Genomic DNA, 52,413 nt, shown 5'->3' on the forward strand with positions numbered 1-52,413 from the left:
GCCTTTCCGGTCCGGACCGTCAAGATCATCGTGCCCTATGCCGCCGGCGGCGGCGTGGACGTGATGGCGCGTGTGCTGGCGGAGCGCCTCCAGCGGAAATGGGGCCAGCCGGTGATCGTGGAGAACAAGACCGGCGCATCGACCATCATCGGCGCCTCGGCGGTTGCCAAGGCGGCACCCGATGGGCATACGCTGTTGCTGACCAGCGAGTCCACGATCACCAGCAACCCGTTTCTCTTCGACAAGCTGCCCTACGACCCCGTCCGTGAATTGCTCCCGATCTCGCAGCTGGTCAGCCTTCCGCAGATGGTCATCGCGAACCCGGCCGTTCAGGCGCGGAACCTGGACGAGCTCGTTGCGCTGGCCAAGGCGAAGCCGAACGACCTGAGCTACGCCACCTACGGCTCGGGCAGCCTGCCGCACCTGCTGTTCGAGGCGCTCAAGGCGCGCACGGGCGTCCAGCTGACCGCGGTGCCTTACAAGGGCATCACGCCTGCCGTGACCGCCGTGATGACCGGCGAAGTGCAGCTCACCCTGGCAGGGGTCTCATCGGCGCAGGCGTATATCCGGGCGGGCAAGCTGAAGGCGCTGGCAGTTGCGCGCGCGCAGCGGCTGCCGGACCAGCCGCAGGTTCCGACATTGCGCGAGGCAGGGTTCACCGACATCGATCCGCGCGAATCCTGGTTCGGCTTGTTCGTCACTGGCGGCACGCCGGGCAGCGTGGTCCAGAAGCTCTACAGGGACGTGGCCGAAGTCGCAGCAGATCCGGTGTTCCGCGAGCAGCACGTCGTCGCGCGCGGTTTCGATCCGGTCTTCTCCACACCCGAGGCATTCAGCCAGTTCATTCAAGCGGACATGGGCCGGAAGGCCAACTTGATCCGCATCTCGGGCGCCAAGGCGGAATAGCTCTCGCCATTGATCCAGCGCGCGCAAGCGCGGAGGAAAAGAATTCAATGAACACCACAGCGCAATTGGCGCAGCGGGGCAACCCTGCGCGCGAGCTTCCCTCACGTGGGGAATTCATCATCCGCGGCGGGCATGTGCTCACGATGGATCCGTCGCTTGGCGATCTCGCGGATGCCGACGTCCACGTTCGGGACGGCGCCATCGTTGCCGTGGGCGCTGGCCTGCACGCGCCTGATGCAACGACGATCGACGCGCGCCACGCGATCGTGATGCCGGGCTTCGTCGATACGCATTGGCACCTGTGGAACAGCTCGCTGCGAGCCCTCGTCCGCGGCGATGATGGAGAGAACGGCTACTTCCCGGTGACGTTGCGCCTTGGGCCGCTGTTCACGCCCGAAGATTCCTACCGGTCGGTGCGCCTGGGCCTGGCCGAAGGACTGGCGTCCGGCATCACGACGGTCCACAACTGGTCGCACAACACGCGCTCGCCGGCGCATGCCGACGCCGAGTTGCGTGCGCTGCATGACACGGGGGTTCGGGCACGCTTCGCCTACGGCTGGGGACAGGAATTGCCCTTGAACCGGATGATGGATCTCCATGACCTCGCACGCGTGCAGCGCGACGGCCTGCCCGCTGGCGGCCTGCTGAGTCTGGGTGCCGCTGTCCGCACGCCCGTGACGAACCCGCGCGGCGCCGTGCCGATCGAAGTGATCGCCGCCGAGTTCGAGGGCATTCGGTCCCTTGGCCTTCCGATCACCATGCATGCGCGACCGGGCGTCGTCTCGGTGCTCGACCAGCATGGCCTGCTCGGCCCGGACTTGCAACTGGTGCATCCACAGGGAATCTCCGTCGACGAGCGAAAGCTCCTGGCCGCAAAGCGCACGACGATGTCCTGCTCGCCGGTCATCGAACTGCTCTATGCGCAGGCCACGCGCGGCGAGATCCAGTTCCAGGAACTGCAGGAGCATGGCGTACTTCAAAGCCTGTCCGTCGACAGTTCCGCGGCTTCGGCCAATGCGGACTTCTTCAACTGCATGCGGGCGCTGCTGTGGTCGCACAAGCAACGCTTCGGCAGCCGCATTCCCCTATCGCCCCGGCGCCTGCTGGAACTCGCCACCCTCGACGGCGCGAGAGACCTCGGTATCTCCGACCGCGTGGGCTCGCTGACGCCCGGAAAGCGGGCCGACGTCATCCTGGTGCGTAGCACCGACCTGAATATCGGGCCCGTCATCGACCCGGCATTCGCCCTCGTGTATTCCGCCCAGCCGTCCAACGTCGACACCGTGATGGTCGATGGCCGTGTGCTGGTGCGCCGCGGGCAGTTCACTGCGCTGGATGGCGAGCAGGTCATGCGGGAAGCCGGCGAGTCGGTGCGCGGCCTCAGCGCGCGCGCGAACGCAGGCTGACACCAACGTCCCCGATCCAAACCAGGCAACGGCATTCCGCCGAGCCGCAACAGAAGGAAATTCCAGATGAAACGTTCGATTCTCATGGCTGCTTTCGCAGTCGCCACTGCATTCGCGACGGTATCGCATGCGGCGGACTTCATGGAGCAGGGCGAGCGGATCAAGGGCCGGTCCTATTCGCCGGCGGTGGTTACCGAGGGCGGCCGCATCGTCTGGCTGGCCGGCGAGACCACCACCGTCGATCTCGACGGCAAGGACATCAAGGGTGACTTCGAAGCGCAGGCCCGGACCATCTTCGCCCTGCTCGAGCAGACGCTCAAGCGCGCCGGCGGCAGTCTCAAGGACATCGTGACCATGACGGTCTACCTGACCGACGCACGCAATGGCGGCACCTTCTCGAAGGTGCGCGGCGAGATGTTCCCGGACCGCAACTTCCCGGCCAGTGCGCAGATCACCGTGTCCAACCTCGCCGTGCCCGGCATGCAGATCGAGATCCAGGCGGTCGCAGCGATCGGCGACAAATGCTCGAAGACCAGCGCATGTATTCCGCGTTGAACGCGATACGCACTAGCTCTGCAGCGTCTTGCAGCGGGCTGCAAGACAGTCGCGAAATGCCGCCGCACCCGGTGACAGCGAGCGGCCGGATCGGTTAATCAGCTCGATGTTGCGATGGACGACTGGATCGTGAAGAACGCGGAAGCGTGTCCGACTGGACCTCAGCAGCGAACCGACATAGGCAGGCACCACGGTGATGCCCAATCCCGCGTCTGCGAGCCCGACCGCGGTGCCGAGATGACCCACTTCGAACCGCGGCTTCATCGAGCTCCCGGCCTCGTGGAACAGGGGGTCGGTCAGTGTCCGAAATCCGCTCGAGTGCGACATCGCGATCATCGGCTGATCGGCGATGTCGGCCCAGGTGAGGTTGCGCCGGCGCTTCGCCAGCGGCCAGGCAGCAGGCACCATCGCACCGAGCGAGTGGCGCAGCATCGGCACCCGTTGCAGGTCGACCTCCACGTTGGGGAACACGCCAAAGCCGAGGTCCACCTCGCCGCCTTGCACCGCGCGGAGGATCTGCTCGGTGGGCCAATCGGCCAAGCGCACCGAGATCCCCGGATGCGCCGCCTGGAATTCCGCAATGGTCTCCGGCATGAAGGAAGCCGCCAGCAGCGGCGTCGTGGCGACCGTGATGTGCCCGCGGCGCTTCATCACGAGGTCTTGCGTGTTGGCGATGGTCTGCTCGACATCCGCAACGATCCGCTCCGCATTGACGAGGAACTCGCTGCCCGCATCGGTCAACGAGATCCGCCGTGTCGTGCGGTCCACGAGTTGCACGCCAAGCTGCGTTTCGAGCTCGCGCACCAGGAGGCTCGTCGCGGACTGGGTCAGGTGCAGCTTGCGCGCGGCGGCGGTGAAGCCCCCGCTGCGTACCACTTCGATGAAGGCGCGCAACTGGCGCAATGTGATGTTCATCCGATTTTCTGCTGGATCCATATGATTGATTCGCTTGTAGCATGGACCGCGGCGGGCAGCAATCTGAAGCGTCCTTCCGTCGATGCGGGTGCTGTCCCGTGACGGCATCGATCGCCAGGCATTCGCGTCTGTCGCTCGCGCGGAGGCTGCGCCTGCAGCAGCTTGCGATCTTCGAGAAGGTGGTGGAGGCGGGCTCCATCCTGGCGGCGTCGCGCGAACTCGCGATGACGCAGCCGGCCGTGAGCAAATCCATCCACGAGCTCGAGCAGCAACTCGATGGCGTGCTCTTCGTTCGCAGCAAGCGAGGTGTCGTGCTGACGGAATTCGGCGGGCTCTTCCAGCGACACACGAAGATCCTGATGGGCGAACTCCGTTATCTGGCGGAAGACCTCAATGCGTGGCAGGCAGGCACCGCCGGCCAGGTGATCGTGGGCTCGCTCATCGCGGCGTCTGCAACGCTGTTGCCGGCGTCGATCATGCGACTGCGGGAACTCGTCCCCGATGTTGTCGTCACCGTGCGAGTGGGTCCGAATTCGACCCTCTTTCCCGCCTTGGCGCGAGGCGAGCTGGACGTGGTGGTCGGGGCGCTGCCGCACACGGATCCTGCGCTGCTGCGCGAGGACACGGAACGTGCGCACTTGCAGCATGTCGCCCTCTACGAGGAGGCGCTGCGTGTGGTGGTCGGCAGCCAGCATCCTCTGGCGCGGCGACGCCAGCTCGCCCTGTCGGACCTGCACCAACTCGAATGGATCGTGCCAACGCAGGACTCTGCGGCGCACGCTTCGGTGAGATCCTTTTTCGAGAAGGAGGGATTGGCGATGCCGCGACGCCTCGTCGAATCCGTCTCGATCCTTACCAACCTTGGGCTGGTCTCAGGCGGGTCGATGGTCGCGCTGATGCCGCAGTCGGCGGCCGAACGCTTCGCGAAAGCCGGCCTGCTGGCCATCCTTCCGCTGGAGAGCCTGGCGCCTTTCAGCAGCGTGGGCTACACGGTCCGCGCGGATCGGGCACCGAGTGCAGCGACCGAGAGGTTCCTTGCAGCACTGCGCGATGTGGGCAAGCGGCGTGACATGGTGCCGGAACTGCAGTCTTGTATTCCCGCGAGCTATGCCTGAGGCGGAACTAATCATTATTCAAGAGGAGATCGGCTACCTAGACTTCTTCGTATGCCTGTTGAAGGCTGCCCGAAGGGCCTTCAACGCCATCTCAATCACGACTGAATGTTCATCTTGAAACTCAACCTTTGCCCCACCTTGGCTGCCCTCGTTGTGATCACTGCATGCGGCACTGCCGCTGCACAGTCATCAGTCACGCTTTTCGGTGTTCTCGATGCCGCAGTCAGTCACTACGACAATGGCATCTTGAGTCAAACGGTATTGAGCAACTCCAATCTGTACAACAGCCGGCTGGGCTTTCGCGGGACCGAGGATCTGGGGGGCGGGATGTCCGCTTCCTTCTGGCTCGAAGGTGCGCTGACCAACGACGACGGCAATGCGGGTGGATTCAACCTCATGCGTCGTTCCACCGTCAGCCTCGGCGGCATCTGGGGCGAACTGCGCCTGGGGCGTGACTTCACGCCGACCTTCTGGAACGAGGCGGTGTTCGATCCCTTCGGGGCCGTCGGCGTAGGCGCACTCATCATGTCTCCGGCGCGCAGCAGCAGCACTGCGCCTGGCCGCGCACCGTGGGTGGTGGGATTTGGCGCCAACAATCCGTACTACATCCGGGCGAGCAACACGGTCGGCTACTTCCTGCCACCGAACCTCGGCGGCTTCTATGGCCAGCTTCAGTACGCGCTGGACGAACAGGTGACGCCGGGCAACAACCAGGGCAGATTCCTGTCCGGGCGGATGGGTTACGCCAAGGGCGCTCTCAACACGGCGCTGTCGGTCGGCAGGACCACCGGCTCCAATCCGGCCAGCGCGGCGGCTCCCGATATTTCGACACTCAACCTGGGCGCGTCGTACGACTTCGGATTCGCCAAGCTGTCCGGCGAGTATTCGCGCGAGAAGTACGAGAGGGTCACGGCGAGCAATACCAGCGAGGGCTACATGCTGGGTGTGAACATCCCTGTCGGCGTCGGCTATTTCGTGGCTGCCTACTCGCGCGTGAAGATCGATCTGCCGAGTTCACCGACTGCTGACAAGGCCGCCGTGGGTTACGTGCACAACCTTTCGAGGCGAACGGCGCTGTATGCCACCTACGCTCGCCTGGACAACAAGGATGGCTCGCTGCTGGGCGTGTCGACCACCATTGCCGGAACGGTCAACGCGACTGCGACCGGCTATGACCTGGGCATTCGCCATTCGTTCTGACGCAGGTGGACTCGGCCCACTTCGCCTCTCGACTGCGGTAGAGCGCGGCGTGTTCGCGCGTGTATTCCTGCAATGGTCCAAGCAGGGCAACTGCCAAGGCGAATTGCTCTCGAGACTTGATGTATGCGTGCACGCGATATGTCGCCCCTCGGGGATCATCCGGCGCCTCGACGTCAAGCATCACGCGTCGGTATCCCTCCGGCTCCGTGATTTGCTCCAGTTCGTCCATTGCTGCCAGTGTCGCCTCATCGACTTCAAATACCTGACCGATAACTCGTTCACCTTCGCCCGGAGCATCTACGAGCCAGGGTGAGAAGCGTTCACCTACGAGGTACAGCGGATAGCGCTCGACGGTCATGAAGTCTCCCGCAACTCGCGCGCCCTTGTTGGTCGGGAAGTTGGGGAAGCCTTCCTTCAGCGTTCCGAAAACGAAGACATGTTGCGACATGGGGGTTGATGCGACTCTGATTACAACCATGAAGGGTAGCGGAATGTCCGCAACGGGGCGATCGCCGTGGCGGCGGCATCGGCAACGCGGGAGGCGACGCTCTGCGATTGCTGCGCCGGACGGCGAAGGGGAGGTGAGGCAATGCACATGTCCACGCTCTCAGGGGGCTTCTGGTCGCCATCGACCTGCCCGATAGGCGCCGGACCACCATCAAGACCCTATGCCAAGGCCCGCAGTTCCCGCAATGCAACGGACAACATCGAGGCATCGGGCGCCGGCACCGCACGTAGCTCGCCCATCAACGCTGCCGCGCGTTCGAGAGACCGGCCATTCGTGGCGTGCCATGCCTCGACGAGTGCCGCCGGCGATTCGATTTCGTCGCCGCCGGCAAGCACCGCGCCGGTGATCGAACGCTGCAGGCTCGACAGATCGTCGAGCATCGCGCCCTTCGCAAGCATCTGCCAGTGCTGGTCCCCGGGGAGTGCAGCGATGCGCTCGCGCAGCCACGGCATGCCGATACGGTTCGCGAGGTCGAAGTAGATGGCCGCCACGAGCGCCACCGGCCACCTGGCGCTGCCGGCGATCTCGGCGATGTCGAGCGTCGCATACAACGAGTCGAAAGTGACGACATGCTCGGCCAGTTCGCGCGGCACGCCGCCGGCCACATAGTGCGAGACTGCGGTGTCGACGCGGGCACGCTCGTCGGGGGCCAGCAGTTCGGTCAACTGTGCCGACAGCACCTCGACGTTCGGCGTGAAGTGCGCGATGGTCGATTCCATGTCCTCGTTCAGGCGCCGCGAGCGCAGGAACCACTTGGTGCCACGCTCCAGTTGCCGGCTGGTGTCGATCAGCAGTCTCGACTGCACGGCGTCGTCAATGCGGTTGTCGAGCGCTTCGATGGACAGCCACAGCGGCACCATGCCGAAGATCTCGCGGCTCATCAGATAGGCCCGCACGACCTCGAACGCACGGGCGCCGGTGGTCTCGACCAGACGATGCACGAAGGTGCTGCCGACGCGGTTGATGGCGCTGTTGGTGACGTGCGTCGCAATGATCTCGCGCCGCAGCGGATGCCGGGGCATGTAGGCCGCGAACTTCTCGCTCAGCAGCTTCGGGAAGTAGCGCTCGAGCGCCGTTGCAACCCAGCGGTCATCGGGCAGCGGCGAGGCCAGCAGTTCGTCGTAGAGCCAGATCTTGCTGTAGGCGAGCAGTACCGCGCGCTCGGGACTGGTCAGGCCCTGGCTCTTGGCGCGGCGCTCGGCCAGTTCCTCGTCGGACGGCAGGTACTCAATCGCACGATTCAACCGCCCGGCCTTCTCGAGGTACTGCATGAACCGGGTCTGCGCATCGAGCAGTTGTGGCGCGATGCGCCCTGTGACCGACAGCACCTGCGTCTGGAAGATGTTGTCGCGCAGCACCAGCGCCGCCACGTCGTCGGTCATCTCCGGCAGGAGCGCATTGCGTTGCTTCTCGGTGAGCTCGCCTTCGGTGATGGGCAGGCCGACCAGGATCTTGATGTTGACCTCGTGATCCGAAGTGTCCACGCCAGCCGAGTTGTCGATCGCGTCGGTGTTGATGCGCCCGCCCGCCAGCGCGAATTCGATCCGGCCCAATTGCGTGCAGCCGAGGTTGCCGCCTTCGGCGAAGACCTTGCAGCGCAACTCCCCGCCGTTGACGCGCAGGGCGTCGTTGGCACGGTCGCCTACCTGCGCGTGGCTCTCGCTCGCGGCCTTCACGTAGGTGCCGATGCCGCCGTTGTAGATCAGGTCGACCGGGGCCTTGAGGATGGCATTGACCAATTCGGTCGGCGTGAGCGCATCGGCGGTGATGTCGAGCACCTGCTTCAGCTGCGCCGTGATAGGGATCGACTTGGCGCTGCGCGCATGGATTCCACCGCCCTCGGAGATCAGCGCCGCGTCGTAGTCGGCCCACGAGGAGCGCGGCAGCTCGAACAGGCGCCGGCGCTCGGCAAGGCTCTTCGCCACGTCGGGATTCGGGTCGATAAAGACGTGCCGATGGTCGAATGCCGCAACCAGCCGGATGTGCGGCGACAACAACATGCCGTTGCCGAACACGTCGCCCGACATGTCGCCGATGCCAGCAACCGTGAAGTCGGTCGTCTGCGTGTCGATGCCCATCTCGCGGAAGTGACGCTTCACCGATTCCCAGGCGCCGCGCGCGGTGATGCCCATGGCCTTGTGGTCGTAGCCCACCGAGCCGCCGGAGGCAAACGCGTCGCCGAGCCAGAAGCCGTATTCCTTGCTGATGCCGTTGGCGAAGTCGCTGAAAGTGGCAGTGCCCTTGTCGGCGGCGACCACGAGGTAGGGATCGTCATCGTCGTGGCGCTGGACCTGCGGCGGAGGCACGATCGCATCGCCGACTCGGTTGTCCGTGATGTCGAGCAGGCCGCGCAGGTAATCCTGGTAGCAGGCCACGCCTTCGCGCAGGTACGCATCGCGCTCGTTCGCCGCGGGCGCGCGCTTGAGCACGAAGCCGCCCTTGGAGCCCACGGGCACGATCACGGTGTTCTTCACCATCTGCGCTTTCACGAGGCCCAGCACCTCGGTGCGGAAGTCTTCCGGCCGGTCCGACCAGCGCAGTCCCCCGCGTGCGACCCGACCGCCGCGCAGGTGCACACCCTCGAAGCGCGTCGAGTACACGAAGATCTCGAACATCGGCTTGGGCGCCGGCAAGTCGGGTACCTTCGAGGAATCGAACTTGAACGACAGGAAGTTCCGTTGCCGGCCCGCGGCATCGCGACGCCAGTAGTTGGTGCGCGTGGTGGCCAGGATCAGGGCGAGGTATTGCCGCAGCACTCGATCTTCCGACAGGTTGGCTACGTTTTCGAGCATGTCTTCGATCTCGCGCACCTTCTCGCCGGCCGGCGTGTCGGTGCCGGCAGCCGGCGCGGGATCAAAGCGCAGCTTGAACAGTTCGACGAGCGCGCGCGCAATCGGCGCGTTCGCCACGAGCGTGCTCTCCATGAACGGTTGCGACAATGCGAAGCCGATTTGCCGCATGTACTTCGCGTAAGCGCGAAGCACGACGATCTCGTGCGCGGGCAGACGCGCTGCGAGCACCAGGCGGTTGAAGTCGTCGTTCTCGACTTCGCCGGCGAGGACGGCGGCGAACGCTTCCTCGAACACCGGCCGCAGCGCGTCGACCTCGAGCTCGGCATCGCCCAGCGCGCTGCGCAATCCGAAATCATGGACCCAGACCGGCGACGCGCCCCGCGGTGCGAGCCGGTACGGGTGCTCGTCGAGCACCTTCATGCCGAGGTGTTCGAGCATCGGCAGGCTGGTCGAAAGGATGAGCGGTTCGCCGCGTCGCAGCACCTTGAAGCGCAGCGTCCCCGGGGCCGCCTCGAGCGGCCGGTAGAGGTTCATGCCGAGCGGTTTGACGTCGCTCAGCCGCTCCATCAGCTCGATGTCGTGCACGGCGGCGCGCGCCGCGAAATCGTCGCGGTAGCCGGCCGGGAATGCACCGCCCAGTTGGCGCAGCAACTCGCTGCCGCGCGCTTCGCCGGTCGCCTCGATCAGCGCCGACTTCAGGTCGTCGTCCCAGCGGCGGGCGGCGGTGACCAGGCGCTGCTCGAGTTCGCGCACGTCGAACGGCGGGATATTGCCGGGCCGGGTGCGCACCGTGATCTGGATCAAGGCCAGGACCGATTCCGACAGGTGCACGTTGAACTCGGAACTGGTGCCGTTGAACGCCTGCACCAGGATCGCCTGCCACTTTTCGCGCAGTTCGGTCGTGTAGTTCTCGCGGGGCGCGTAGAGCATGCACGCCAGGAAGCGCTCGAAAGGATCGCGCCGCACGAACAGGCGGAAGCGCTGGCGCTCTCCCAGGTGGAGGATGCCCATGGAGGTGGACAGCAGCTCGTTGGTGCCGGTCTGGAACAGCTCGTCGCGCGGATAGGTCTCGAGAATGTTGACCAGCGCCTTGCCCGAGTGGCTGCCGCTCGCGAGGCCGGCGCGCGCGATCACTTCGGCCACCTTGCGCCGCAGCATGGGAATGTCGGCCGAACGGGCGCTGTACGCCGTGGAGGTGAAGAGGCCGAGGAAGCGGTCCTCGCCGGAGACCTGGCCATCGGCGTCGAAGCGCTTGACGGCGATGTAGTCGAGGTAGCCGGGGCGGTGCACTGTGGAGCGCGAGGTCGACTTGGTGACCACGAGCAATTCGCGCCGGCGTGCGTTGGCGCGTACCTCCGGTGGCAGCGCCGCGAAGGCGGCGGTCGGGTCCTTGATCATCTCGCGCAGGATGCCAAGGCTCGAATCCGGCACAACCTTGAGCTCGTCGTGGCCGTCGACCTTCACCAGCTCGTGGCTGCGGTGCCCGAGGAATGTGAAGTGATCATCAGCCAGCCAGCGCAGGAAAGCCTGGCCCTCGGCGAGTTCCTGCGGCGGGATCGGCGGCGCGCGCTCGTCGAGGCCCCGCACGATGTCCAGGACGCGCTCCTTCATCGCCTTCCAGTCGGCCACGGCCAGCCGCACGTCGCCGAGCACGCGTGCCAGGTCGGCGGCCAGCGTCTCGAGCCGAGCCGCTTCGGCCACGCGGTCCACCTCGACATGGATGAACGATTCACGGCGCGCGTCGGGCGAGGGCATTTCAGTCGCCAGGCCTTGCAGCGTGCCTTGGCCGTCGCGGATCACTGCCACCAGCGGATGGACGATCAGGTGCAAGGTGAGTCCATGGCGATTGACTTCCGTCGTCACCGAATCGACCAGGAACGGCATGTCGTCATTGACGATCTCGATGATGGTGTGCGTCGATTGCCAGCCCTGCTCCGCGATCGTCGGGTTGAACACGCGCAGCCGGGCGCGTCCTGGCACGCGTTTGCGCGCGAAGCCCCAATGCGACAGCGCGGCACCATACAGGTCGGCGATCTGGCGGTCGGCCAGGTCTTCGGGGTCCACTTGGCCAAAGTACTGCCGGACGAACGCGGCGAGCAGATCCGCCTGTTCCGGGGTGACCTTGGCGCGGATCAGGTCGACGACTTCGTCCAGGCGTTCGCCTGGGCGTCCAGCCTCGGATGCATCGGTTTCCATGCTTGCCTCCTGATCGGCGTGTGTCCAGCCACTGTGGAAGCGACTGGGCGGAAAAGCAAGGGATCTGGTGCACGCCAAGGCCGGGCGAGGTCCGCTACCCACGCGCGGATTGCGGCTACGACAAGCTGCTGGCCTGCAGCTGCAAGCGGCGCGGGCTTTGCCTATCAGGGATACTCCTAGCGAGACAGAATCTTTCTTGCGAGGCCGAAATGCAAGATCACACGCCCTGGATGCCCGGTGACGATAGTGCGGATCGCAAGCATGCGCCGGCTACCTTGCGCAACCGCGGGCCGATCGCCGAGGTGTTGCAAGGGGAATTGCCGGTCACCGGCAAAGTGCTCGAAGTGGCGAGCGGATCGGGCGAGCATTGCGCTTTCTTCGCGCAGCTTTTCCCCGGCCAGGTCTGGCAACCGACCGATCCGGACTCAGGTGCGCTCGGCTCCATCGCAAGCTGGTGCGCGGGACTCGACAACGTCTTGCCGCCGCTCGCGCTCGACGCCACGTCGGCGGATTGGCCCGTCCATGCCGCCGATGCGGTGCTGTGCATCAACATGGCGCATATCAGCCCGTGGGAAGCGACACTCGGGCTGGTCGCAGGCGCGGAGCGGCTGCTGGTCAAGGGCGCGCCGCTGATCCTCTATGGCCCGTGGCGCCGCGAGGGCGTGAAGACCGCGCCTTCGAACGAAGTTTTCGACGCTTCGCTCAAAACGCGCAATCCGCTCTGGGGGCTGCGGCGGGTAGAGGATCTCGACACCGCCGCCGATGCGCGCGGCTTCGCACGCTCGCGGCTGGTCGAGATGCCGGCGAACAATTTGATGCTGATCTATCGCCGCTAGCACGGCATGTCGAACGTCGCTTCGCGCTCGCGGTGCAGGCTGTAGAGGCCGCTGGCGACGATGGTCGGCGCGCCTGTCCAGGTCGAGAAGTCGGCGGCACACCGACAGCAGGCAGCCGTAGAGCGTCGCCAGGTCAGCGACGAATAATCCATCGTCACCACCGCGAGCAGCGCGTCCGGCACCGTGCCGCCGATCGCGAGGATCCCAAAACGTTTCTCGCCGGAGCTTCCGCAACCTGGCGGTCACGCGCCTGTGGGCAACGCTCCGCTGACCGGCCGCTTTCGCTGCTGCCTAGGAGCCGCACGACGGGTGCTCTTGGAGGGCAGGGTTGGGCCCATCAGCGACCTTCAACCCCGCGCCTTAAGCGTCGGCTTTGCGGTTGCAGCAGGCATCAGGCTTGAGACAGGCAAGTCGAAGTCGTTCACCGGCCCATCGTGTGACGCCCTTTGGCTTGCTTGGGGTGCGCAGCGGCGGAGCACGCAGCCGCAGAGGCTGCCGCTGCGCGGCGCTCATCGACCGAGGCGTTTAGAAACTTCGACGCCGCAAGCTCTAACGGCCTTCGCCTGGGTAACCGTGCAGACATAGTCGAGAAGCGAGCGCGCACGCCAAAACCCTAAAGGACTGCTTCAACGACATCTACGCCCGGATCGAGATCATCAGCCACCAGCAACTGGTGGCACGCCTATCGGCCGATCGGCCGTTCGCCCTCGGCTGATCGGCCGTCGGCCTTCTCCGAGGCCACATCCCCCCCTGCAGTGGGGTCCGGGGCGCGTCGATTCCAACTACCTTTGGAGGCATGAACTGCCTCGCTCTCGCAACACGACTCTCGGCCCTGCTGCTGCCCTGCAGCTTGAGGGCGAGCCCGATAGCCGGCCACGCGGACGAGTTTGGCGGCTTGTACGTTCCGCCGGCGCGGTACGGGGTCAGCACTGCTGAACGCAGTGTCTTCTATACCGACGCCGCGCAATTGCCGCGGGAGGTCAAGCTCTTGATCTGGCAGCCGCTGGGTGCCCTGCTGCCGATGCCGGCAATGCTCTGGTCGCATGGCGGCGCCGACGGCAAGCGCCGTGCCGCGACCTGCATGGTCGAGTGGAGCGAAACCACGGCGCGCGCCGGCTACTACACCATCAGCATCGCGCACGCGCACGCGCACCGCGAGTTGGGCAGCCGCCATTTGCTGTGCGACGTGCCGGGCATTGCACACGATGCCACCTGCAAGGTCTTCAGATACCTCAACCGGGACCGGCCGCACCACATCCGCGCGGTGCTTGATGAAGTGGTGCGGCTGGGCGCGGGCACGCCGGGTGGCCAGGTCGACCCGAACCACATCGCGGTCGGCGGCCATTCGGCCGGCGCCGGCGGCGCGCTGACGGTGGCCGCTGCCAATCGCGTTTTTGTCGGCGCGCCGATGCAGATTGCCGCCGCCCGGCCGATCGCCTTTCTCGCGTTCTCGCGGCAACAGCCGGGCAGCGAAGGCTTCTTCGACACGCGCTTCCAGAAAGAGCGCCACTCCTGGACCGACGTGCACCGCCCGGTGCTCAGCGCCACCGGCGACGGCGACAGCACCTGCGATCCCGGATCCGAGCCCGGCAGCTGCATCGGCGACACGTCCTTCAGCCGCCGCATCCCCTTCCAGTGCACGCCCGTCGAGCGGCAACAAATACCACCTGTACCTGGACAGCGCCAGCGCTTTCCACACCCTGTTCGAGCTGAAGGCGGCGAGGTGCTCGCAACCGCAGGTAGACCCGACGGGCTGAAACGAGGCGGTGCGCTGGTTGTCGTCGGCTTGCCTCGCTGCAGAGCAACCGCATCGAACAAGCCAGTGGCCGAGTCGCCGAGTGGCAGCGCAAATGAGCAAGCAGGATCGTCGCGGCCGGCGTCGATCTCTGCTTCACAGCAGCCGGCCGAATCTTCGCCATTCAAGGAGAACTTCATGACTTTTTTCAATAACATCTGCACCACTCGTTGCCGCAAGCTGGCCGCACTTGCCGGCGTGCTGGCGCTGTGCTTGGGTGCCACGTCGCCGGCCCTTGCGGTTCCGCCTTGCAAGATTGACGTGTTTGTGAAGAACGAGCAGAGCGCCTCGATCAAAGTGCTGAGGTTCAAGTACTGGGTCAAGGACAAACCCGGGGACCACATCGAATCGCTGTCCAACAAGCGCCTGGCGCCGGGAGAGACGGCAGAGTGGCCGAACCAGGCGCTGCGCCAAGCGGGCGAAGGCAACCTGATCACCAACACCTGGGTGGAATACAAGCGGGACACCAGCGGGGTCGGCAGCCCGATTGGCGATCCCTACGGGCCGCCGGAATGGTCGAAACCCTTCCCGCATTCCTCCACCTACGTCTGCCTCAACGACCGCAACTACTGGCTCGCGGCCAGACAAGACGACTGACACGCAACGTGTCGGCGCTGCTTGAACGACCGCAACGACAGGCTCGCGGTCAGGCGGCCCACCGCAGCGCCGCGACTGAGCGCTGCGGTGGCGGGGTCGCCGGATGGCAGCGCCAATGAATAAGCCCAGGTGGTTCATCGCCGGAAATGATCTGGGTGCCCAAGTATGCCCGGCAGTAGGGCTCGGTCAATCCGAACGGCAGCGCGAAGGTTCATGGCGAACGCTTTTGCCATTCGTCGTCATCAAGCACGGCAAAGCCGCCGGCCGGTGCCGAAGAGCCCCCAGCCACATGGACCACGATGTCAACGCCATCGAACTGTTCCTCGACCGCGCGTGCAACCTCGTCGCAGCCGGCGGAAGTGGACAGGTCTGCGGCCACGAAGGCTGCCTTCCCATGGTCCGCAGGCGCTGCGCGGGCGCAACTTCACCCCAGGCAAGGTCGACCGGCTCGAGCGCGAGTTGGAGCAACGCATCCAGCACTACCTGGATGCCCTCGAAAACAACGGACCGTGTTCAGGCGGCAGATTTGCCCGCCAGGACCGAGCAGAGCCAAGCCAAGCTTCAAAAGCTGCGCCAGAAGCTGCGCGGTCTCCAGGCCGTTCGTGAGCAACTGGAGCAGACACCCGATCAGCAACTGTCACTGACCGATCCGGATTCGCGTGCGACGACCACGCACAGCATGAAGGGCACCGCGCTGGTGGGCTACAACGTGCAGACTGTGGTCGATGCCAGGCACCACCTCATCGTGGCGCACGAAGTGACCGCAACCGGCAGCGATCGAGCGCAACTGAGCAAGATGGCCAAGGCCGCCCGAGAGGCCATGGATAGCAAGCGGCTCAATGTGGTGGCCGACCGCGGCTACTACGGAGGTCCGGAGCTCAAGGCATGCGCGGACGCCGGCCTCAAGGCCTACGTACCCAAGGTGATGACTTCCAACTCGGCCGCCCAGGGTCGATTCAGCAAGCATGACTTCATCTACATCGCCCGCGACGATGAGGATCAATGCCCTGCAGGAGAGCGCGCGATCCATCGGTTCGCCAGGGAAGAAGGTGGTCTCTTGATCCATCTGTACTGGACAAGTGCATGCTCCAACTGCCTGATCAAAAATCGGTGCACGACCAGCAGCTATCGTCGGATCTGGCGATGGGAGCACGAAGAGGTCGTAGAAGCAGCAGAACGGCGCCTGGCGCGCAACCCTGAGATGATGAAGCTGCGCAAGCGCCCGTGGAGCACATTTTCGGCACGCTCAAGCACTGGATGGGTTCAGCTGCACTTCCTGACACGCGGCAGCGAGAACGTCGCAACCGAGATGAGCTTGAATGTGTTGGCCTACAACATGAAGCGCGTGATCACTCTGCTCGGGATTGGCAGAACCATAAAGGCAATGCGGCTTGCTGGGGCGTAAGCCCCTTCTTCTGGCTTCACGACCCCGGCCTCGGAGCGCCGGCACAGCCAGCTACCAGCGTGCTCCGTGGTTCAGCCATGGAGTGCACTGCGCATCTCGACCACACCAGGCTGCAAACTGCTGGATCGAGCGCGTTTCTACACAGTCTTGCTGCGTACCAGACGTTGCTGGAATTCATTGCCGGTACCCCGAAGAGACGATGTCGGCCAGCGCGTCGACTACATGGTCGACTTCGTCGAAGGTGTTGTAGAAGTAGAAGCTTAGGCGACAACTGGCGCGAACGTCGAGCGCCAGATGCGCGAGCGTCGCGCAGTGGCAACCCGCGCGTGCTTCGATTCCGGCGTCGTTGAATGCGCGCGCCAGATCGAACGGATCGTGCCCGGCCACGTTGAAGGCGACGAGCGCGCTGCGGCGTGCCGCCTCGCGCGGGCCATGGATCGTGATGCCCTCGATGGCGCCGAGCCGCTCGAGTGCTCTCGCAGTCAGTCGTCGGCACCATGTCGACACCCGCCGCATGGCGAACTCGACGTCCCGACGCTCGATGGACCTGTCGCTGTCGAAGTAGCAGGCTTGCCCCGCCGGCGAAGCCAGATCGAGCAGCAGGCGCAGCGCTTTCGCCGAAACGATAGAGCCCAGGACGTTCGGCGTGCCGGCCGCATACTTCCAAGGCAGCGCGTTGTAGCTCACGGTGCCTTCGAACACCCGCCCCTCGGCAACCATGTCGCCTCCATAGAGGAAGGGCAAGGACGCCTCCAGCAGATGCTCCTTGGCGACCAGCACACCCACGCCGAAGGGCGCCAGCATCTTGTGAAAAGAGAACGACAAATAGTCGACATCGAGCGCCTGCACGTCGATGAAGCTGCCCGGCACCAGTTGCGCCCCGTCGATCAACAGATATGAACGGCGCTCCCCGTCCGGCTGCACGTAGCCGCTCGCATCCGCGATCGCGCGCACCGCTGCGAGCGGATTGAGGGTTCCCAGAAAGTTCGACGCGCCGGTGCAGCACACGAGTTTGGTACGCGCGTCGACCAGCGACGCGAGATGGTCCAGGTCAAGCGCCCCGCTGGCCGGATCGAAGCGCGCCAACCGCAACGTCACGCGGCGCCCGAATTTCGGCAGGATCTCGTGGCACATTGCGTGCCAGGGCACGAAGTTCGAGTTGTGTTCCATCTGCGTCGCGACGACGTTGTCACCATCGCGAAACTCCGTGAGCAGCGAGTACATGACGGTGTTGTGCGCCTCGGTCACGTTGCGCACCAGCACGATGTTGTTGCGGCTGCGCGCGCCGACGAAGCGCGCAATGTCGTCGTATGCCGCTTCGAAAAGCCTGGTCGTTTGCTGCGATGCGCTGGACTGTCCGCGATGCACGTTCTCGTACTGCGGCGCCAGCGTGGTGTAGAGCGCGAGCAACTCGCGCGGCGGCTGGGTGCTGGCGGCGTTGTTGGTTGCGATGCGACCCGCCTGGGGAAACAGGAAATGCTGTCGGATCGAGTCGACGTGCCACCCGTCGAGCGACACGGCATCGATGCTTCGCAAGGTGGGGCTCATCGCCCGGCTCATGACATCCCCACGCTTTCCATGCGTTCGGCATCGCGCGCCCGCAGCACGCGGCGCAGCGGTTTGCCCGCGGGGTTCCTGGGGATCGTGTCCACCCGCACCACGTCAGCCAGCCGCTTGTGCGACGCCACGCGCTCCGCAAACCAAGCTTTGAGCGTTTCCGCATCGAGCTCGCTGCGCGGCACGACCCAGGCCACGGGCAACTCGCCTGTGTGTTCATCGGGTCGGCCGATGACGGCCGCATCGGCGATCGCGGGGTGCGTCATCAGCAACGCTTCAAGTTCTGCGGGTGCCACCGATTCGCCGTTCACCTTGATGAGTTCCTTGAGCCGGTCGGTGATGAAGACGAAGCCGTCCGCGTCGATCCGGCCGAGGTCACCGGTGCGGATCCAGCCGTCCGCCGTGAGTGTTGCCGCCGTGGATTGCGGGTTGCCGAGGTAGCCGGAAAAAAGTTGCGGGCCTCGGAACCACAGTTCGCCGGCTTCTCCGCGCGGCAGGTCGCGACCCGTGGCCGGGTCGACCACCCGCGCCTGCGTGCCCGGTACCACCTGCCCGACCGAGCCGGGACGCAGTGCGCCGCGCGTATCCGCCAGCGTCAGCACCGCCCCCACTTCGGTCATGCCGTAGCCCTGCACCGTCGGGCACTTCAGGCGCGCGCAGACGCGGTCTTCCAGCGCTGCGCCCATGGGGGCGCCGCCCGAACCGACCAGTCGCAGCGAGGACAGATCGAAGGTGCTAACCATCGGGTGTCCGGCCAGGAACTGCATGACGGGCGGGACGGCGATGAGGTGCGTCACGCGCCGGCTGGCAATGGCGGAAAGAAAGGCCTCGGGCTCGAAGCGCGGCAGCGTCACGAGCGTGCCGCCCGCGGCCAGGCCGGACAGCGTGGCCAGCACGAAACCCATGGCATGGAACATCGGCAGGAAGGCGAGCGACACCATGCCCTGCGGCCATTCGCTGCCCTGCACGATCTGGCAGACGTTGGCCACGATGGTTCGGTGCGTGAGCATCACGCCCTTGGGCAGGCCGGTCGTGCCCGAGGAAAAAGGCAGGAGTGCCAGCGTGTCAGGATCGGCTGGCGCGAGCGGCTCGGGCCCGGTGCTTGCCAGCAGGTCCGCCAGCGAGAGCGCGTCACCCGCCTCGCCCGCCTCTGAAAGGCCCGCGACGATGAAGTGCTCGCAGCCTGTTTGCCCCGCGGCTCGGCGCACCGTGTCGAGCAGCGGCGGCACGGTGAAGGCAAAGCGCGCCTGGGAATCGCGCAGCTGTTGCGCCAGTTCGGCCACGGTGTAGCCTGGATTGGCACCGCTCACGCACCCGCCCGCCGCCATGGCGCCCAGCGCGACGATGACCCATTCCGGGCTGTTGGGGCTGCAGATCAGCAGCGTGTCGCCGGGACTGAATCCTTGCGCAGCCAGTCCCGCGGCCGCGCGACCGATCTGCTCGTCCAGCGCCGCGCAGGTGAGGGTGCGCCCGGTGGGGGCGTCGATCATGGCGAGGGCGTCCGGCCTGCGCCGGATGGCCTCGCGAATGAACTGGGGCACGGTCGCGGAGGGCAAGGCGCGGGCCAATTTGGGGCCCTCGACAATGGTGGAGTCGGTGTTCGACATGCTTCACTCCTTCAGGTGGACGGACGCTACGCAGACTTGCGGGCTTAGCATCGAGCCTTGGCGTGTTTGCCGCGTGTTTGCAGCGTGTCTTCTGCGTGCAAGGCGCAGATCGAGAGGCTGAAAGTGCAGGGATTGCGCGTACTGCTGTTGGGACAGGGGCGGCTCGAACTGGACGGCCAGGCGCTGACGCGCCTGCTCGCGCCCAAGCAACAGGCGCTGCTCTTCTACCTTGCGGCGGTTGGCGGCTCCGTCGCCCGCACGAAGCTCGCCTCGATGCTCTGGAGCGAACTGGACGAAGCATCGGCCCGGTCGAACCTTCGTGGTGCACTCTCGCGCTTGCGCCGCTGGCTGCCCGAGCTGTTGCTGGTCGATGCCCAACAAATCGGCCTTGCACCCGGCGCGGCATTGGAAGTGGACCTGCACGCCTTGACCCGGGCCATGTCATCGCCCGAAATGGCACCTGCCGGGCGCTGCGCCGCGGCGGACGCCTGGCGTGGCCCGCTGCTTGATGGCTTCGAAGTCGGGAGCGCGGAGGGCTTCGAGGAATGGCTCGCGCAAGCGCGTCCGCGCGCCCAGCGCGAGCTTCAGTTGCTACGCCACGACCTGCTTCGACGCTGCGAAGCCGCAGGCGCACTCGACGACGCGGCCTCGCAAGCCCGCAGCCTGCTCGACGTTGACGACGCCGACGAGGCAGCGCACATGGCGCTGATGCGCCTGCTGGCGGCATCCGGCCGTCGCACGGCCGCCATCGCGCAATACGAGGCCTGCCGCGCCGCGCTCCTCCAACGGCTGGGCGCCAGGCCGTCGGCCGAGTGCTACGCGCTCTACACACGCATTCATTCGGACGCCCGTGCGCCGAAGGCTGCACACGTGTCGCCAGAGGCACCGATGGCGCTATTGCGTGACCCGTCCGCCGAAAATGTCGCGACCACGCCGCCATCGATTGCTTCCGCCACGCCCGATCTGATTGGCCGCGAAGCCGAATTCGATCTCGCGTGCGAGCGATTGGGCGACCCGGCCTGCCGCTGGCTCACGATCACGGGCCCGGGCGGCGTTGGCAAGACACGGCTGGCCCAGTCCGCCGCCGAAGCGTGGGGGCCGTGTTGCCGTCACGGCGTGCTCTGGCTGAGCGGCCGTGTTGATGGCGGTGGCGCGCTGCAGGACGCCGAAAGCCTGATCCAGCAGATCGTGGCGCGCACCGGGGCCGACCGTCACGCCGCCGGGGCGCTGTTGCTGGCGCTGGACAACCTTGAGAAAGTCCCCGCGGCGCGCACCTTCGAGCCGATGTTGCGCGAGCGCGCGCCGGGCGTGAAGGTGCTGGCCACCTCGCGCGTGCGGGTGGGCGGAGGCCAGGAATGGTTGCTGGAACTGGGCGGGCTGGGCATGGCGCCGGCGGTGCGGCTGTTCAGCGCGGCCGCGCGGCGGCTCGTACCAGGTTTCGATGCCGACGCGCAGGCCGAGTCCGTGCAACGCATCTGTCGTCTCGTCGGAGGCCTGCCCCTTGCACTGCAAATGGCGGCCCGAAGCGTCCACACCGCTGGCGTGGCGCCCGTGCTCGAGCACCTCGACAAGGGTGATCCGCTGGTCGACGGCGACCGCGACGAAACCGATCAGCACCGCAGCCTCGACACCGTCCTCGACGACTCATGGGCGCTGCTCGACGCAGACGCCCGCGACACGGCGCTGCGCCTGTCGCAGCTGCCGGGCGACTTCGATACCGAATTGGCGCGCGTCATTGGCGCCAGCGACACAGCACTCGCGACCTTGCGCTCGCATTCCTGGCTGATGCGCAGCGGCGACGCGAAGGGTGACGGCCGCCTCGGCTTTCATCCCTTGCTGCTGGCCTGGTTGCGGCGGCAGGCCGGCGCGTCCACGGCCCAGCCGTTGGTGATGGAGCGGGTCGTGCAATGGCTGGACGAGCGCATGCCATCGGTCTTGCCTTTTTCCGACCTGCCAACGGACGATGAAGGGGCGGCCGCCAGGGCGATGACCGTGGCCGACAGCGCGTGCGGCTCGGCGCCGACGCTGATGGCTGCAGTGCGCCACATGGCCGGCCGCATGCAGCCCTCGCGTTCGGCGGATTGGACCGACCGCGCCGTAGCCATGCTGCTGCACGCCGATCGGCAAGCCGAGTCCGCGACCTTGCTGGCGCAGGCGCTGGAATATGGCGAGCTGCCGCGATGGCAGAGGGTCGGCTGGGGGCTGCGACGCGCCGAACTGCTCAACGGTTGTGGCGCATCCAGGGCCGCATTGCGCGGCTACATCCATGCGCTGGCCGAACTCGGACTGTGCACTGCCGACCTCGAACAGACGCCATGGGCCGAGCTGATGCCGGCGACCCGCCGCTTGCTCGCCCTGGACGAATGGCCTGCGCACGATCCATCCCGCTCCGCCTTCTCGGCCCTGGTCCTGCGCAGCCTCTACTGCACCATGGGCTTGTTGGTGTTCTCGCCCGACCAGCGCCCCTTGATGCGCATCTCGCTGGAGGCCGACATGCTATTTCGACGCTTGCGCCTGCATGGCGGTCTTCGCGTGGGATCGAGCGCGCTTGCTGTCTCGACCGCGGGACACCCCGCCATCGCGCGACGGCTGGTCGCGCGGGCCCAGAAACTGCAAGCGAGTCTGCCGGCCAGTGACCCACGCGTGAGTGCCCTGTTCAGCGAAAGCCGCTGTGTCGTGCTCGCCGGCCTGGGCGACTGGGACAGCCTGGCGCAGGAACTGGAGGCGTCGGCGCAGCAATTTGCCCGCCTGCGCTGTGGCCGGCAGGAAATGAACATGCGCGCACTCTCGGCGAAGCTGGCGTTCTTCCAGGGGCGGCTCGACGAGTCCTTGCGGCGCTTCCACGAACTCGATGAACTGGCCCTGCGCCGCCCCGGCGAATCGTGGCGCGCATGGGGCCCGATCGGGCTGGTCGAAGTGGGGCTCTGCCTGGAACCGATCGATGACGACATGCTGCGCTGTCACTACGAACGCGCCGTGCTTGCCATGACGGAAATGGAAAACGTCGACGCCGCCTACACGTTGCGTCGCCTCGGCCTGGCCGCGCGACTCGCCTGGCGCAGCGGTGACGTCCCGGCAGCGCGAGCGGCGGTGTACGCCGGCGTGGCAGCCGCCCGTCGCATGCAAAGTGCGTGGTGGGCGCATGAGGGGTACGCGGGACTGGGCGACACCTTGCTGGCGCTGTGCGCGCATGAACCGTCCAGCAGTGCCGAGCATGGGCCGCTGGAAGCCGCATGGCAAGCGTTCGAGCCTACGCTGGCGATGCATGTGCGGCGCTTTCCGCCGGCAGCGATCCTGCAATGGCGGCTTCAAGGCGTCCGAGCCCAGGCAGAGGGCCGCATCGACGAGGGCCAGGCGCTATTGAAACGGGCGATAGCGTACGCCGAACGGCAACATATGCACGTTGAACTGGCACGCGCTTGCCAAGCCTTGGGCGCCCAAGGCTTGCAGGGCACGGTGTCGGAGCGAAAGCCCAGTTCGTCCCATAGGTAGACTTCGCGCCCGCTCTGCCTCGCAGCCGAAGCGGTGCAGGGGCAGGTTCTACGCTGCCAGCGTTCGATCGCTTGATCTTCCGCATCAGGCGACTGGTCGCGGCTGTACGAGTTTTCGAACGGAACGGCAGCGACTCTGAGCTGACCTTGACGCTCTTTCCGGTGCACGACCGGTTGAATCCCCACATCCAGAACTGGCGTTCGGGGCCCGAAGCGGACAGCCATCTCGCTCCAGACCGGACGCTCACACAGGAGCGTTCTGCGGAGTCGCACACCAGCATTGGATGAACTTTGTGAACGCTTCGCTGGATGGCCCGAAGTGGCCATCCAGCTGTCGACGCTGCCTAAGACTACGCCTCTCTCCTCGTGCGTCGAGCCTCCTGGCCGCCGGCATACGCTCCTTGCACCACGCCGTGGCGCGCCCCTGGCAAACGGCCTTGTCCTACAAGCACACAGGTGCCCAGCGAAATAAGCTCCGGCCCTTGTGTCATGGATAGCCCCCATGAAAGGTCACCTGTCGGTGCACAAGAGCTCATTCGACTTCACGACGGCGCGAGAGCGTTCGATGCTGACGCTCGGTATCCCCGCAATCGTCGTGGGCATCACGGCAGCGATCATCCTCGCGCTGGTCGTAGCAGCGGCGAATCTCCTGCAGAAATTCCTTTGGCAGACGCTTCCTGCCAGCTTCGGTGCGACGGCCGCGACGTGGTGGTGGGTCCTCAGTGTGCTGACACTGACTGGGCTGGTCGTCGGCTCGATTGTGCGTTTCGTTCCAGGGCATGCCGGGCCGGATCCTGCGACCATCGAACTGTTCGGCGAGCCGACTCCCTTGTTCGTGCTGCCCGGTTTGGTGCTTGCGCTGGTCATCGCCTTGGCCGGTGGAGTCAGCCTCGGACCGGAGAATCCGATCATCGCCACCATCGTGGGCATCGTGGTCGCGGTGGGCACGCGACTGATTCCCCGCGTACCGGCCAAGAGCTGGGTCATGTTCGCCGCGGCCGGCACCATCGGCGCGATGTTCGGCACGCCCGTCGCCGCGGCACTGCTTTTCTCCGAGATGGTCGCCACCGGCAACAAGGACAAGCCGGTCTGGGACCAACTCTTCGGGCCGCTCGTGGCGGCTGGCGCCGGCGGCCTCACGATGGCGCAGTTCGAGGAGTTGAGCTTCGCATTGCCGATTCAGCCTTACACGCAGCCCACGCTGACCGACATCGGCGTCGGCATCCTGGTGGCGATCGCGGCCGTCGCCATCGGCATGATCGCGGTCTGGTTGTTTCCGATCTTCCACAGGCTCTTCAAGTCCATGGGGAATGTGGTGCTGGCGATGACGGTGGGCGGATTCCTGCTGGGGCTGCTGGGCATCCTGGGCGGCCCGATCACCATGTTCAAGGGCCTCGGCGAAATGAAGCTGCTCACCACGAGCGCAGGTGACTACTCCATCTCCGCGATGGCGATGGTCATCGTGATCAAGCTGGTGGCCATCCTGGTCTCGGCCACATGCGGCTTTCGCGGCGGCCGCATTTTTCCGATGGTGTTCGTCGGCGTGGCCTTCGGCTTGTTGGTACACCAGGTCTTCCCGTCCGTGCCCGGCGCGCTGACCGTGGCCTGTTCGGTTCTCGGTTTCACTCTGGTGGTCACGCGGGACGGCTGGCTCAGTCTGTTCATGGGTGTGGTGATGATCCCCGGGACGGAATTGCTGCCCTTGCTATGCGTGGCAGTGCTGCCGATCTGGCTGCTTCTGGCCGGACGTCCGCTCATGCTCGTCGAGCCCGAACCTGACGCAACGCCGCCGAAGGCGGGCTAACAACAACGGGCGGCGCGTATTCGCAGGACGTCTAGCGGGCCTCTCATGCGCTGCCCAAGTGCGGCGATCGGCGAACAGGCGGCCGCAAACGCCTGTGTTTTCTCCATCCCCTAACTCACGAAAGAGAGAGTAGCCACCATGGCCACCGACAACGCAAAGACCGCAAAAGGCTCCAAGGCCGGTTCGGGCAAGCCGAACATCCTCGTGATTTTCGGCGACGACATCGGCGTCCCTCAGGTCAGCGCGTACACGCGCGGCCTCATGGGCTACCAGACGCCGAATATCGATCGAATCGCCAACGAGGGCGCGCTCTTCACGGACTCGTACGGCCAGCAGAGCTGTACGGCGGGCCGTGCATCCTTCATACTGGGCCAGGAGCCATTTCGCACGGGGCTGCTTACTATCGGCATGCCGGGCGACTCGCACGGCATCACCGAGTGGATGCCCACCATTGCAGACGCCATGAAGGCGCAAGGCTACGCGACCGGCCAATTCGGCAAGAACCATCTGGGCGACCAAGACCAGCATCTGCCGACCAACCACGGCTTCGATGAATTCTTTGGCAACCTATACCACCTCAATGCCGAGGAAGAGCCCGAGGGCTACTTTTATCCGAAGGACCCCGCGTTCAAGAAGAAGTTTGGACCGCGCGGCGTGATCCATTCGATTGCGGGCGGCAAGATCGAAGACACCGGACCTCTCAACACGGCGCGCATGCCAACTATCGACGAGGAGTTCCTTGCCTCGGCCAAGCAGTTCATCACCAACAGCGCCAAGGCCGAGCAGCCCTTCTTTGTCTGGTTCAACACCACGCGCATGCACGTGTTCACGCACCTGAAGGAGGAATCCATCGGAAAGACGGGCAAGGGCCTGCATGCGGACGGCATGGTCGAGCATGACGGTCACGTGGGCGAGTTGCTCAAACTCCTCGACGACCTGAAGCTCGACGACAACACCATCGTGGTCTACACCACCGACAACGGCGCCGAACTCGCGCTGTGGCCGGACGGCGCGATGACCATGTTCCGCGGCGAGAAGGGCTCGACCTGGGAGGGCGGATTCCGCATTCCGATGCTGATTCGCTGGCCCGGCACCATCAAGCCGGGCACGGTCTACAACGACCCCATCTCGCTGATCGACATGTTCCCGACACTGTGCGCGGCGGCCGGCGTTCCCGACATCAAAGAGCAGTTGGCCAAGGGCACGACACTGGGCAAGAAGAAGTTCAAGGTGCATCTCGATGGCTACAACTTCGTGCCCTATTTCCAGGGCAAGGAAAAGGAAGCACCGCGCCAGTCGATCATGTACTTCGACCAAGGCGGCAACCTCAACGCGGTGCGTTATCGCGACTGGAAGGTGAGCTTCGCGACGCAGCACGGCAACATCGCCACCGGTGTTCGCTCGGTTTCCGCATGGGCCATGATCACAAACCTGCGCATGGACCCTTACGAGCGCGGCATCGAGGACGGCGGGGGCGCGCTAGATTTCATCGCCCGGCAGATGTGGCTGCTAGTGCCCATCCAGGGCGAGGTGAAGCGCTTTTTCTCGGACTTCGGTGACTACCCCTACCAGGCCGGCAGCTCGCTGAATGCGGGCGGTATCAACTACGGTCTTCTGAAGCAGGAAGACGCGCTCAAGCGGCTGAAAGAGGTTGAACTGCTGCAGCATCCGGGCAGTTGAGCGGCGGCCGCCGTCACGCCAATAGCCTGTGCGGAAAGTCGTTCCTCGAAGGGACCGCGCATGGCTATGGGTCGTGCTCGGCATGGCGGGCGTGACTGCGAACGCCGGCGCGGATGTTGCAGACTTGGCTCCAAACGGGCCCTTGATGCAGCTCAATCCGGTCGACACTGCGCAGGCGCCGAGTTCGTTGCCTCCGACCTCGGAGCCGCAGGACAAGAAATCCCAGTCGACCGTAGTGCCCATCCCGCTGGCCGATCCCACATTGGGCAGCGGCTTGGCGGTGCTCGGGATGTACTTCCATCCACAGACTGCCGAGGAAGCGACCACCCAGCCACCTTCACTGACTGCGGCCTTCGGCATGGGAACCAACAACGGCAGCTATGTCGCCGGCGTCGCCCAGACCAGCTATTGGGACGCGGACCGCTGGCGCTTCTCTGGCTTGGCCGGTTTCGGGCACTTGAACCTCGATTTCTTTGGCAGCGGCGCGCCATCTGCGTCATCACCAGTCGGTGTGCGCTGGACGGTTGACGCTGCGGTACTTCAAGCGACGCTCTACTACCGCATCGTCCCCAACTGGTATCTAGGCGGACAGTTTCGCTACGCCGATGTCCGCCAGACCTTCGGCGTGGGCGGCGCTGATCCGATGACCACCGGTCCGGCCGACGTGCGAACGTCCGGCGCCGGTGCGCTCCTGGAGCGCGACACGCGAGACAACAAGTTCGCTCCGCATGACGGCTCCCTGCTCGAATTCCACAGCCTGTTCAACCGGCGAGGCTTGGGCGGAGACGTCGCAGACAACTCAATCAATCTGCGCTATCGCAAGTACATATCGCTGCGCAAGGACCTTGTGCTTGCCACGGACGTGCACGCATGCGCCAAGGGCGGCGACGTGCCGCTCTTCGACTACTGCTTCCTGCAACTGCGCGGCTACCCTGCCACCCGCTACATTGGGCGCTCGATGCTTTTGGGGCAGGCGGAACTGAGATGGCATGCTTTCGGCCGCGTCGGCATCGTCGCATTCGTCGGCACCGGCGCGGTCGCCGATCGCTTCGGCGACATCACGAGCCGCAACCTTCCGGTGGGCTACGGCGTAGGGGTGCGTTATATGGTGCTTGAAGACCAGCGCATCAATCTTCGGATCGACGTTGCTCGTGGGAGCAATTCGCAGGCGGTCTACTTGTCGGTGACAGAAGCGTTTTGACAGTATCGACGAGGCGCTTTGACCAGGTCGATCCTCCGGCGGAATACCGCGAACGCTTCGTCTACGTTCATCTGCTCGTCGTCCCGAGGTAGTCCCGACGTGGGAAGCGGAGGGGGCCGTCAACACCACGGGACCGATGAAGTTGTAGAGGCTGGCGATGTCCTCGATGTGTGCCATATGGGGTCAGGTGAGCCATTTGATTGGAGGTCCGGTTGTGGCGGCTGCAGTCTGTTCGGGGCTGGCAACCGCACGGCACATCGCGGCCAGGTTTCATGACGCGCTGGGCGCGCTACTTGGTCGCGAGGAAGGCCGCCACCAAGGCGTTCGCGTGCCCGTGTCCGACCTGGTGCTGGGCTTTCAGGCAGTTGACCAGCTCCATGTGCTTCAACGGACCCATCTTCTCCAGAATAACCATCCAATGCGCTATTGGCTTGGCGTAGGTCTTCTCGATGGACGGAAAATATGAGGCGGGTCCTTTTACCTTGGTGGTCTCGGCCATAGAAGCCCTCCCTTGAAGAGTGAGAGTGAGCTCGTGTACCACGAGCGTCGGGCGTGGCCTCGGTTCGCTCGGGGCGCCCCAATCCTAGCGCAGCACAGAACGTCCGCAATTGGCCTCGAGCACCTATTCACGGCCGTGCCTGAGCTGCCCTTCGGCGTGATCGCCCTTTGGCCGAGGACTTCTCCCGGCGAGTTTGGCGAACAGGCAGTCCCGGGGCCACAAGCTGTCAGTCGCGACCGTCCGCTTTCGCGCGGCCCGAAATCGATGGTGCTCCGGGCGTGGCGGCTTCGTGAGATCACGATCAAACCGACTACTGCTTTTCCACCTTTGCGGCCGCGGCTACTTTGCTCCAAAGCTCCGTGTTGTCGCGCAACATCTTTGCGAATGCATCGCCCGAGACAACCGAAGGCACGGAACCCAGGTCGGCAGAGAACTTCTGCACGTCCGGGCTTGCCATGGCGATCGCAATCTCCTTCTGCAGCCTTTGCATCACGGGTGCCGGTGTTCCCTTCGGTGCCCAGAGCCCGGTGAAATTGATGACGCCGTAGTTCTTGATGCCAGCTTCGGCAAAGGTCGGAACCTCGGGCAAAGCTGTCAGCCGCTTGTCGCCGCTGATGCCCAGCAGGCGCACCTTGCCACCCTTGACCTGCCCCATCACGCCGGGCGTCGACGCAATCTGAAAGTCGATGGTGCCGGACAAGAGGGCCAGCGTTGCCTCACCAGCGCCCTTGAAGGGCACGTGCGTGACATCGATCTTGGCGGCAGTTGCCAAGGCCTCGGTTGAAAAGTGAGGCGTGGTACCCGCACCGCCAGTGCCGTAGTTGAGCTTGCCAGGATTTGCCTTTGCGTACCCGACGAGATCCGCGAGCGTCTTGAACTTGGACTCCGAACCGACCACGAGCGCCATCGGAGCGAAGTTGAACGCCGCGACCGGAACCAGGTCACGGTCGGGATCGAATGGCAGCTTGTTGAAGACGTGCGGCAGGATCGAGTAGGTCGTGTCGTTCGCCATCAGCGTGTAGCCGTCCGGCGAAGACTTGGCAACCTGTTGGGCTCCAATGGTGCCGGTAGCACCTGCCTTGTTCTCGACAAAGAAGCTCTGCCCTGTCTGCTCGGTCAGCTTGTGGGCGACCTTTCGCGTCACCTGGTCCACGGCGCCGCCCGGCGGATAGGGCACGACGATCTTGACCGGCTTCGTCGGATAGGCGCCTTGCGCCAGCAGCGGCCCTGCGGGAATCGCAAGGAGGGCCAGGACGGCAGTGGCCGCGAATGAGCGACGGCGCGTCGTTTCGAGATGGCAAATCATGAATGTCTCCGGTGATTATTTGGCGGTCAATCGACCTTGATGCCGGCGTCCTTGATCACCCGGCCCCACTTCGTCAGGTCGGCTTTCTGGGTGTCGGCAAGCTGCTGCGGCGAGCTAACGACCAAGGTGACGCCCAGCTTGTCAGCCATGGCAACGACCTCGGGGTCCTTGAGGATTCGCACGATCTCCTGATGGAGACGCTGCACAACCTGCTGGGGCGTGCCAGCAGGTAGATAGACCGCCTGCCATTGCTCGACGACAAAGTCCTTGATTCCCGCCTGCGCCATGGTCGGCACATCCGGCAAGGCCTTGAGCCGTGCGGATGAAGTCACCGCCAATGCCCTTAGACGGCCGCTCTGCACATGAGGCAATGCCGCCGCCACCGGCGCGAACATGAAGCCGGCATGACCTGCCAACACGTCCTGGATGGCAGGCGTGTCCCCTTTGTAGGGCACGTGCGTCATCTTCGTGCCCGTTTGCAGGCGCAGCAGTTCCCCCTGCATCTGCAGAATGGTCCCGTTGCCGCCCGAAGCGAACGACAGTGCATCAGGGTGCGCCTTGGCTTCTGCGACGAGGTCGGCGACGGTCCGGAACGGTTGCGAGGTGCTCACGACCAGAACATGGGGGATCGTGCCGATCAACGACACCGGCTCGAAGGCCTTGACCGGGTCGTATTGCATCTTCGGAACCAGGTTTGGCACGATGGCCTGGGGACCGATCGATGTGCCCAACATCGTGAAGCCGTCCGGTGCCGCCTTGGCGACAAAGGCGGAACCGATGGTTCCAGTTGCGCCGGCCTTGTTGTCAACGATCACTGTCGCGGCGAGCGAGGTGCCGAGGCGCTGCGCGACGGCGCGACCGAGGATGTCGGTCGTTCCGCCCGGCGGATACGGCACCACCCACGTGATGGGCTTGCCGGTAGGCCAAGTGGTCTGCGCAGAAGCAGGAACACCTGCGGCGGCAAGCAATGCGAGAACGGTGGCGCTGAACGCGCGGCGGGCGGTGAGCTTCATGGCGTTTCCTTCAAACTTTCGGGAATCCGTACAGCGCGACGGGGTTGTCGACCAGCACGCGGTGCAGCGTTGCTTCGTCATTGGCCCAATGGGCCAGCATCGTCATCTGATGGGCGTCATCAGGCATCGACTGATGACCGGCAGACGCGGAGGCGTGGGGCCAATCACTGCCCCACAACACGCGCTGCGGCGCGGAGCGCAGGTACTGGCGCGCCAAGGGAATTACGTCCTCGTAGTCCGGAGGTCCCGATTCGCTGACGATGTAACCGCCCGAGAGCTTGACCCACGCGCGTCCCTTGGCGAGCAGTCGCAGGACGAGTGCGTGGGCCGGATGACGGGTTGCCAGCGAAGGTGCGATCCGGCCGAAATGGTCGAACACGACGTCAACCGGAAGCTGCTCGAGACGATCGCCGAGTTGGGCGAGTACGTCGGGTGCCGCCAGCAACTGCAGATGCCAGCCCAGTGGCGCAATCCGTGCCGCGAGAGTTTCCAACTGATCAGGGGAGCTGACGACACCGAGCGACAAGTTCAAGCGAGCGCCACGGACCCCGGCCTCGTGCATCGTTTGCAGCTCACGATCACGGATCTCTCCATCGATCACGGCGATGCCGCGTGCCGATCCGCCGACTTCCGCGAGTGCGCGGCACATCAGCCTGTTGTCCGTGCCGTAGGTCGACGGTGTGACAAACACCACCCGCTCGGTACCGGTTCGCTCCTGAAGCAGTCGGTAGTCCGCCACGGTTGCATCTGGCGGCGTCAGCCTTGCACCGGGGACCGCCGGAAACGAGGCGTCATACACATGCACATGGCAGTCGCAGGCGCCCGACGGAACTGTCGCGGACGTGCGGCCCTTCCCGGCCGAGAACGGTGCAGTGACCGTCTCGGCTTTAAAGGTAGGCATTCTGTGCCCCCGATGGTGCCGTCAGCCGCGGCTTCAGTCGACCTTGGCGCCGGACTCCTTGACGATTGGGCCCCAGCGCCCGATGTCCTCATGAATCAGCTTGGCGAACTGCTCCGGGGTGCCGCCCATCGTGTCGGCGCCTTGACCGGCGAGCTTCTTTTGAACCTCGGGGTCTTGCAGCGCCTTGTTGAACGCCCCGTTCAGCTTGGCGACGACGTCCTTGGGCAATCCGGCCGGACCGGCCACGCCGAACCAGGTGACGGCCTCGAAGCCCTTGAAGCCGGACTCGGCGATGGTCGGCACGCCCGGGAGGTCAGCGGTGCGCTTGGGCGATGTCACCGCGATGGCGCGCATCTTCCCGTTCTTGATGTAGCCGATCAGCGTAGGAACCGACGACATGTACATCTGGATCTGGCCACCAATGAGGTCGGTCGAACCCTGTGCGGCGCCCTTGTACGGAACGTGCGTGAACTTGACACCCGCGGTCTTCTGGAACAGTTCGGTCGCGAGATGCGCGACCGTGCCGCTGCCCGAGCTGGCGTAGTTCAACGTCTCTGGCTTGGCCTTGGCTGCGGCCACCACGTCCGCGACCGTCTTGTAGGGAGAGTTCGCCGCTACCACCATCGCAAGCGGCGCGCTCGCGATGGTGACGATTGGCGTCAAATCCTTTTCCGGGTTGTAAGGAAGCTTGGGGTAGAGCGTCGGATTGATCGCCAGGTTGCTCGTTTGACCGAGCACCAGTGTGTAGCCGTCAGCGGGCGACTTGGCCGCAGTATCCACGCCTAAGTTGCCGCCGGAGCCGGGCTTGTTGTCGATGATGATCGACCAGCCATTGGTGACGGCCACCTTGTTCGCGACTTCACGCGCAATCAGGTCGGTGCCACCGCCAGCGGGAAACGGCACGATCAGCTTGATCGGGCGCGCGGGGTAGGCCTGTGCGTTGACGGATGTCGCGCAAAAGGTTGCAGCCATGACAACGGTCGTCGTCAGGGCGACGACAGCGGAGCGATGCGATGCAGAAACGGTACGGCGAAAAAGTTCCATTTGCTTGTCTCCAAATATCTGTCTGTGGTCTGCCGATCAGTGCCAGCAGTGCGTTTGATGGCGCAAGTATTCGCGTTTGAACCCGGATGGTCCAATTGATCTTTTATTGCCATCGATAGATTTGGCTTTTGGTATGCGCTGGCTCAGCCCGCGTCGGCGTTGCGCGAGCTCTGGCGAACAAACGCTGCAGCGTCGGCGCGGGTCTCGAACACGCCCGCCGAGGCATGACGGGCCTGCAAGCCGGGGCCCAACTTCGCGCGCATGAAGGCACTTGTCGCATAGCGTCTCGCGGAGCTGTAGAACCTCGTGCGCAAGGTGGCGACCACCTCCTCGTAGGTCTCGCTCACCATTTCGTCGAGTCGAAAGCCGTCGTAGTTGACGACCACGTTGACCTTGTGGCCGATCCGGACGCACAGCGCCTCGAACACGCGCCGAACGCTCTCGATGTCCTCCACACTGCGGATCGCCATCCCCTCGAAATTGACGAACAGGATGTTGCGGTCGGCGTCGTAGCTCAATCGGTCGGAGAGCTGAAGGTCCTGGAGGACCCCGGCGAGCCCCATGGACTTGGGACGATAGATGCGCGCGTCCATCGTGGACACGGTGCCGATCGCCGGGCGAAATTCCATGTGGCCGAGGATGTCGCGGTCGATGTCGATGCCAGGCGCGACTTCGATCAGCTGCAAGCCCTGCGGCTCGAGCCTGAAGACACAGCGTTCCGTCACGTAGTGCACCGATTGGCCCTTGCCGACGGCAAGCGGGCCGCTGAAGGTGATCTGCTCGACCGCATCGACGAACTTGCGTTTCTTCCCTTCGGCATCGATGCGCACCTTGCCGTCCTCGATGGACACCTCCAACCCACCGGCCGAGAAGGTGCCGGCAAACACCAAGCGCCGCGCATTCTGGCTGATGTTGATGAACCCGCCGGCGCCCGCGAGCCGAGGTCCGAAGCGGCTCACGTTGACATTGCCGACGCGGTCTATTTCAGCCATGCCCAGACAGGCGAGGTCAAGCCCACCGCCATCGTAGAAATCGAACTGCTGGTTCTGGTGCAACAGTGACTGCACATTCACTGCCGCACCGAAGTCGAGTCCGCCCTGCGGCATGCCGCCGATCACCCCAGGCTCGGCTGTGAGTGTCAGGTCGTCGAGCACGCGCTCTTCGGCTGCCACGGAAGCGACGACTTCCGGCACGCCAATGCCCAGATTGATGACGCCCCCCAGCGGCAGCTCGAAGGCGCAACGTCGCGCGATCAGCTTTCGCTCATCGAGAGCGTGCGGGACGATCCTGTCCGTCGGCACCTTGATCTCGCCTGAAAGCGCCGCGCTGTAGTCCGTGCCATAGGTCTGCGCGTGCAAAGCTGGCGGCGCGAGCACCACACAGTCCACCAATGCGCCTGGCACCACGACACTGCGCGCGTCCAGGGAGCCGGCCGCAGCGATTCGCTCGACCTGGGCGATGACCAGGCCGTTGGCATTGCGCGCTGCCATCGCGGCTGCCTGCGCGTCCAGCACCAACGCCTCGCGCTCCATCGTGATGTTGCCGGATGGATCAGCGGTGGTTCCGCGAATGAGCGCCACATTGACGGGAAAGGTCTTGTAGAAGAGCCACTCCTCACCGTCGATCTCCATGACTCGCACCAGGTCCTCGGTGGTCAGGGCATTGATCCGGCCACCGCCATTGCGCGGATCGACGAAGGTCCCCAGCCCCACCTTGCTCACGGAGCCGGCACGATGCGCGGCAATGTCGCGGTACAGGTGGGAGATGACGCCGAGCGGGAGGTTGTAGGCCTCGATGAGGTTGTCGGTCGCCAGCTTGGCCAGCTTGGGTATCAAGGACCAATGGCCGCCGATGGCCCGTTTGACCAGCCCCATGTGCGCCAGGCGATTGAGCCCTCGCTCCTTGGCGTCGCCCGGCGCCGCGGCGAAGACGAGGGTGAGGTCGCGAGGACCTTGCGTCTCGACGAAGCGTCGCTCCAGCGCCTCGATCAAGACTTCGGGCGTGCCGATACCGACGAAGCCCGAGCAACTGACCGCATCGCCGTCGCGGATCAGCGCGATCGCAGCGTCGGCCGAGACGACCTTGTCTTGTTTCATCGTGTGCTCGCTGAGGAGGGAGTGGAGGACGGAGCGCCCGCAGCCATTCGTCGAGCCTTCGGGCGCTCGACCGGTCCGGAACCGAAGAGGAACTCTTTGATGAGGGCGATCTGTTGGTCGTCCATCAAGGCGGGCGCGTGTCCGCAGTCGGGGATCCTGGCCATGACAACCTTGCCGGCCTTCGCGGCCGGCCCGCGGCTGAGCATCTCCCGGGTCGTCGATTCGGTCAGCAGATCAGAGTCTTCGCCGCGCAGGATCAGCACCTGGCAGTCGATCTTGTCCCAGAGTTGCCACAACACGATGTCGAGGTAGATCGGAATCGCAAAGCGCCTCGCAATGCCAGGATCGAAATGAAAGCGCACGCCTCCAGCAGGGTCCGGCACGGCACTGTGATGCGCGAGCTGCTGCCACTGCGCATCGGACAACTGACCGAAAGGCTCATGAATTTCGCGCAGGTGCGCCTCGAGTTCGTCGACCGATGCGAATCGCCACCGCTTCGACAGGTCCGCCCCGATACGCCGCAGGGCTGACGCCGACACCCTTGCGCCGAAGTCATTGAGCACCAGCCGTCGAATGGGCGTCGCGTAATCCGACGCCATCAACATGCCAATGTGGCCGCCAAGCGAGGTTCCGATCCAGTCGACTTGATCGACGTCGAGCCGGGCCAGAAGGGTGGACATGGCACCCGTGTAGGCCCGGTCCGTGTAATGCGACGGTGAGGCGAGCCATTCGCTGCGCCCTCGCCCCGGAAGGTCCGGCGCAATGACCCGGGCGCCTTCGGCGGCCAACGCCGTTGCCAGCACGTCGAAATCACGACCCGTGCGGGACACGCCGTGCACGCATAGGACCGTGCGCGTCGCGTTCTCGGATCCCCACTCCGCGTAAGCAAGCCGCCGGAAGCCGCCGTGCCCTAGCACCTGCACGTCTCTGAGCCGGGGTTGCGTCGCAATAGCTTGGCGGTTGGCCACCGGCTACCGATCGCGCTTCTTCAGCCAATCGAAGATGCCCTTGCCCAGCACCCCTTGCGACTTGCCGCTGACGAATACGCCGACATGGCCACCGTCGAGGCCGATCTCGGAATAGTCCTTGGTGCCGACAGCCTGGCGAAGCGCCTGCGTCGTCTTCGGCGGGATGATGTGATCGTCCTTGGCAAAGACGTTCAGCACTGGCACTCGTATCTCGGCCAGGTCGATCTTGCGACCGCCGAGTGCGAACTCACCGCGTATCAACTCGTTGTTCTTGTAGAGATTGACAAGCAGCTGCTTGGCCGCCTCGCCCGGATGGTGCGGCCGGTCCGCCAGCCACTTCTCCATGCGCAGGAAGTTCAGAAGCTTCTTCTCATCGTCGAACGTGTCGAGCAGGCCGAGGTTGTACTTGGACAAGGTGGCGCCCGGCGTCATCTGGGCAAACACGTAGCTCATCAGCTCTCCAGGGAGGTTGCCATTGGCTTCGATCAGATGATCGATGTCATCGGCGCTCATGCCGCGCGTCCAGAGGTTCAGCAGCCCATGGTTGGCCCTGCCCTCGGCCTGGTCCTGATGGAAGTCGACCGGCGTGATCGTCAGGATCAGGTTCTTCACGCGCTCCGGATAGAGCGCCGCATAGCAAAGCGAGAAGAGCCCGCCTTCGCAGATTCCCAGCAGGTTGATCGCCGGGATGTCGTGTTGACGGCAGATGAACTCGACGCAGTCGTTCAGATAGACATCGACATAGTCTTCGAAAGTCAGCCATCGATCGCTGCGACTCGGACTGCCCCAATCCACCGCATAGACATCCACGCCGAGCGCCAGGAGGTTTCGCAGCATCGAGCGATCCTCCTGCAGATCCGTCATCGTGTAGCGGCCGATCTGTCCATACGCCACCAGGACAGGGACGCCGATGGAGGGCTTGGCACTCGACTTGTAGCGATAGAGCGTCGTCTTGTCCTCCCGAAAGACCACCTCCTTGTCGGCGGTGGCGATCTGCACGTCCTCGTCCTTGATGCGCTTGAGTAGCTTCTGGCCACGTGCCATCCTCAGGTTGAATTCACTGAATTCCGAGAGTGCCCGGGCGGCGGGAGATTTGTCAGTGGTTGTCATCGTGCTGCTCCCGCTTTGGTTGATCGACGGGTCGCAGCGGAGGCGGCCCTCGGTTTGCGCACCGGACCGCGTCCGGTGCCGCCGCCCTCGGTAGGGGCATCTCGGCGCTCCAGCAGACGGACTCTTCGCCTCAGCTCGGTCGTCGTTTTCTGCACTTCGTCCATCTCGCTGCGCGTCGGGATGTGAAACGCAGAACACCACGCCTCGGCGAGTTCGCGTTCCTTGAGGCGGTGGTCCGAGGCCGCTCGAAGCATTCGACTCTGCGCTTCGACAAACTCGTCGGTTCGGCGTGCCTCGATCAACGTCTCGTTGGCGACCTCGAGCCAGCGGTCGGCCAAGCCGCGCCAGGTGGCCGGTGTGTCGCCGCTGGTCAATGGGAGCCTCTTGGCGAACCGAGCAAATGCGGCGTTCCAGGCGCGCTGGACCAAGGCCTGGTAGGCCTGTACCGCCTTGTCGCGCCTGACTGCGCACTGCTGAAGTTCGACGAGGTCACGGTCCAGTTTCCACAGTGTCGCGAACTTCGGCCCGTCGAGAACCCGGCTCAGATCCGAATCAATGCCCGTCGCGCCTGAGCCACTCCAGCGGGCAGGCGTGAACAACGCGCGCAGGGCCTCCGGCGTCAAGGACGACGGTTCAGTGCCCTCCTTCAGCAGGTCCGTCCACTGCTCGAGGGACTCCCTCCAGGTCTCGTTCAGGCCCGCGAAGTGTTGTTCGATCGACGGTCGCGCGTCAGAGGCCCGCCCAAACGCGAGCGACGGCGTTGCCGGAAACATCGCCTTCATGAGCGGTTGCATCGTCTTGGCCCACGCGTCGACGCCTGAGGCGGGTATGGCTGCAGTTTGGTCAGACATTCAGAACTCCACTACTTGTCGGATCGCCTTGCCTTCGTGCAGCAGGTCGAAACCATGATTGATCTGGTCGAGCTTCAACCGACCGGTGAGCAATTTGTCCACCGGCAGACGGCCTTGCTTGAAGAGCTCGATGTAATGCGGGATGTCGCGTGAGGGGACACAGGTACCGATGTAGCTGCCTTTGAGCGTGCGCTCTTCGGCCACGAGGCTGACCGCAGGCAACGGGAACAATGCGGCCGTCGGCGGCAATCCAGCAGTGACGGTCATGCCCCCGCGGCGGGTGATTCGATAGGCCAGGTCCAGCGCCCGAACCGACCCAGCGAACTCGAAGGCAAACTCGACGCCCCCGGAACTCAGCGACCGAATCTGCTCGAGCGCATCGTCTTGCCCGGCGTTGACCGTGTGGGTCGCGCCGAGCACTCGCGCTTGCTCCAACTTCTCATCCGACAGATCAATCGCAATGATCTGGCGCGCACCGGCTGCCTGTGCCCCGATCAGAGCGGCCAATCCGACACCTCCAAGGCCGATCACCGCAACCGAGGCGCCCATCTTGACCTGAGCCGTGTTGACAACCGCCCCCACGCCGGTGAGGACCGCACACCCGAACAACGCCGCCTCATGCAGGGGCACGCTCGGGTCGATCTTGACGACGGAGCGTCGCGACATCGTCGCGTATTCCGCGAAGACCGAGCAACCCAGGTGGTGGTTCAGCGGCTCCGAACCGCGACTCAATCGCCTGGCACCGGAGAGCAGTGTGCCGGCGCCATTTGCCGCGGCTCCCGGTTCGCACAGCGCCGGACGTCCTTCGGCACAGGGCGCACAGTGCCCACAACTCGGCACGAAGACAACCACGACATGGTCGCCGACCTGCAGGTCGGTGACTCCGGATCCCACTTCCGCGACGACGCCGGCAGCTTCATGCCCCAGGGCCATCGGCATCGGCCTCGGACGATCCCCGTTGATGACGGACAGGTCGGAATGGCACAAGCCCGCCGCGGCGATCTTGACCAGGACTTCATCGGCACCCGGCGGCGCGAGGTCCACTTCCTCGATGCGCAATGGCCGGGAGACCGCATAGGGCGGCTTCGCATCCATTGCGTAGAGAACGGCGGCCCGGGTCTTCACAGTGCCACCTCTGGAACCCGGTTCCTGAGTTCGTCGACGAGTACTCGGCTGTTTTCCGAGTAGTCCACAGGCACGGTGACCAGCTGGACGCCCCCCTCGCTGAACGCGGCTTCCAGAGTCGACACCAACGCTTCGGCCGATTCCACGCGCCGCCCCTTGGCACCGTAGGCCTCGGCGTACTTGACGAAATCCGGGTTGCCGAAGGTCAGGCCCCAATCGGTGAAGCTGTCGACCGCCTGCTTCCAGCGGATCATCCCGTAGGCGTCGTCCTGGATGATGAGCACCACCAGGTTCAGCTTCAGTCGCACGGCCGTCTCGAGTTCCTGCGAATTCAACATGAAGCCGCCATCGCCGCACACCGCCATCACGCGCCGCTTCGGGTACAGCAGCGCGGCCATCATGGCCGACGGCAGGCCCGCACCCATCGTGGCCAGCGCGTTGTCGAGCAGCAGCGCGTTGGCACTGCGCGTGCGATAGCAGCGAGCGAACCAGATCTTGTACATGCCGTTGTCCAGCGCGACCACGCCATCGGCCGGCATCACTTCGCGCACGTCGTGGACGATGCGCTGCGGCGTGAGCGGAAAACGCGATTCAGTGGCACGGTTCATCGTTCGCCTCAGAATGCTCTCCCGCAAAGGAACCAGAGCGGCTGCGTTCGGCAGCTTGCCCTCGACCTTGTCTGCCAGGCGTGCAAGGCTCGAGCCGAGATCGCCAACCACTTCCGCATGCGGAAAGAACACTTGCTCCACGATGGCCGGGGTGTAGCCAACATGGACCACCTTCGGCCCCTTGGCGCCCATGATGAACGGCGGCTTTTCGACCGTGTCATGACCGATGGCGAGGATCAGATCCGCCTTGTCGATCGCCTCGTGAACATAGTCGCGCTCGGTCAATGCTGCGGTGCCCATCCAAAGCTCGGTGCCCCCGTCAGCGCTGCCAATCCCTGCGACGGTGCCCTTGCCCATCTGCGTGTTGAAGAACGGGATGCCGGTCCGGCGCACAAAATCGGTCAACTGGCCAGCGAGTCGTGGGCGATTGGTCGCGGCACCGAACATCACAAGGGGCCGCTTGGCGGCCATGAACAGCGCGGCTGCGCGGTCGATCGACGTCTCCTGCGCGGCCGCAAGCTCCACAGGATGCACTTCAACCACCCCAATGTCGTCCGCCACCATTTCTGCAGCCACGTCTTCGGGCAACTCGAGATGAACGGGACCCGGGCGCTCCTCCCCGGCAAGCCGGAACGCTTCACGCACCACCGTCGGAATGCTGGCCGCGCTCACGATCTGTCGCGATGCCTTGGTCAATGGCTTCATGGTCGCGACGATGTCGACGATCTGGAAGCGCGCCTGGCGCGCCGTCATGATGGCCTTCTGGCCCGTGATGAGGATCATGGGCATGGCGCCAAGATGAGCGTAGGCCGCGCCCGTCACGAGGTTGAGCGCGCCGGGGCCGAGCGTCGCCATGCACACGCCGGGCTTGCCCGTGAGGCGGCCGTGCGTTGCGGCCATGAAAGCCGCTGATTGCTCATGCCGCGTCAGGATGAGCTGAATGCTCGAGCCGCGCAGCGATTCGACGACGTCGAGGTTTTCCTCGCCGGGCACCGCAAAGATGCGGTCCACGCCCTCGTTCTCCAGGGCTTTGACAAAGAGGTCAGATGCTTTCATGGGAATTCCTTAAGTTGATGATTCGGGTGGGCAGGCCTGGAAGCGATTGCCTCGCGCGGTGCCGCGCAGCGCCTATTGCGCCCAGTAAAGCCGGGTGGGGTTTTCGACCAGGATCTGTCGTCGTCGATTGGGATCAGGCGCCCATATGGCAAGTCGATCCAGCATCGCTGCATCGTCCGGCCTGGGATCCGTCGTCACCAGCGGGTGGGGCCAGTCGGAACCCCACAGCATTCGTTCGGGCGCGGCCTGCACGAGCGCCGTCGCGACCGGATCGACGTCCGCATAGGTCGGGGCACCGACCTTCGAACTGATGTACGGCGCCGACAGCTTCACGTAGACATTGCCCTTGTCGAGCAGTCGGCGTAGTACCTTCATCGACGGGCGATCGATTCCGCCGGGCTGCGCCACATAGCCGAAATGGTCAATCACCAGTGTGCATTGCAGCGTGCTGAATGCGGGCTCCGCCGCGACCAGGGCCTCATCGCTGACCGCAACGACCTGGATGTGCCACCCGAGGCGGCCGATCCGGTCGGCATAGGCAGCGAAGCGGGTCGGCGGGGTCGGTACGTCGCCGATCAGGTACAGGCGAATGCCTCGAACGCCGTGACCGTGCAACCGGTCGAGTTCGGCGTCGCTGTCCTCGAGTCTGACCGCCGCAACACCTCGGCACCTGCCCCCGAAGGCATCGAGCGCATCCACGAGGCACCTGTTGTCGAAGCCATAGCTCGAAGGCGAAGCAATCACCGAGCGAGACAAGCCAAGGCGCCGTTGAAGTTGGCGGTAGTCATCCACCGTCCCCCAGATGCCGGTGCGCCCGTTCGGCCTCGGAAAGCGCGGATCGAAGATGTGATGATGGCAATCGGTCGCGCCGATCGGGACGGGTATCGCCGGCGCTTCGCTCCCGTGCGAGTAGGGTACGGCGAGCCGCTCTCCTCGCACCACGGGCGCCGGCGCGGCGGCACACCCGCCCAAGCCCAGTGCGAGACCGGACAGGCCTGCGACGGACTTCACGAAAGTGCGGCGACTGTGGGTCGAATCAACCACCGGCATCCCGGCGCGATTGGCGTCAGCCCAGGATGAACGCTCCCCGATACGCCGGAAGTGGGCGGGCGTGCTGGTGAATGTCTCGAGGTCGCGAACGAACGGAGCTTGAAGAAGGTTCATATGAGTCTCCGGCGGCACGTCCATGGGCGCGGTCAGGCTGCACTCGCCGCGGAGGGCGACATCGAACTCGGCTGTCGCGTCATCCACAGCACGCTGAAGGCTCCGACGAAGGTCAGGAGGACCAGAGGCATGAGCGCGAGCGAGAAGCTCCCCGTCGATTCCTTGATCAGGCCCACAAGCGAGATGGCACCCCCACCGACCAGATTGGCAATCGCGTTGATACCGGCCAGCCCGGCCGCCGCTGCCCGTGGTGACATCCAGGTCGACGACAGAGCCCAGAACGGCCCCTTGAACGAGTAGGCACCGATCAGCGCGGAGCTCAGCAGCATCACGGTGGGCGCGAGCATCCCCTTTGTCAGCGTCAATGCTCCGAGACCACAGGCAATCAGCAGGAGAGCCAGGGCGGTATGCCAGCGACGTTCGCCGGTGCGATCTGAATGCCGGCCCCAGAGAACCATCAGCACCGAGGCAATTCCATACGGCACGGAGTTCAAGAAGCCGGTCTCAAGATTGCTCAAGCCGAATCCCTTCAGGATCTGCGGCTGCCAGATCGACAGCGCTGTACCAGTCGCCGAGGCGCCCGAGCACACCAGCGCCATCACAAGGAAATGCTTGTTGCGAAACAGCTGCCAGATCGACAGGTGGCCAATCGCGGTCTTTTTGCCGCCGTCCGCTTCGATGCGGCCTGCCAGCCAGGTGCGTTGCTCGGCAGAGAGCCACTTCGCGTCGGCAGGCCTGTCAGTGAGGACGCGAAGGCATGCCACACCCAGCAGGACGGTGGGGGCCGCTTCCAACACGAAGAGCCATTGCCAACCCTTGAGCCCCAGCAAGCCGTTGAGTTCCAGCAAGAGCGCCGAGACCGGCGAGCCGATGAAACTTGCGACCGGGATCGACACCATGAAGATGGCAATGATTCGTGCACGGTACGCGGCCGGGAACCAGTATGTGAGAAACAGCACCACCCCCGGGAAGAAGCCGGCCTCTGCTGCGCCTAGCAGCAGCCGCATCACGTAGAACGAATACGGTCCCACGACGAAGGCCATCCCTGCTGAGATGATTCCCCACGTGATCATGATGCGAGCGATCCACCGACGCGCTCCGAATTTCTCCAACGCCAGATTGCTCGGCACTTCGACAAGGAAGTAAGCGACGAAGAACAGGCTGCTACCCAACCCGAAGACCGCGGCCGAAAGGCCGAGGTCATGATTCATTTGCAATGCGGCGAAACCGACGTTCACGCGGTCCAGCAGCGCGAAGAAATAGCAGAGCATCAGGAAGGGCACGAGGCGAAGCGTGACGCGCCGCATCGTTGCCTTTTCCAGTGCCGCCTCTGAAGTGCGATCGACATGCATGTCTTGTCTCATTTTTTTCTTTCGACAGGGATGAGCGCTCTGGCTTTACGCGGCGACGGATTGACGCGCGATGACCTCCAGCGCGTTCTTGGCAGCGGCGACGCCCATGTTCACGTAGGCATCGCTCGTCACGCCCCCGATGTGCGGGCTCAGAATCAGATTGGCGGCGCCCTGGAAAGGATGGCCTGCGGTCATCGGTTCGATCTGGAAGCTGTCCAGTCCTGCGCTGGCAACCTGACCGGTTTGCAAGGCGGCCAGCAGATCCGTCTCGTTGATCAGTCCACCTCGCGCGGTATTGACGACCACGACCCCCGGCCTGCATGCAGCCAGCGTCTGTGCGTTGATCAGGTTACGGTTCTCTTCGGTCAACGGACAGTGCAACGAGATCACATCGGCCTCGCGCCAGATCGTTGCAAGGTCCACGGGCTGGATGTAATCCGGCAGGTCCTTCGCGTACGGGTCGAAGCCCACGACGCGCATGCCCATCGCGTCGACCATCCTGGCAAATCGTTGTCCGATGGCACCGAGACCAACCAAGCCGATCGTGCGCCCGCCAAGCTCGAGGCTCTTGTGCGTCGCCTTGTCCCAGTGTCCGCCATGCATCCGTGTATTCAGCGCCGGGATCGACTTGGCGCATGCGAGGAGCAATGCAAGAGCTTGTTCCGCGACGGCCGCTGCGTTTGCACCTGCAGCTGCGACCACTTCAATGCCACGGGCACGCGCTGCTACCTTGTCGATGGTGTCGGTGCCGCTGCCATGCTTGGAAATGACCTTCAATGAAGGCGCCGCTGCCATGGCCTTGTCGCCTACCTTGCTGTAGCGAACGATGATGGCCACCGGGTTGTACTTGGCACACAGCGCCACGATGTCATCTTCGGTCGGTGTCTTGCCGGCGAAGATGACCTCGTAGTCACCCAGCAGGCTCAGGGCTTGCTCTGCAAGGTCAGCTCCGGTGACAAGCACCACGGATCTTGTGGTCGTGCTCACAGAGTTTCTCCTTGCTTCAGGACGCCGGCAGTGCGCAGGGCGCCGTCGAGCCAGCTCGGGCGAAGCGCCTCGCGACTCTTGATGCCCTGGATGCGCTTGGTCTCCATCGCGACCTTTTCGGCGGCCAGAGGCAGCAGCGATGCCGCCTTCTCGCGCTCGATCACGGTCACGCCGTCGCCATCACCCACCAGCAGGTCACCGGGATGGACGGTGACGCCGCCGATCGAGATCGGGTGGTTCAAGCGCCCTGGCACCTGCTTGGTGGGACCATTCGGATTGGTACCGACCGAATACATCGGAAAGCCCATCTTGCAAATCTCTTCGCTGTCGCGGCATGCGCCGTCCATCACGACGGCGACGATGCCGAGGGCAACGCACTGGTGCGACATGATTTCGCCCATCAGAGCGGACGTCTGGTCGCCCTTGCCATCGATCACCAGCACGTCGCCCGGCTTGGCGATCGCCATCGCGGCGTGAATCATCAGGTTGTCGCCCGGACGGACCTCGACGGTGATTGCCGTCCCGGCGAAGCGCATCGACTTCGACAAAGGGGCGATGCGCCCGTGCAGGGCGCCGCGGCGCCCCGCCACGTCGGCCAGGATGGAAGAGGCGAAGGCCGACGCCTTGTCGACGACGTCGGCGGGAGTGCGTTCGATGTCGCGAATAACGTCGGGCAATGCAGCGGCTTGACTCATGAAAGTCTCCTTCAAGGTTGCCGGCTACGCCGGCGGGGGGGTGGGGGAAAGGGAGAGACGCTAGCGGGCGACTCGGACGGCGCCAGCCATGTCGTTCAGCTCGTCGAGATGTGACGCGCGAAACGAACAGTGTTCCGGGAATGGGTTCTGCTTCAAGGTTGTCTCCTGGTCAGCGGTTGTCCACTCGTGATGCCGCCTCTGTTCGGAGTGTCGGCAACCTGTGGTTCTTGGCCTTGAGTATTGACGCTGCCAGGCCTACAGTCCAATTGATTGTTTTTGAAATTACATAGATTGGGCTTTTGCAATGGACCTTCGAGACCTGCGCTATTTCGAAGTCATCGCCGAACTCGAGCACGTGGGCCAGGCCGCCGAGCGCCTGCACCGCACACAACCGGCCTTGACAAGCTCCGTTCGTCGACTGGAGGAGGTGTGCGGAGCGCCTCTCTTTGAGCGCTCCGGCCGCGGTATCAAGCTCACAGCCGCCGGGCAGGTGATGCTGAAATGGGCTCGGCGCACGCGCCTTGATGTGGAAGAGGCGCGACGGGAGATCGGCGACATCGGGAGCGGGCTCTCAGGGACCGTGCGCATCGGGATCATTCCAACGGCGGCGCAGTTTCTCCTGCCGCCCGCGGTGCGCCAACTCATAGCGGAAGCGCCCAAAGTCCAGCTCCATACCGTCGTCGGCCTGAGCGACGTGCTCCAGCCCAAGCTGCGCTCGGGTGAGCTCGACATGACGATCGAAACCGAGAGTGCGGGCGAGCCCGGAATCACGTCGCAATTCCTCGCAGAAGATCCCATCGTCGTAGCAGCCAGTGCAACGCACGAAGTCTTTCTGAGTTCGCCTGTCTTGAAGGACTTGTGCGCCTACCGCTGGGTTCTGCAACCGCCCGGCGCGCCGACGCGCGACTGGCTTGATCAGACCTTCGAGCGTCGGCGCTTGCCGCGTCCACAGGTTCAGATAGAAAGTTCCATGCTTCTGATGCTGCCGGCGTTGATTGCAGAGACCGGACTGTTGAGTTTCATCTCACGGCACCACTTGCAGGCCGGTCAACTTGGCTCAGGTTTAAAGGAGGTCAACGTCAAAGGCACGACGATGCGGCGCCGCATGGTCGTGACATATCGCGAGAGCAGCTATCTCTCGCCGGCGAGCAATCGACTGATTGCGCTGCTCGCCGCTGCAGCAACGAGAAACGCCTGAAAAAGTTGCGTAGCCGCGCGGGGCCTCGCTGCCGCGGCGCCGTAGTCCATCCGATAGGAGTACACATGCGAGAGCCCATCCTGCGGCAGCCGACTTCACTCGCAAGGCCTCTAGGGCTGATTCAGCTGGGCGTAGGGCACAAACGCGGCGCCACCCCAGTTGGCCTGCAGCAGGACGCCCTTGTCGGTGAACTGGTAGGTAGACACGTAGGGATTGAAGGACATGGACATGTCCGCCGATGATCCCGCGGTGCCCAGCTTCATGGTTGCGTCGGCCGACGCAGCGACGTCAGCGCCGAGCCTGCGAAACTGGTCGAACACTTCCTTGTTCTTGAAAATCATCACCTGGCGGAAATCCTTGTACCCGATGCCCGGCCCGGTACCGGCGCGCGTTGCAAGCATGAAGGTGTTTGCCTGCGTTGCGTTGTCGACCAGCACCCCTGTGCCGCGCGCCCCGACGAAGAGCAGGACGTTGATCTGCGAGGAATCGAACACCGCATAGCCGACCGCCTTCTTCACTTCATCGCGAGTCTCGGGCTTTTGCAGAAAGAGCTCGTCGAGCGTCTTGTCGCGCATGGCGAGAATCTCTGCCTTCACTCTTGGTACATCGGCGGGCGGCAGGGTGGGCTGCACGGAGCTATCGCCATTCGTGGATCCCGCGGCACAGGCCGACAGCAGGATGGGCAGCGACACCATCCAGTAGCGATGTTTCATGTTGAATTCCTGAAGAGTGGGCGAGGGGGTGCCGCAGTCACCGACGAGTTCGTGTCATTGTGCGCCGACCGACAGGTCCGGAGACCACGCGGCCGGGGCTCCCAGGAGGCCGAGCCCACGAGTGCCTCGCTGCGTAGTTCCGTCGCTGGCTGATTCGAGTTTGGATAGAGGAACGCAGCCAGCAACTAGAGCACGCGGGGCAAAACGTCGATCGCCAAGAACAGGACGATAAAAATCACGCCGAAAATCGCCCCGAGCCTCCAGTAGTCGCCAACTGGAAGGTAGCCACTGCCGTAGTACACCGGGCTGGGTCCGGTGCCATAGGGTGTGAGGATCCCCATGATGCCCAAAGTGACGACCAGCATCAGCGTGAAAGGCTCCATGGGCATGCCGGGAACACTCGAACCCACGGCCAGCATGACGGGAAGCATGGCCGTGGTGTGGGCGGTGACGCTGGCGAACAGATAGTGCGAGAAAAAGAAGATCAGCACCAGGATGACGGCTGCGACAGTGGGTGAGAACCCGACCATGTGGACCGCGATCGCGTCGGCAAACCACTTGACGAAGCCCGTCCGGCCGAGGCCGTCCGCCAGGGCGACCAGAGTGGCAAACCAGGCAAAGGTGTTCCATGCCTGCTTGTTTGCCAGCATGTCTTCCCAAGTGATCACTCGCGCGAGCAGCATCAGCGAGATCACGACCAGCGCGGCTGTGGTCGCGTTCATGATCTCGCCGCCGAAGATCCACAAGGCAAGGGCCACCAGAACGAGGACGCCCAGGATGATTTCGCGCGAAGAGAGCCGCCCCATCTTGACCAGTTCCTGCGCCGCCCATGCCGGGACTTCCTTTCCCTCCTTCACTTCAGGCGGGTACAGGAAGTAGGTGAGCAAGGGCACGGCCAGCAACATCAGAATGCCCGCCGGCGCAAAGGCCAGAAACCACCGCATCCACCCGATCTCCACGTTGACCGCCTTCTTTGCCAGCTCGACCGCGAGCAGGTTGGGCGCCAATGCGGTGAGAAACATCGAGCTCGTCACGCAAGTGGTGGCGATCGCGGTCCACATGAGGTAAGAGCCGATGCGTCGCGCGGAGGGGTCGTTCGGCATGGAGTCGTAGAGCGGCGGCAGATTCCGGATGACAGGGAAGATGGTGCCGCCACTGCGCGCGGTGTTCGATGGCGTGAAGGGCGCAAGAAGGGTGTCCGCCGCTGCAATCGCATAGCCCAGCGTGAGCGTCCTGCGGCCCATGGCTCGCACCAGCAGCAATGCGATGCGCTTCCCGAGGCCGGTCTTTTCGTAGCCCAGGGCAAACATGAATGCGCCGAAGATCAGCCACACGGTCCCATTGGCGAAGCCGGACAATGCCCAGGCCAGCGAGGCATTGGCCGCGTTGAAGCCCGGCCGGGCCAACTCTGCCGGGCTGAAGAATACCCATTCGGACAGGACGGTGACAAGCGTGACCGCAATGAGGCCGATTGCCGCTCCAGGCAGCGGCTCCAGCATGAGCCCGACGATCACGCCAGCGAAGATCGCAAAGTAGAACCACGCATGCTGCCCCAAGCCGTCCGGCGCGGGAATCATCGCGATAGCGATCGCCACGGCCACGGGCGCAAGAGCCTTCCACCAAGTGCTCACGGAACCTCCTCGCTGTGCTATCGTTTCTTTCATCCGCCATGGGAGGGATCGCCGCCGCGCCCACCTGGCCGATGAGAAGGACCGACAAGATGGTACGCCTCATCGTTGAAGGCCGGTCCATTGCCGCCCCGGCCACCAGCTCGATCCTGCAGGCCTTTGTGCAGGCCGGGGAGACGCTCGTCGAGGGCGTCGGGTGCATGGGGCAGGGCGTGTGCGGCTCGTGCCGTGTCCTGGTCCGCCGCGCCGGCCAGCCGGACGTGGGGACGGAGCTGGCTTGCGAAACCGTGGTCGAGGAGGGCATGCAGGTGTCGTTCCTCGACTATCTCACGCCATCGACGCACCACGTCTATCGGATCGAGGACATCGCCGACAGCTGGCAGGCGCCGCGCAAGCTGCTCGAGATCTTCCCCGAGGCGCCCCATTGCCGTCACTGCGGCGGCTGCGACCGGGCATGTCCCAAGGGCCTGGACGTGCAGCGTGGCGTGAACCTCGCTGTGGACGGTGAATTGGGAGCGTCCGGCCAGGTCTTCGATGAGTGTGTCATGTGCAATCTCTGCACCTTGGCGTGCCCGGAGCACATCGACCCGAACCACCTCGGCTTGTTCGTCCGGCGCATGATTGCAAGTGTTTCGCTACGGCCTGCCGACGTCATGCGACGCATCGAGCAGATCGAGCGCGGTGAGATGTCGATCGACTTCGGCGCGCCAGGTGCGCGGCGGCCAGGCTGACGCAAAGGTGAGCAGCCCATGGCCGCCTCGATTCCTTACGAAGAAGCCCGCCGGCGCTATCAGCCGGGCGTGGCGCTCGCGCTTCGCAGCGACACCACGACGGTCGAGCAACTGCTCAAGGAATGGCATCCCGACCATGGAGCCAACGCGCGCGTTCCCCTTGCCGTTGGGGTCAACCAAGGTGACCCCTGCCAGCCCGAACTCGCGCGCCAGCTCCACGCCAATTCGCTGATCGACGACATCGACATTGCTGGCGCACAACTGGTGACGACCGACGTGCTGGTGGTCGGGGGCGGCGGCGGCGGGTGCGCTGCGGCGCTGACCGCCGCGAAGCATGGCGCGAAGGTCATCCTCGCGACCAAACTGCGCCTGGGCGACAGCAACACGGTGATGGCCGAGGGCGGCATCCAAGCCGCAGTGGGCGCTGATGACAGCCCGCAGCTTCATTTCGAGGACACCTTGCGCGCCGGTCACTTCTGTGGCGAGCCCGATCTGGTAGCCCAGATGGTGATGGACGGCCCGGATGTCCTGCGTTGGCTCATCCAGCTGGGCATGATGTTTGACCTCGCGGAGGGCCGCCCCATGGGCGGCAAGCTGCTGCGCAAGAAGCCAGGCGGTGCGTCGGCGGCGCGTATTCATTCGTACCGCGACTACACAGGGCTCGAGATGATGCGCGTGTTGCGCGAGGCAGTGGATCTCGATCCCGGCGTTTCGGTATGGAACCGGTGTCCCACGGTGGAACTGATGTCCGATGAGCGCGGACGCTGCGCCGGGGCGGTGATCTACAACCTCGAATGGCGCAGCTTCGTGATGGTGCGGGCGCGGTCGGTGATTCTCGCGACGGGTGGGGCGGGCCGGCTGCACCTCAATGGCTTCCCTACGTCCAACCACTATGGCGCCACCGCCGACGGGCTGGTGCTCGCGTACCGCATCGGGGCAAGGCTGCGTGAGCTCGATTCGTTCCAGTACCACCCGACCGGCATCGCTCATCCACAGCATCTGGCGGGCGGACTGATCTCCGAGGCGGCCCGCTCCGCGGGCGCGAAGCTGATCAACGGCAAAGGTGAGCGCTTCATTAACGAGCTCAAGGCCCGCGACGTGGTGGCCTCCGCGATCCTGCGTGAATGTGGCGAGGGGCGGGGGATCGAGCGTGATGGACAGCTCGGTGTCTTCCTCGACACGCCGACGCTCGAAAAGGAGCACCCCGGCATCCTGGAAGAGCGGCTCGTGACATTGAGGCATCTGGCCGGCAAGTGCGGCCACGATCCGGCGCAGGAGCCTTTTCTCGTCTATCCGACGCTGCACTATCAGAACGGCGGGGTCGCCATCGACAAGCTCGGCGAGACCAGTGTCGGCGGTCTGCACTGCGTGGGCGAGTTGAGCGGGGGCATCCATGGTCGCAACCGCCTGATGGGGAATGCCTTGCTCGACATCCTGAGCATGGGAAGACGCGCCGGCGCGAAGGCGGCCGAATCGGCGGGTCGCGTGATCACAGGCCGAGCCAGCATCGCCCATATCCACGCCTGGCAGCGCGAGCTCACCCTGGCGGGACTGCCCTTGGAATCGAGGTCTCCGCAGCTTTTTCCCGACTACGCGCATTTCGACCTTCGCGCGGACGCAATCATCCGCCAGCAGGCGCGAGGTCACCGCGTGGCCGGCGTACGCTGAGCTGCCGCAGGAAGGACAGGATGCACGCACCGAATCAAGTACTGCTGAGGGATGACATCCTTGTGGGCGCCGATCTGTCTGCATGGATTGCGCGCGGTGGGGGCGAGGGTTTGGCCAAGGCATTGCATGAGCCTGCTCGAGTGATCGCGGAGATCGAGCAGGCTGATCTGAGAGGAATGGGCGGCGCCGGCTTTGCGACCCATCGCAAATGGGCGCCTGTGGCCGCCTCGCCAGATGGCGACAAGTATGTCGTCTGCAACGGAAACGAGGATGAGCCTGGCACCTTCAAGGACCGGTTCCTGCTCGAGCACACGCCGCATCAGGTCATAGAAGGTGCGCTGATCGCAGCTGTCGCCACGCGCGCCAACCACGTGATCATCTACGTGAATCCGCATCAGCCACGCGCGCTGACGGTCACTCGCGAAGCCGTTGGTCAATGGCGCGAACATGCCCATTTCACAGCCATCGAGGAGCTTCTCGGCGGGCCGCTGTCGCTGAAGGTGGTCCCGAGTTCGGGTCTCTATATCGGCGGTGAGGAAACGGCCGTGATCGCCACCGTCGAAGGTGGATTTCCTTTCCCGCGCCGCAAGCCGCCTTTTCCTGCCGAGAACGGCGTGCATGGAGCGCCGACGATCGTCAACAACACCGAAACGCTGGCGCATGTGCCGGGGATCTTGCGGCATGGCGCCTCCTGGTATCGAAGCCTGGGACTCGGCAATGCGTCAGGCACCAAGCTCTATTCCCTCTCGGGTGACGTGCTGCGGCCCGGACTGTATGAATTGGCCATGGGAACCAGCCTTGAAGAACTGGTTTTCGTTCATGGCGCAGGCATGCTGTTGGGCAAGGAGTTCAAGGCGGTCTTCACCGGAGGACCATCCAACACGCTGCTCACCAAGCACGATCTGGATGTGCCGCTGGATTTCGACTCGGTGCGTCAGAGGCGCTCGCGCTTGGGGACTGGCGCAATGATCGTGGTCTCCCAAGGCACGAGCATTGTTCGCAAGGTGGCGGAATACGTGAACTTCTTCGCGCAGGGATCATGCGGCCAGTGCCCGCCTTGCAAGGGTGGCACCTTTCAGCTGGCGCGCGTGCTCAACCGCATCGATACCGGGCGTGGTGTTCAGAGCGATCTGGAGTCGCTGATGAACTTGTGCCGCCTTCTTCCTGGCAGTGGTCGTTGTGGACTGATCGATGGTGCGGTGACGGTGGTGGAAAGTTCTCTGCACCACTTCATTGATGAGTACGAGGCACTGTTGATGGCCTAACCAGCGCATCAGGCGGAACATGGGCCACTTGAAGGAGTTGCAGGTCCTGCCGACGCGCGTGGCGCGCGACGCCCGTTTCGCATGCTGGGTGTGCGCCTGCTCGACCTGGCTGGACGAAGGCTTGATCTCGAAGCCTTTCAGGTAGGCCAGCGCCCACCTCGAAGCGGCGGACCATTTCAAGGCCGGAACCAGCTATTGCCTACCACCAGATACACCGCCGTCGTTCCCGGGCTGTGAGCCACATCGACGCCCACGTCCAGACCGAACTTGCGTGCCAGCTCGTAGCGAAAGCCGAAGCCGCCGCTGCCCACGTTCTGTGTGGCGGAGAAGTTGTCGCCGCTGGTGCGTGTGGTCCCGCCCCCGGCGAAGACGACACCGCTCCAGCGGCCGAAGAATCGCCAGCGCGCTTCCACTTCGAGGGAGGCGGCCTGGTCGCCTTGGTATCGCATCGCGGGGACGCCACGCAGTTGGACGAACGGCCGCAGGAAGAAGGGGGTGCCGTCGGACGACCAGGCATAGCTTCCACGTGCCCCCAGCGTGACGCCGTGCGCCAGTGGCTGCCAGCCCATCACGATCTGCTGGAATCGCTCGAAATCATCGGTCGACCCCAAGGCCTCGCGTGAGGCCAGCCAGGACGTTTCGGCGTAGACGCCGCGGGTTGGCGTGAAGACGTTGTCGCGCGTGTCGTATTCGAGGATGGCGGTCGGTGCGGAGATCGTCACGCGGGCACTGTCGGCGAGACCGGAAGGCTGTGGCTCCTCCCGCAGCTTCGGGTCGACGTCGGCGAAGACGTAGCGCAGGCCGATCGCCCACGGCGACTTCGGTGCGAGTTGCCAGTTGACCTGCGCGACGGTGGCTGCGAACTGCAG

General features: G+C 64.6%; 41 protein-coding genes and 1 pseudogene (1 of these 42 running past the window's edge). 17 read left to right on the forward strand and 25 right to left on the reverse strand.

Annotation, left to right across the window (positions count from 1 at the left end; genetic code table 11):
* The 3 genes from QTH97_RS25825 to QTH97_RS25835 form a co-directional block, all read left to right on the forward strand.
* Positions 1 to 906: the 3' portion of a Bug family tripartite tricarboxylate transporter substrate binding protein gene (locus QTH97_RS25825; RefSeq protein WP_286571365.1), read on the forward strand. The gene continues 63 nt to the left of window position 1, outside the view; the window shows 906 of its 969 coding nt (coding positions 64–969); its start codon lies beyond the left edge, outside the window; its stop codon occupies positions 904 to 906.
* A gap of 47 nt (positions 907 to 953) precedes the next feature.
* Positions 954 to 2,312 carry an amidohydrolase family protein gene (locus QTH97_RS25830; RefSeq protein ID WP_286571366.1) on the forward strand — a complete coding sequence of 453 codons (1,359 nt, stop codon included), beginning with the start codon at positions 954 to 956 and terminating at the stop codon, positions 2,310 to 2,312.
* Between the two features lie 66 nt (positions 2,313 to 2,378).
* Positions 2,379 to 2,867: a RidA family protein gene (locus QTH97_RS25835; RefSeq protein WP_286571367.1), complete on the forward strand. Its 489-nt coding sequence runs from the start codon at positions 2,379 to 2,381 to the stop codon at positions 2,865 to 2,867.
* A 12-nt stretch (positions 2,868 to 2,879) separates the two neighbouring features.
* Here the strand turns inward: QTH97_RS25835 and QTH97_RS25840 are convergent, their stop codons facing one another.
* On the reverse strand, positions 2,880 to 3,782 hold the full coding sequence (locus QTH97_RS25840; protein ID WP_286571368.1) for a LysR family transcriptional regulator: 903 nt from the start codon (positions 3,780 to 3,782) through the stop codon (positions 2,880 to 2,882).
* 98 nt (positions 3,783 to 3,880) lie between these two features.
* On the opposite strand from QTH97_RS25840, the gene QTH97_RS25845 reads away from it, so the two are divergent.
* Together QTH97_RS25845 and QTH97_RS25850 are read left to right on the forward strand one after the other, a co-directional pair.
* A complete protein-coding gene (locus tag QTH97_RS25845; RefSeq protein ID WP_286571369.1) occupies positions 3,881 to 4,897 on the forward strand; it encodes a LysR substrate-binding domain-containing protein in 1,017 nt (338 codons plus the stop codon).
* A 105-nt stretch (positions 4,898 to 5,002) separates the two neighbouring features.
* On the forward strand, positions 5,003 to 6,097 hold the full coding sequence (locus tag QTH97_RS25850; protein WP_286571370.1) for a porin: 1,095 nt from the start codon (positions 5,003 to 5,005) through the stop codon (positions 6,095 to 6,097).
* On the opposite strand, the gene QTH97_RS25855 is transcribed toward QTH97_RS25850, so the two are convergent.
* Both QTH97_RS25855 and QTH97_RS25860 read right to left on the reverse strand, forming a co-directional pair.
* Entirely contained in the window at positions 6,048 to 6,545 is a 498-nt protein-coding gene (locus QTH97_RS25855; RefSeq protein WP_286571371.1) for a gamma-glutamylcyclotransferase family protein, read from the reverse strand. The genes QTH97_RS25850 and QTH97_RS25855 overlap by 50 nt on opposite strands.
* A gap of 218 nt (positions 6,546 to 6,763) precedes the next feature.
* A complete protein-coding gene (locus QTH97_RS25860; protein WP_286571372.1) occupies positions 6,764 to 11,593 on the reverse strand; it encodes an NAD-glutamate dehydrogenase in 4,830 nt (1,609 codons plus the stop codon).
* A gap of 230 nt (positions 11,594 to 11,823) precedes the next feature.
* On the opposite strand from QTH97_RS25860, the gene QTH97_RS25865 reads away from it, so the two are divergent.
* Positions 11,824 to 12,429 (forward strand): DUF938 domain-containing protein, encoded by a 606-nt coding sequence (locus QTH97_RS25865; protein WP_286571406.1) that lies wholly within the window; start codon positions 11,824 to 11,826, stop codon positions 12,427 to 12,429.
* Here the strand turns inward: QTH97_RS25865 and QTH97_RS25870 are convergent.
* Positions 12,426 to 12,611 carry a hypothetical protein gene (locus QTH97_RS25870; protein WP_286571373.1) on the reverse strand — a complete coding sequence of 62 codons (186 nt, stop codon included), beginning with the start codon at positions 12,609 to 12,611 and terminating at the stop codon, positions 12,426 to 12,428. The genes QTH97_RS25865 and QTH97_RS25870 overlap by 4 nt on opposite strands.
* 614 nt (positions 12,612 to 13,225) lie before the next feature.
* Here QTH97_RS25870 and QTH97_RS25875 point away from each other — a divergent pair.
* A complete protein-coding gene (locus tag QTH97_RS25875; protein ID WP_286571374.1) occupies positions 13,226 to 14,821 on the forward strand; it encodes an alpha/beta hydrolase in 1,596 nt (531 codons plus the stop codon).
* 211 nt (positions 14,822 to 15,032) lie between these two features.
* Here QTH97_RS25875 and QTH97_RS25880 read toward each other — a convergent pair whose 3' ends face one another.
* A complete protein-coding gene (locus QTH97_RS25880; RefSeq protein WP_444813471.1) occupies positions 15,033 to 15,200 on the reverse strand; it encodes a hypothetical protein in 168 nt (55 codons plus the stop codon).
* Positions 15,201 to 15,500: 300 nt separating this feature from the next.
* On the opposite strand from QTH97_RS25880, the gene QTH97_RS25885 reads away from it, so the two are divergent.
* The gene (locus QTH97_RS25885; RefSeq protein WP_286571407.1) at positions 15,501 to 16,226 is read left to right on the forward strand and encodes a transposase; all 726 of its coding nucleotides are present in this window, start codon (positions 15,501 to 15,503) and stop codon (positions 16,224 to 16,226) included.
* Positions 16,227 to 16,400: 174 nt separating this feature from the next.
* On the opposite strand, the gene QTH97_RS25890 is transcribed toward QTH97_RS25885, so the two are convergent.
* Together QTH97_RS25890 and QTH97_RS25895 are read right to left on the reverse strand one after the other, a co-directional pair.
* Positions 16,401 to 17,774, reverse strand: a complete 1,374-nt coding sequence (locus QTH97_RS25890) for an aminotransferase class V-fold PLP-dependent enzyme (RefSeq protein ID WP_286571375.1) — start codon at positions 17,772 to 17,774, stop codon at positions 16,401 to 16,403.
* An 8-nt stretch (positions 17,775 to 17,782) separates the two neighbouring features.
* Entirely contained in the window at positions 17,783 to 19,390 is a 1,608-nt protein-coding gene (locus tag QTH97_RS25895; RefSeq protein ID WP_286571376.1) for an AMP-binding protein, read from the reverse strand.
* Positions 19,391 to 19,474: 84 nt separating this feature from the next.
* Here QTH97_RS25895 and QTH97_RS25900 point away from each other — a divergent pair, with 84 nt between their 5' ends.
* The 4 genes from QTH97_RS25900 to QTH97_RS25915 all read left to right on the forward strand — a co-directional run bounded on the left by QTH97_RS25900 (position 19,475) and on the right by QTH97_RS25915 (position 27,566).
* A complete protein-coding gene (locus tag QTH97_RS25900) occupies positions 19,475 to 22,882 on the forward strand; it encodes an AfsR/SARP family transcriptional regulator (protein ID WP_286571377.1) in 3,408 nt (1,135 codons plus the stop codon).
* A 501-nt stretch (positions 22,883 to 23,383) separates the two neighbouring features.
* A complete protein-coding gene (locus tag QTH97_RS25905) occupies positions 23,384 to 24,685 on the forward strand; it encodes an ion channel protein (RefSeq protein ID WP_286571378.1) in 1,302 nt (433 codons plus the stop codon).
* Between the two features lie 138 nt (positions 24,686 to 24,823).
* A complete protein-coding gene (locus tag QTH97_RS25910) occupies positions 24,824 to 26,365 on the forward strand; it encodes an arylsulfatase (RefSeq protein WP_286571379.1) in 1,542 nt (513 codons plus the stop codon).
* Between the two features lie 145 nt (positions 26,366 to 26,510).
* The gene (locus QTH97_RS25915; RefSeq protein ID WP_286571380.1) at positions 26,511 to 27,566 is read left to right on the forward strand and encodes a BamA/TamA family outer membrane protein; all 1,056 of its coding nucleotides are present in this window, start codon (positions 26,511 to 26,513) and stop codon (positions 27,564 to 27,566) included.
* 289 nt (positions 27,567 to 27,855) lie between these two features.
* On the opposite strand, the gene QTH97_RS25920 is transcribed toward QTH97_RS25915, so the two are convergent.
* The 15 genes from QTH97_RS25920 to QTH97_RS25990 all read right to left on the reverse strand — a co-directional run bounded on the left by QTH97_RS25920 (position 27,856) and on the right by QTH97_RS25990 (position 44,341).
* On the reverse strand, positions 27,856 to 28,065 hold the full coding sequence (locus QTH97_RS25920; protein ID WP_286571381.1) for a DUF4287 domain-containing protein: 210 nt from the start codon (positions 28,063 to 28,065) through the stop codon (positions 27,856 to 27,858).
* A gap of 310 nt (positions 28,066 to 28,375) precedes the next feature.
* Positions 28,376 to 29,371, reverse strand: coding sequence for a Bug family tripartite tricarboxylate transporter substrate binding protein (locus QTH97_RS25925; RefSeq protein WP_286571382.1), 996 nt, complete (start codon positions 29,369 to 29,371; stop codon positions 28,376 to 28,378).
* 26 nt (positions 29,372 to 29,397) lie between these two features.
* Complete coding sequence (locus QTH97_RS25930) at positions 29,398 to 30,384, reverse strand: Bug family tripartite tricarboxylate transporter substrate binding protein (RefSeq protein WP_286571408.1); 987 nt, start codon at positions 30,382 to 30,384, stop codon at positions 29,398 to 29,400.
* A gap of 10 nt (positions 30,385 to 30,394) precedes the next feature.
* Positions 30,395 to 31,285 (reverse strand): amidohydrolase family protein, encoded by an 891-nt coding sequence (locus QTH97_RS25935; RefSeq protein WP_286571383.1) that lies wholly within the window; start codon positions 31,283 to 31,285, stop codon positions 30,395 to 30,397.
* Positions 31,286 to 31,318: 33 nt separating this feature from the next.
* A complete protein-coding gene (locus QTH97_RS25940) occupies positions 31,319 to 32,257 on the reverse strand; it encodes a Bug family tripartite tricarboxylate transporter substrate binding protein (RefSeq protein WP_286571384.1) in 939 nt (312 codons plus the stop codon).
* 215 nt (positions 32,258 to 32,472) lie between these two features.
* Positions 32,473 to 34,425, reverse strand: a complete 1,953-nt coding sequence (locus QTH97_RS25945) for an acyl CoA:acetate/3-ketoacid CoA transferase (RefSeq protein ID WP_286571385.1) — start codon at positions 34,423 to 34,425, stop codon at positions 32,473 to 32,475.
* The gene (locus tag QTH97_RS25950) at positions 34,422 to 35,393 is read right to left on the reverse strand and encodes an alpha/beta fold hydrolase (protein ID WP_286571386.1); all 972 of its coding nucleotides are present in this window, start codon (positions 35,391 to 35,393) and stop codon (positions 34,422 to 34,424) included. The genes QTH97_RS25945 and QTH97_RS25950 overlap by 4 nt, the downstream gene beginning before the upstream one ends.
* Before the next feature lie 3 nt (positions 35,394 to 35,396).
* Positions 35,397 to 36,503, reverse strand: a complete 1,107-nt coding sequence (gene phaC, locus QTH97_RS25955; RefSeq protein ID WP_286571387.1) for a class III poly(R)-hydroxyalkanoic acid synthase subunit PhaC — start codon at positions 36,501 to 36,503, stop codon at positions 35,397 to 35,399.
* Positions 36,500 to 37,354, reverse strand: a complete 855-nt coding sequence (locus tag QTH97_RS25960; RefSeq protein WP_286571388.1) for a poly(R)-hydroxyalkanoic acid synthase subunit PhaE — start codon at positions 37,352 to 37,354, stop codon at positions 36,500 to 36,502. The genes phaC and QTH97_RS25960 overlap by 4 nt, the downstream gene beginning before the upstream one ends.
* Positions 37,355 to 38,479, reverse strand: a complete 1,125-nt coding sequence (locus QTH97_RS25965; protein ID WP_286571389.1) for a zinc-dependent alcohol dehydrogenase family protein — start codon at positions 38,477 to 38,479, stop codon at positions 37,355 to 37,357.
* Positions 38,476 to 40,143, reverse strand: coding sequence for an acetolactate synthase large subunit (locus tag QTH97_RS25970; RefSeq protein ID WP_286571390.1), 1,668 nt, complete (start codon positions 40,141 to 40,143; stop codon positions 38,476 to 38,478). The genes QTH97_RS25965 and QTH97_RS25970 overlap by 4 nt, the downstream gene beginning before the upstream one ends.
* 72 nt (positions 40,144 to 40,215) lie before the next feature.
* Positions 40,216 to 41,307 carry an amidohydrolase family protein gene (locus QTH97_RS25975; protein WP_286571391.1) on the reverse strand — a complete coding sequence of 364 codons (1,092 nt, stop codon included), beginning with the start codon at positions 41,305 to 41,307 and terminating at the stop codon, positions 40,216 to 40,218.
* A 32-nt stretch (positions 41,308 to 41,339) separates the two neighbouring features.
* On the reverse strand, positions 41,340 to 42,659 hold the full coding sequence (locus QTH97_RS25980; protein ID WP_286571392.1) for an MFS transporter: 1,320 nt from the start codon (positions 42,657 to 42,659) through the stop codon (positions 41,340 to 41,342).
* A gap of 45 nt (positions 42,660 to 42,704) precedes the next feature.
* Positions 42,705 to 43,646: an NAD(P)-dependent oxidoreductase gene (locus QTH97_RS25985; protein WP_286571393.1), complete on the reverse strand. Its 942-nt coding sequence runs from the start codon at positions 43,644 to 43,646 to the stop codon at positions 42,705 to 42,707.
* Positions 43,643 to 44,341 carry an RraA family protein gene (locus tag QTH97_RS25990; RefSeq protein WP_286571394.1) on the reverse strand — a complete coding sequence of 233 codons (699 nt, stop codon included), beginning with the start codon at positions 44,339 to 44,341 and terminating at the stop codon, positions 43,643 to 43,645. Before QTH97_RS25990 ends, QTH97_RS25985 begins: the two co-directional genes overlap by 4 nt.
* Before the next feature lie 304 nt (positions 44,342 to 44,645).
* Between QTH97_RS25990 and QTH97_RS25995 the strand changes: the two genes are divergently transcribed.
* Complete coding sequence (locus QTH97_RS25995) at positions 44,646 to 45,539, forward strand: LysR substrate-binding domain-containing protein (RefSeq protein ID WP_286571395.1); 894 nt, start codon at positions 44,646 to 44,648, stop codon at positions 45,537 to 45,539.
* Between the two features lie 110 nt (positions 45,540 to 45,649).
* On the opposite strand, the gene QTH97_RS26000 is transcribed toward QTH97_RS25995, so the two are convergent.
* Both QTH97_RS26000 and QTH97_RS26005 read right to left on the reverse strand, forming a co-directional pair.
* The gene (locus QTH97_RS26000) at positions 45,650 to 46,252 is read right to left on the reverse strand and encodes a lipid-binding SYLF domain-containing protein (RefSeq protein ID WP_286571396.1); all 603 of its coding nucleotides are present in this window, start codon (positions 46,250 to 46,252) and stop codon (positions 45,650 to 45,652) included.
* Positions 46,253 to 46,437: 185 nt separating this feature from the next.
* Positions 46,438 to 47,883 (reverse strand): anion permease, encoded by a 1,446-nt coding sequence (locus QTH97_RS26005; RefSeq protein WP_286571397.1) that lies wholly within the window; start codon positions 47,881 to 47,883, stop codon positions 46,438 to 46,440.
* An 89-nt stretch (positions 47,884 to 47,972) separates the two neighbouring features.
* Here QTH97_RS26005 and QTH97_RS26010 point away from each other — a divergent pair, with 89 nt between their 5' ends.
* From QTH97_RS26010 to QTH97_RS26025, 4 genes are read left to right on the forward strand one after another with little or no spacing between them, the layout of a single operon-like run.
* Positions 47,973 to 48,611, forward strand: coding sequence for a 4Fe-4S dicluster domain-containing protein (locus tag QTH97_RS26010; RefSeq protein WP_286571398.1), 639 nt, complete (start codon positions 47,973 to 47,975; stop codon positions 48,609 to 48,611).
* 18 nt (positions 48,612 to 48,629) lie between these two features.
* The gene (locus tag QTH97_RS26015; RefSeq protein ID WP_286571399.1) at positions 48,630 to 50,279 is read left to right on the forward strand and encodes an FAD-binding protein; all 1,650 of its coding nucleotides are present in this window, start codon (positions 48,630 to 48,632) and stop codon (positions 50,277 to 50,279) included.
* A 20-nt stretch (positions 50,280 to 50,299) separates the two neighbouring features.
* Positions 50,300 to 51,544, forward strand: a complete 1,245-nt coding sequence (locus QTH97_RS26020; RefSeq protein ID WP_286571400.1) for a complex I 51 kDa subunit family protein — start codon at positions 50,300 to 50,302, stop codon at positions 51,542 to 51,544.
* Between the two features lie 19 nt (positions 51,545 to 51,563).
* Positions 51,564 to 51,689: a hypothetical protein gene (locus tag QTH97_RS26025; RefSeq protein ID WP_286571401.1), complete on the forward strand. Its 126-nt coding sequence runs from the start codon at positions 51,564 to 51,566 to the stop codon at positions 51,687 to 51,689.
* A gap of 31 nt (positions 51,690 to 51,720) precedes the next feature.
* Here the strand turns inward: QTH97_RS26025 and QTH97_RS26030 are convergent.
* Positions 51,721 to 52,413: pseudogene (locus tag QTH97_RS26030) on the reverse strand (BamA/TamA family outer membrane protein); the annotation flags it as partial.

This window comes from Variovorax gracilis (assembly GCF_030317115.1).
Taxonomy (GTDB): Bacteria; Pseudomonadota; Gammaproteobacteria; order Burkholderiales; family Burkholderiaceae_C; genus Variovorax; species Variovorax gracilis.

What these genes read in the sequence shown, in the direction of transcription:
- QTH97_RS25830 (WP_286571366.1), top strand. Translation starts at nt 954, where the DNA reads ATGAACACCACAGCGCAATTGGCGCAGCGGGGCAACCCTGCGCGCGAG.
- QTH97_RS25835 (WP_286571367.1), top strand. Translation starts at nt 2,379, where the DNA reads ATGAAACGTTCGATTCTCATGGCTGCTTTCGCAGTCGCCACTGCATTC.
- QTH97_RS25840 (WP_286571368.1), bottom strand. Translation starts at nt 3,782, where the DNA reads ATGAACATCACATTGCGCCAGTTGCGCGCCTTCATCGAAGTGGTACGC.
- QTH97_RS25850 (WP_286571370.1), top strand. Translation starts at nt 5,003, where the DNA reads ATGTTCATCTTGAAACTCAACCTTTGCCCCACCTTGGCTGCCCTCGTT.
- QTH97_RS25855 (WP_286571371.1), bottom strand. Translation starts at nt 6,545, where the DNA reads ATGTCGCAACATGTCTTCGTTTTCGGAACGCTGAAGGAAGGCTTCCCC.
- QTH97_RS25860 (WP_286571372.1), bottom strand. Translation starts at nt 11,593, where the DNA reads ATGGAAACCGATGCATCCGAGGCTGGACGCCCAGGCGAACGCCTGGAC.
- QTH97_RS25865 (WP_286571406.1), top strand. Translation starts at nt 11,824, where the DNA reads ATGCCCGGTGACGATAGTGCGGATCGCAAGCATGCGCCGGCTACCTTG.
- QTH97_RS25875 (WP_286571374.1), top strand. Translation starts at nt 13,226, where the DNA reads ATGAACTGCCTCGCTCTCGCAACACGACTCTCGGCCCTGCTGCTGCCC.
- QTH97_RS25885 (WP_286571407.1), top strand. Translation starts at nt 15,501, where the DNA reads ATGAAGGGCACCGCGCTGGTGGGCTACAACGTGCAGACTGTGGTCGAT.
- QTH97_RS25890 (WP_286571375.1), bottom strand. Translation starts at nt 17,774, where the DNA reads ATGAGCCCCACCTTGCGAAGCATCGATGCCGTGTCGCTCGACGGGTGG.
- QTH97_RS25895 (WP_286571376.1), bottom strand. Translation starts at nt 19,390, where the DNA reads ATGTCGAACACCGACTCCACCATTGTCGAGGGCCCCAAATTGGCCCGC.
- QTH97_RS25905 (WP_286571378.1), top strand. Translation starts at nt 23,384, where the DNA reads ATGAAAGGTCACCTGTCGGTGCACAAGAGCTCATTCGACTTCACGACG.
- QTH97_RS25910 (WP_286571379.1), top strand. Translation starts at nt 24,824, where the DNA reads ATGGCCACCGACAACGCAAAGACCGCAAAAGGCTCCAAGGCCGGTTCG.
- QTH97_RS25915 (WP_286571380.1), top strand. Translation starts at nt 26,511, where the DNA reads ATGCAGCTCAATCCGGTCGACACTGCGCAGGCGCCGAGTTCGTTGCCT.
- QTH97_RS25920 (WP_286571381.1), bottom strand. Translation starts at nt 28,065, where the DNA reads ATGGCCGAGACCACCAAGGTAAAAGGACCCGCCTCATATTTTCCGTCC.
- QTH97_RS25925 (WP_286571382.1), bottom strand. Translation starts at nt 29,371, where the DNA reads ATGATTTGCCATCTCGAAACGACGCGCCGTCGCTCATTCGCGGCCACT.
- QTH97_RS25930 (WP_286571408.1), bottom strand. Translation starts at nt 30,384, where the DNA reads ATGAAGCTCACCGCCCGCCGCGCGTTCAGCGCCACCGTTCTCGCATTG.
- QTH97_RS25935 (WP_286571383.1), bottom strand. Translation starts at nt 31,285, where the DNA reads ATGCCTACCTTTAAAGCCGAGACGGTCACTGCACCGTTCTCGGCCGGG.
- QTH97_RS25940 (WP_286571384.1), bottom strand. Translation starts at nt 32,257, where the DNA reads ATGGCTGCAACCTTTTGCGCGACATCCGTCAACGCACAGGCCTACCCC.
- QTH97_RS25945 (WP_286571385.1), bottom strand. Translation starts at nt 34,425, where the DNA reads ATGAAACAAGACAAGGTCGTCTCGGCCGACGCTGCGATCGCGCTGATC.
- phaC (WP_286571387.1), bottom strand. Translation starts at nt 36,503, where the DNA reads ATGACAACCACTGACAAATCTCCCGCCGCCCGGGCACTCTCGGAATTC.
- QTH97_RS25960 (WP_286571388.1), bottom strand. Translation starts at nt 37,354, where the DNA reads ATGTCTGACCAAACTGCAGCCATACCCGCCTCAGGCGTCGACGCGTGG.
- QTH97_RS25970 (WP_286571390.1), bottom strand. Translation starts at nt 40,143, where the DNA reads ATGAAAGCATCTGACCTCTTTGTCAAAGCCCTGGAGAACGAGGGCGTG.
- QTH97_RS25975 (WP_286571391.1), bottom strand. Translation starts at nt 41,307, where the DNA reads ATGAACCTTCTTCAAGCTCCGTTCGTTCGCGACCTCGAGACATTCACC.
- QTH97_RS25980 (WP_286571392.1), bottom strand. Translation starts at nt 42,659, where the DNA reads ATGCATGTCGATCGCACTTCAGAGGCGGCACTGGAAAAGGCAACGATG.
- QTH97_RS25990 (WP_286571394.1), bottom strand. Translation starts at nt 44,341, where the DNA reads ATGAGTCAAGCCGCTGCATTGCCCGACGTTATTCGCGACATCGAACGC.
- QTH97_RS25995 (WP_286571395.1), top strand. Translation starts at nt 44,646, where the DNA reads ATGGACCTTCGAGACCTGCGCTATTTCGAAGTCATCGCCGAACTCGAG.
- QTH97_RS26000 (WP_286571396.1), bottom strand. Translation starts at nt 46,252, where the DNA reads ATGAAACATCGCTACTGGATGGTGTCGCTGCCCATCCTGCTGTCGGCC.
- QTH97_RS26010 (WP_286571398.1), top strand. Translation starts at nt 47,973, where the DNA reads ATGGTACGCCTCATCGTTGAAGGCCGGTCCATTGCCGCCCCGGCCACC.
- QTH97_RS26015 (WP_286571399.1), top strand. Translation starts at nt 48,630, where the DNA reads ATGGCCGCCTCGATTCCTTACGAAGAAGCCCGCCGGCGCTATCAGCCG.
- QTH97_RS26020 (WP_286571400.1), top strand. Translation starts at nt 50,300, where the DNA reads ATGCACGCACCGAATCAAGTACTGCTGAGGGATGACATCCTTGTGGGC.
- QTH97_RS26025 (WP_286571401.1), top strand. Translation starts at nt 51,564, where the DNA reads ATGGGCCACTTGAAGGAGTTGCAGGTCCTGCCGACGCGCGTGGCGCGC.